Annotated in this window: 34 protein-coding genes (1 of these 34 running past the window's edge); 20 read left to right on the top strand and 14 right to left on the bottom strand. The window is 65.6% G+C overall.

Features of this window, described 5'->3' with window-relative positions; genetic code table 11:
• Window positions 1–709: the 5' portion of a TSUP family transporter gene (locus G3446_RS13335; protein WP_164453326.1), read on the bottom strand. The gene continues 56 nt to the left of window position 1, outside the view; 709 of the gene's 765 nt are visible here — the first part of the coding sequence; the start codon lies at window positions 707–709; the stop codon falls past the left edge of the window.
• Window positions 710–925: 216 nt separating this feature from the next.
• Between G3446_RS13335 and G3446_RS13330 the strand changes: the two genes are divergently transcribed.
• The 10 genes from G3446_RS13330 to G3446_RS13285 all read left to right on the top strand — a co-directional run bounded on the left by G3446_RS13330 (window position 926) and on the right by G3446_RS13285 (window position 12,421).
• On the top strand, window positions 926–1,861 hold the full coding sequence (locus G3446_RS13330; RefSeq protein ID WP_164453325.1) for an ABC transporter ATP-binding protein: 936 nt from the start codon (window positions 926–928) through the stop codon (window positions 1,859–1,861).
• Window positions 1,858–2,646 carry an ABC transporter permease gene (locus tag G3446_RS13325; RefSeq protein ID WP_342450112.1) on the top strand — a complete coding sequence of 263 codons (789 nt, stop codon included), beginning with the start codon at window positions 1,858–1,860 and terminating at the stop codon, window positions 2,644–2,646. The genes G3446_RS13330 and G3446_RS13325 overlap by 4 nt, the downstream gene beginning before the upstream one ends.
• Before the next feature lie 271 nt (window positions 2,647–2,917).
• Entirely contained in the window at window positions 2,918–5,287 is a 2,370-nt protein-coding gene (mrcB, locus tag G3446_RS13320) for a penicillin-binding protein 1B (protein ID WP_164453324.1), read from the top strand.
• A 67-nt stretch (window positions 5,288–5,354) separates the two neighbouring features.
• Entirely contained in the window at window positions 5,355–6,212 is an 858-nt protein-coding gene (locus G3446_RS13315; protein ID WP_342450111.1) for a tetratricopeptide repeat protein, read from the top strand.
• Window positions 6,213–6,255: 43 nt separating this feature from the next.
• On the top strand, window positions 6,256–8,256 hold the full coding sequence (gene yoaA / locus G3446_RS13310) for a DNA repair helicase YoaA (RefSeq protein WP_164453322.1): 2,001 nt from the start codon (window positions 6,256–6,258) through the stop codon (window positions 8,254–8,256).
• Between the two features lie 83 nt (window positions 8,257–8,339).
• Entirely contained in the window at window positions 8,340–9,059 is a 720-nt protein-coding gene (locus G3446_RS13305) for a vWA domain-containing protein (protein ID WP_164453321.1), read from the top strand.
• Window positions 9,060–9,063: 4 nt separating this feature from the next.
• Window positions 9,064–9,822 carry a J domain-containing protein gene (locus tag G3446_RS13300; RefSeq protein ID WP_209262404.1) on the top strand — a complete coding sequence of 253 codons (759 nt, stop codon included), beginning with the start codon at window positions 9,064–9,066 and terminating at the stop codon, window positions 9,820–9,822.
• A 6-nt stretch (window positions 9,823–9,828) separates the two neighbouring features.
• Complete coding sequence (locus G3446_RS13295) at window positions 9,829–10,275, top strand: SRPBCC family protein (protein ID WP_164453320.1); 447 nt, start codon at window positions 9,829–9,831, stop codon at window positions 10,273–10,275.
• 77 nt (window positions 10,276–10,352) lie between these two features.
• The gene (gene radA, locus G3446_RS13290; protein WP_164453319.1) at window positions 10,353–11,729 is read left to right on the top strand and encodes a DNA repair protein RadA; all 1,377 of its coding nucleotides are present in this window, start codon (window positions 10,353–10,355) and stop codon (window positions 11,727–11,729) included.
• Between the two features lie 170 nt (window positions 11,730–11,899).
• Window positions 11,900–12,421, top strand: coding sequence for a L,D-transpeptidase family protein (locus tag G3446_RS13285; protein WP_164453318.1), 522 nt, complete (start codon window positions 11,900–11,902; stop codon window positions 12,419–12,421).
• Between the two features lie 209 nt (window positions 12,422–12,630).
• On the opposite strand, the gene G3446_RS13280 is transcribed toward G3446_RS13285, so the two are convergent.
• Complete coding sequence (locus G3446_RS13280) at window positions 12,631–13,905, bottom strand: CNNM domain-containing protein (RefSeq protein WP_164453317.1); 1,275 nt, start codon at window positions 13,903–13,905, stop codon at window positions 12,631–12,633.
• Window positions 13,906–14,039: 134 nt separating this feature from the next.
• Between G3446_RS13280 and G3446_RS13275 the strand changes: the two genes are divergently transcribed.
• Complete coding sequence (locus tag G3446_RS13275) at window positions 14,040–14,948, top strand: recombination-associated protein RdgC (protein ID WP_164453316.1); 909 nt, start codon at window positions 14,040–14,042, stop codon at window positions 14,946–14,948.
• Between the two features lie 187 nt (window positions 14,949–15,135).
• On the opposite strand, the gene G3446_RS13270 is transcribed toward G3446_RS13275, so the two are convergent.
• The 7 genes from G3446_RS13270 to G3446_RS13240 form a co-directional block, all read right to left on the bottom strand.
• A complete protein-coding gene (locus tag G3446_RS13270; protein ID WP_164453315.1) occupies window positions 15,136–16,143 on the bottom strand; it encodes an NAD-dependent epimerase in 1,008 nt (335 codons plus the stop codon).
• Window positions 16,144–16,450: 307 nt separating this feature from the next.
• A complete protein-coding gene (locus G3446_RS13265) occupies window positions 16,451–17,698 on the bottom strand; it encodes a nucleotide sugar dehydrogenase (RefSeq protein ID WP_164453327.1) in 1,248 nt (415 codons plus the stop codon).
• A gap of 83 nt (window positions 17,699–17,781) precedes the next feature.
• Window positions 17,782–19,107 carry an FGGY family carbohydrate kinase gene (locus tag G3446_RS13260; RefSeq protein ID WP_164453314.1) on the bottom strand — a complete coding sequence of 442 codons (1,326 nt, stop codon included), beginning with the start codon at window positions 19,105–19,107 and terminating at the stop codon, window positions 17,782–17,784.
• Between the two features lie 76 nt (window positions 19,108–19,183).
• Window positions 19,184–20,098, bottom strand: coding sequence for a metal ABC transporter solute-binding protein, Zn/Mn family (locus G3446_RS13255; RefSeq protein WP_164453313.1), 915 nt, complete (start codon window positions 20,096–20,098; stop codon window positions 19,184–19,186).
• Window positions 20,099–20,421: 323 nt separating this feature from the next.
• On the bottom strand, window positions 20,422–21,933 hold the full coding sequence (locus G3446_RS13250; protein ID WP_164453312.1) for an undecaprenyl-phosphate glucose phosphotransferase: 1,512 nt from the start codon (window positions 21,931–21,933) through the stop codon (window positions 20,422–20,424).
• 192 nt (window positions 21,934–22,125) lie between these two features.
• Entirely contained in the window at window positions 22,126–23,718 is a 1,593-nt protein-coding gene (gene cysC / locus G3446_RS13245; RefSeq protein ID WP_164453311.1) for an adenylyl-sulfate kinase, read from the bottom strand.
• A 170-nt stretch (window positions 23,719–23,888) separates the two neighbouring features.
• Window positions 23,889–24,641 (bottom strand): methyltransferase domain-containing protein, encoded by a 753-nt coding sequence (locus tag G3446_RS13240; RefSeq protein ID WP_164453310.1) that lies wholly within the window; start codon window positions 24,639–24,641, stop codon window positions 23,889–23,891.
• Between the two features lie 1,464 nt (window positions 24,642–26,105).
• Here G3446_RS13240 and G3446_RS13235 point away from each other — a divergent pair.
• On the top strand, window positions 26,106–27,476 hold the full coding sequence (locus G3446_RS13235) for a sigma-54 dependent transcriptional regulator (RefSeq protein ID WP_164453309.1): 1,371 nt from the start codon (window positions 26,106–26,108) through the stop codon (window positions 27,474–27,476).
• Between the two features lie 431 nt (window positions 27,477–27,907).
• Here G3446_RS13235 and galE read toward each other — a convergent pair whose 3' ends face one another.
• The 3 genes from galE to G3446_RS13220 all read right to left on the bottom strand — a co-directional run bounded on the left by galE (window position 27,908) and on the right by G3446_RS13220 (window position 31,824).
• Window positions 27,908–28,930, bottom strand: a complete 1,023-nt coding sequence (galE, locus tag G3446_RS13230; RefSeq protein ID WP_164453308.1) for a UDP-glucose 4-epimerase GalE — start codon at window positions 28,928–28,930, stop codon at window positions 27,908–27,910.
• On the bottom strand, window positions 28,927–30,078 hold the full coding sequence (locus tag G3446_RS13225) for a sulfotransferase family protein (protein WP_164453307.1): 1,152 nt from the start codon (window positions 30,076–30,078) through the stop codon (window positions 28,927–28,929). Before G3446_RS13225 ends, galE begins: the two co-directional genes overlap by 4 nt.
• Window positions 30,079–30,453: 375 nt before the next feature.
• Complete coding sequence (locus G3446_RS13220) at window positions 30,454–31,824, bottom strand: glycosyltransferase (RefSeq protein ID WP_164453306.1); 1,371 nt, start codon at window positions 31,822–31,824, stop codon at window positions 30,454–30,456.
• A gap of 1,203 nt (window positions 31,825–33,027) precedes the next feature.
• Between G3446_RS13220 and G3446_RS13215 the strand changes: the two genes are divergently transcribed.
• Complete coding sequence (locus G3446_RS13215; protein WP_164453305.1) at window positions 33,028–34,644, top strand: hypothetical protein; 1,617 nt, start codon at window positions 33,028–33,030, stop codon at window positions 34,642–34,644.
• A gap of 2 nt (window positions 34,645–34,646) precedes the next feature.
• Window positions 34,647–36,218 carry a lipopolysaccharide biosynthesis protein gene (locus G3446_RS13210; RefSeq protein WP_164453304.1) on the top strand — a complete coding sequence of 524 codons (1,572 nt, stop codon included), beginning with the start codon at window positions 34,647–34,649 and terminating at the stop codon, window positions 36,216–36,218.
• 293 nt (window positions 36,219–36,511) lie between these two features.
• Here G3446_RS13210 and G3446_RS13205 read toward each other — a convergent pair whose 3' ends face one another.
• Window positions 36,512–38,047: a hypothetical protein gene (locus G3446_RS13205; protein ID WP_164453303.1), complete on the bottom strand. Its 1,536-nt coding sequence runs from the start codon at window positions 38,045–38,047 to the stop codon at window positions 36,512–36,514.
• 571 nt (window positions 38,048–38,618) lie between these two features.
• Window positions 38,619–41,093: a DUF4832 domain-containing protein gene (locus G3446_RS13200; RefSeq protein WP_164453302.1), complete on the bottom strand. Its 2,475-nt coding sequence runs from the start codon at window positions 41,091–41,093 to the stop codon at window positions 38,619–38,621.
• A gap of 743 nt (window positions 41,094–41,836) precedes the next feature.
• Between G3446_RS13200 and G3446_RS13195 the strand changes: the two genes are divergently transcribed.
• From G3446_RS13195 to G3446_RS13170, 6 genes are all read left to right on the top strand, one after another.
• Window positions 41,837–43,243, top strand: coding sequence for a DUF4832 domain-containing protein (locus tag G3446_RS13195; RefSeq protein WP_164453301.1), 1,407 nt, complete (start codon window positions 41,837–41,839; stop codon window positions 43,241–43,243).
• Between the two features lie 127 nt (window positions 43,244–43,370).
• The gene (locus tag G3446_RS13190) at window positions 43,371–44,357 is read left to right on the top strand and encodes a sulfotransferase domain-containing protein (RefSeq protein WP_164453300.1); all 987 of its coding nucleotides are present in this window, start codon (window positions 43,371–43,373) and stop codon (window positions 44,355–44,357) included.
• Window positions 44,354–45,721 carry a hypothetical protein gene (locus G3446_RS13185; protein WP_164453299.1) on the top strand — a complete coding sequence of 456 codons (1,368 nt, stop codon included), beginning with the start codon at window positions 44,354–44,356 and terminating at the stop codon, window positions 45,719–45,721. The genes G3446_RS13190 and G3446_RS13185 overlap by 4 nt, the downstream gene beginning before the upstream one ends.
• An 87-nt stretch (window positions 45,722–45,808) precedes the next feature.
• Complete coding sequence (locus G3446_RS13180) at window positions 45,809–50,749, top strand: SDR family NAD(P)-dependent oxidoreductase (protein ID WP_164453298.1); 4,941 nt, start codon at window positions 45,809–45,811, stop codon at window positions 50,747–50,749.
• Window positions 50,750–51,362: 613 nt separating this feature from the next.
• The gene (locus tag G3446_RS13175; protein WP_164453297.1) at window positions 51,363–54,122 is read left to right on the top strand and encodes an FG-GAP-like repeat-containing protein; all 2,760 of its coding nucleotides are present in this window, start codon (window positions 51,363–51,365) and stop codon (window positions 54,120–54,122) included.
• A 121-nt stretch (window positions 54,123–54,243) separates the two neighbouring features.
• Window positions 54,244–57,671 (top strand): Calx-beta domain-containing protein (locus G3446_RS13170; RefSeq protein ID WP_209262402.1); only part of this gene is annotated, 3,428 nt, incomplete at its 3' end.

The following is a 57,671-nucleotide window of genomic DNA, read 5'->3' as shown; positions in this document are numbered from 1 at the left end:
GCACCGGCCGAACCAGCGCGGCGCCGTGCCGCATCACCATATGGGCCCCGATCCAGGCCCCCGCCAACTGACCGATCGCCATGGCTGCGGCGATGGGCCAAAGGATATGGCCGCCGGCCAGGAAGAACAGCAGGGCCGCCAGATTGCTGGTAAAGTTGAGCGCTTTGGTATGGGCTGTGGCCCGGCGCAGGTTGTAGCCGAGCAGGGCGACATAGCTCATCGCGAAGAAGGTGCCCGTGCCCGGCCCGAAGAAGCCGTCATAGAAGCCGACGCTGAGCCCGATGCAGAGGGCGAAGGCCGTGCCGCCGATGCGCTGATGGGAGTCGAGGTCGGAGACCCGTGGCGAGAGCCAGAAATAGACCGCGAAGGCGATCAGCAGCACCGGGATCAGACGCTCCAGGAAGGCGCTGTCGATCTGCTGCACCAGGATGGCGCCAGCGGCGGAGCCCGCGAAGGTGCAGGCGATCGCCAGCGCGATGCCGCGTCTCTCGAGATGTCCCCGCCGCATGAACTGCAGGGTGGCCATGCCGCTGCCGAAGACCGCTTGGGCCTTGTTGGTGGCCAGGGCCTGGACGGGCGTCAGCCCGGCCCAGAGCAGGGCGGGGATGCTCAGCAGTCCGCCGCCTCCCGCCATGGCGTCGATCAGTCCGGCGAGCAGGCCGACTGGGAGCAGGAGAAGGGCGGTTTGCAGGAGGTCGGGCTCGATCATGGGGCTCGTGGTCTAGGGGGCTGCCTGGCCCGCGGTGGTCGCGGCCGGCTCGATATTGTGGCGATCATTGCCATGTCCGACGGCGCATAGGTGCGCTGGAATCGCCGAGCGCCGAGGTCCTTGTCGCGCCGTCGCCCGCACCGCCAGGGCCAGCCTGGCGTCGGGCTCAGCAATGCCCGGCGCGGCCGGCGATCCTAACTCACACTCGGGAGACCCATGTTCGCACTCGATGCCCAACAGCTGACCAAGGCCTACAAGGGCGGCTTTCAGGCCCTCAAGGGCGTGGATCTGCAGGTGGAGGAGGGTGATTTCTTCGCCCTGCTCGGACCGAACGGCGCCGGGAAGTCCACCTTCATCGGAATCGTTTCCTCGCTGGTTCGCAAGACCTCGGGGGCTGTCCAGGTCTTCGGTCATGACCTCGACACAGATCCGGAAGGCGTGAAATCCTGCATCGGGCTGGTCCCGCAAGAGTTCAACTTCAATCTCTTCCTCCCCGTCCTCGAGGTGGTCCTGAATCAGGCGGGCTACTACGGCATCCCGCGCCGCGAGGCCAGGGTGCGCGCCGAGCGCTACCTGCGTCAGCTCGACCTCTGGGACCGCCGGGGGACCGAGATGCGCAAGCTCTCGGGTGGTCTGAAACGCCGCTTGATGATCGCGCGCGCCCTGGTGCACGAGCCGCGGCTGCTCATTCTGGACGAGCCGACGGCGGGGGTGGACATCGAGATCCGCCGCTCCATGTGGTCATTCCTGAGGGAGCTGAACGCCAAGGGTACGACCATCATCCTGACCACCCACTACTTGGAAGAGGCGGAGAGCCTCTGCCGCAATATCGCCATCATCAACCAGGGCGAGATCGCCGAGCGGACCAGCGTGGCCAAGCTGCTCGGCCAGCTCCATACCGAGACCTTCGTGCTGAATCTCAAAGGCTGCGTCTCAGAGCTGCCTGAGCTCGGCGGCTTCGTCCTCCAGCACCTGGACGACTGCACCCTGGAGGTCGAGATGAATCGCGACCACACCATCAACGGCCTCTTCGAGGCGCTGTCGCGCAACGGCATCGAGGTCATCAGCCTGCGCAACAAGCAGAATCGGCTGGAGCGGCTCTTCCTCGAGCTGGTGGATCGGCGCGCGGCGGGGCTGGAGGGGCGGGCGTGAGACGGCGATTGAGCGACTGGCACCGCTATTGGGTGACCTTCCAGACCATATTGACGAAGGAGATCCTGCGCTTCTCGCGGATCTGGGTGCAGACCATCCTGCCCTCCGTCATCACCACGACGCTCTACTTCGTCATCTTCGGGCGGCTGATCGGCGAGCGCATCGGCACCATGGACGGCTTTGCCTACCTGGACTTCATCGTCCCCGGCCTCGTCCTCATGGGCGTCATCACCAACTCTTACGCGAACGTGGTCTCCTCCTTCTACAGCAGCAAGTTCTCCCGCTACATCGAGGAGCTGCTGATCTCGCCAGCGCCCAACTGGGTCATCCTGGCCGGCTATGTGTCCGGCGGGGTCGCGCGCGGCCTGATCGTCGGGACCGCGGTGATGCTGGTCGCGCTGCTCTTCACCGAGATCCAGATCCACAGCGCGCTGGTGACCCTGGTGATCTGCATCATGACGGCGGTGCTCTTCTCGCTCGGCGGCTTCATCAATGCCATCTACGCAAACAGCTTCGATGACATCTCGATCGTGCCCACCTTCGTGCTGACGCCGCTGACCTACCTGGGCGGGGTCTTCTATTCGATCTCGCTGCTGCCCGACTTCTGGCAGGCGGTCTCGCTGGCCAATCCCTTGCTCTACATGGTCAACGCCTTCCGCTACGGACTGCTCGGGGTGAGCGATATCCCCATCGGCGTCGCCTTCGGCATGATCCTGATTTTCATCCTGGTGCTGACGGCCTTCAGCTTGCTGTTGCTGCGGCGCGGGGTGGGGATCAAGACCTGAGGTTGGGGGGCGCGGTTTGCGCGAAACTTGTAGCAAGGGTGCAATGAAAGCGTGAAAGTGCCTGACCCTGTTGTCGGTCTTCCGGGGAGATGGGAGCATCAGCGTCTGATCGGCGCCGATAATGGGTGCGCCTGCCCGTCCATGTGCAATAATCACGCATCCCACCTATGCCTTCAGCCAAGGGTCTGCCGCGCGCGGTCGCGGGGGCTTGTGAGTAGCCGTGCCATCCAGTAATCGTCGACCTCCCTCCCAGCGCCGCAGGCGCGCTCCAATGCCCAAGCGTTTCCGGCTCGGTCGTTTCCTGTTTCGCTCGACCCTGGTCCTGACCCTGGTTTTCGGTGGCCTGGTCGCGCTCTACGGGGCGCACCTCGACCGTGTCGTGCGCGACAAGTTCGAGGGACAGCGCTGGGCGCTTCCCGCGCGCGTCTACGCCCGGCCGCTGGAGCTCTATGTCGGCAAGCACCTCAAGGCGGACGACCTTCAGGCGGAGCTGGACCGGCTGAGCTATCACGAGAAGGCCTCGCCCGCGGCGTCCGGCTACTTCCACCGCGATGGCGATAGCTTCCAGGTGCGTACCCGTGCCTTCCGCTTCTGGGACGGGCGCGAGCCGGATCGCTTCCTCAAGGTCGGTTTCGAGGATGGCAAGGTCGCGAGCCTGGAAGCGCTGGAAGAGGAGCGCCCGGACCCGGCCCTGGTGCGGCTGGATCCCATGCTGATCGCCAGCATCTACCCGACCCACAACGAGGACCGCGTCCTGGTGCGGCGCAAGGAGATCCCGGACCTCCTGGTGCGGACGCTCATGGCGGTCGAGGACCGCAACTTCTACCGCCACATGGGCGTGGACCCCAAGGGCATCCTGCGTGCGGTCGTCAGCAACCTGCAGGCCGGCGCCGTGGTCGAGGGTGCCAGTACCCTCACCCAGCAGCTCGTCAAGAACTTCTACCTCAGCGCGGACCGCACCTTCGAGCGCAAGATCAAGGAGGCCTACATGGCGCTCCTGCTCGAGCGCCGCTACAGCAAGGACGAGATCCTGGAGGCCTACGCCAACGAGATCTATCTGGGGCAGGACGGCAGCCGCGCCATCCATGGCTTCGGCCTGGCGAGCGAGTTCTACTTCGATCTGCCCCTGAGCGAGCTGGACGTCGCCAAGACGGCCTTGCTGGTGGGGATGGTGCAGGCCCCGTCGAGCCTGGACCCGCGCCGTCACCCCGAGGCCGCCGAGCGCCGTCGCAACCTGGTGCTGGATCTCATGGTGCGCGACGGCGTCATCGAGCCCGAGGCGGCCGCCCAGGCGAAGGAGCAGCCGCTCGGCATCCAGAACGGCGGCGGGCGGCCCGCCGGTGCCTATCCCCATTTCATCACCCTGGTGAGACGGCAGCTCCAGCGCGACTACCGCGACGAGGATCTGCGCTCGGAAGGTCTGAACATCTTCACGACGCTGGATCCTCAGGTCCAGGCCACCGTGGAGGAGGCCCTGCCCAAGCGGCTGGCCGCGCTGGAGAAAAAGCGCAGGATGAAGCCGGGCACCCTGGAAACGGCGGCCGTGGTGACCTCAGTCACCCAGGGCGAGGTGCTTGCCGTGGCCGGTGGCCGCGAGCCTGGGTATGCCGGCTTCAACCGCGCGCTGGACGCGGTCAGGTCGATCGGCTCCCTGGTCAAGCCGGCGGTCTACCTGACGGCCCTGTCGGAGTCCGACCGCTATACGCTGACGACCTCCATTCAGGACAAGCCCGTCAGTCTGCCCGACGGCGCTCGCCGCTGGGAGCCCAAGAACTACAATCACCGCGTCTATGGCGCTGTGCCCCTCTACAGCGCCCTGGTCCGCTCCTTGAACCTGGCGACGGTGAACCTGGGCCTGAGTGTCGGGGTCAGCAAGGTCGCGGATACCCTTTACGCCATGGGCGTGCAGCGGCAGATCCGCAAGGTTCCCTCGCTGCTGCTGGGCTCCGTCTCCATGTCGCCGCTGGAAGTGGCGCAGATGTACCAGACGATCGCCGCCGGAGGCTATCGCGCGCCGCTGCGGGCGATCCGCGAGGTGGTGGACGCCCATGGCCTGCCGCTCAACCGCTATCCCTTGGCGGTGGAGGCCGTGGTGGATCCCAAGGCGGCCTATCTGACGACCTGGGCCATGCAGCGCGTCGTGACTCAGGGGACCGCCAAGTGGCTCGGCGCCAAGCTGCCCGATGGTATGACCATGGCCGGCAAGACGGGAACGACGGACGACATGCGCGACAGCTGGTTCGCCGGATTCACGGGCGACAAGGTCGCCGCGGTCTGGGTCGGCCGTGATGACTACAAGCCCATGGGGCTCGCCGGTGGCACGGGCGCGCTGCGCGTTTGGGGGGAGCTCATGCTCGCAATGGAGAATGAGCCACTCCCGGAAGCGCCCCCGGACGGCGTCGTGCTTGCCGATGCCTGCGGGCGATCCAATGTGCCCTACATCGGGGATAGCGCCTCGCGGCCAGGCTGTGGGGGCGGGAATAAGCGCAGGACGCCCTCGGGGAAGTCCGAGAGTCGCGTCGCCCGGAATCAGGCCGAATCGAGCGAGCCCGCTCGGCAGCGGCCGGAGCCCAAGCCCGAGCCGCCGCCGAGGCCGCGCGAGCAGACCCAGAATCATTTCATGAGAGATTTCTACAACTGAGGACTTGCCTCGCCGACAGACCGCGAGGCGGACGCGACAAGAGATGGATAGATCGAGCCGATTCTTAGTGACACTTGCGGCCGCTGGCGCGCTCACGGCCTGTGCCCTGGGACCTCGCGAGGGGCCGCCGGCACCCGTGGTGCGGGCAACGCCGCGCCAGGCACAGCCACCGGCTTATCCCGTCGAGCCCCCGGTCGAGAAGGCCCCCGAGCCGAAGCCGGTCGCCCCCAAGCCGAAAAAGCAGGGGACCCGCGTCTATGCCTACAAGGATCCCAGCAAGATTCCGGATCCCGCGCCTGAGCCGAGCGTCCCGGCGCCTGCGAACGGACCAGCGGCGTCTGCGGATGGCCGTGTCGCGACCCAGGAGCCGGCCAGTCGCCCGCCGACAGCGGCCGCGCCTCAGCCCCAGACGCAGGCCGCGCCGCAGCCAGGGGCTCCGCAGGAGGCCGCGAGCGCCGACCTTGGGGCGACCCAGGAGAAGCCAGACGAGCAGATCGTCGCCAAGGCGGATACTCAGCCGCAGCTGCCCAAGACCGCGGAGCCAGAGCCGCCTCCAGCGCCCCCTGTCTCCAAGCTGCCGGAGTCCAATGTCGCGGCCCCCGACCTGCCGCCGGCCGCCGATACTCTAGCTAGGCAGGCCGAGAGCCAGCGTCAGGCCGGCGACTACGCGGGCGCTGCCGCCTCGCTCGAGCGCTCGCTGCGCATCGCTCCGCGCGAGGCCTACCTTTGGAATCGTCTGGCGCGCGTGCGCATGGAGCAGGGCCAGTCGTCTCAGGCCGGCAACCTTGCGGCGCGCTCCAACGATCTCGCTGGCGAGAGCGCGGACATGAAGAAGGACAACTGGCGAATCATCGCCGAGGCCAAGCGACGCGCTGGAGACATGACCGGCGCCAGCGAGGCCGAGAAGCGCGCCGGTCAGGATTGATCGCGGCGAGGGGTCGGCGGGGCTCCGGCATGGGGAGCGTTGAATGACGGATCTCAGCCAGGTGCTGGGGCCGGGCGGACTGCTCGCGAGCAAGGTCCCGGGCTTCAGCTATCGCCCGCAGCAGCAGGCGATGGCCGAGCGCATCGCCGGCGTCATGGAGGAGGGCGGTGTCCTCATCTGCGAGGCGGGCACGGGCACGGGCAAGACCTACGCCTACCTGGCCCCGGCGCTGCTGTCCGGCCGCAAGGTGCTGGTCTCCACCGGAACGCGCAATCTGCAGGATCAGCTCTTCCATCGCGACCTCCCGCTGATCCGCAAGACGCTCAATGTCCCCGTCACCACCGCACTCCTGAAGGGGCGGGGCAACTATCTCTGCCGTCATCGCCTCAAGCTCGCCCAGGAGGATCTCGGCGGCCTGGATCTTGGGCTGCGCGGCCATCTCAAGCAGGTGCTGGATTGGTCGAAAGGCACCAAGCGCGGCGACATCGCCGAGCTGCCGATCCCCGAGGATGCCTCGGTGTGGCCGCTCGTGACCTCGACCACGGACAACTGTCTGGGTCAGGACTGCGAGGATTTGCAGTCCTGTCACCTGGTGCATGCGCGGCGTCAGGCCCAGGAGGCCGATGTCGTGGTGGTCAATCACCACCTCTTCTGCGCCGATCTGGCGCTCAAGGACGAAGGCTTCGGTGAGATCCTCCCGGGGGCGGACTGCTTCGTCCTGGACGAGGCGCATCAGCTGCCCGAGGTGGCCACCAGCTTCTTTGGCATCACGCTGAGCGGCCGCCAGCTGCTGGACCTCGCGCGCGACACCGACCTCGAGGTCAAGAAGGAGGCGAGCGACGCCGCGGACCTGCGCGAGCGCACGGCGCGTCTCAAGCGGGCGGCCCAGGACGTGCGCGGGCGACTTGGCGAGCAGGATCGGCGCGGACCCTGGCATGAGCTGGCGCAGGATGCCGAGGTGCAGCGCGCCCTGGCATCGCTCGAGCGGCGGCTGCAGGCGCTGATCAACGGGCTCGCGGCCAGCGCGGGTCGTACCAAGGGGCTGGATGCGGCGCACGAGCGCGCCAAGGATCTGCTCGGGCGCCTGAGCACCCTGACCGCGCCCGAGACGGCGGAGAGCGTGCGCTGGTTCGAGACCCAAGGGCGTGGCTTTCGGCTCCACCAGACGCCGCTCGAGGTCGCCGACCTCTTTCGCGACCAGATCGGGCGCAAGCGCAGCGCCTGGGTCTTCACCTCCGCGACCTTGGCGGTCGGGCATGGCTTCGATCATTTCGCACGCCAGCTGGGTATCGAGGACGCCGAGACCGACCTCTGGGACAGCCCCTTCGACTACCCCAGCCAGGCGCTCTGGCTCGTCCCCCGCGGCATGCCCCAGCCGTCGGAGCCGGACTACAACCGCCACGTCCTGGAGCTGGCCTGCGAGATCATCGGCTACAGCCGCGGGCGTGCCTTTCTGCTCTTCACCAGCCATCGCGCGCTGCGCGAGATGGCGGCTGGCCTGGAGGGGCGCATCGACTATCCCGTCCTGGTCCAGGGCACGGCCCCGCGCGCCGAGCTGGTCGATCGGTTCCGCAAGCTGGGCAACGCCGTGCTGCTCGGCACATCGAGCTTCTGGGAGGGGGTGGACGTGCGCGGCGACGCCCTGTCCTGCGTCCTCATCGACCGGCTGCCCTTCGCATCGCCCGGCGACCCCGTGCTCTCGGCGCGCATCGACGCGCTGCGCCAGCAGGGCGGCAATCCCTTCCGCGACTACCAGCTGCCTCGGGCGGTGATCGCCCTCAAGCAGGGTGCCGGGCGGCTGATCCGCGGCGCCGAGGATCGCGGTGTCCTGGTCGTCTGCGACCCGCGCCTGTTATCGCGCTCCTACGGCTATACCTTCCTGGATAGCCTGCCCGCCATGGCGCGCACCCGAGACATCGCCGTCGTCAAGGCGTTCTTCGAGGGGGAGGGCGCGGAGCCCGCTTCCGAAGCGAATGAAGCTCCTGAAGAGGTTATTGGAACCGCAAAGGCGCAAAGGACACCAAGGGACAGTAAGATTGATTGATGCCCAAACATTCGCCGTTCGATGCGGCACTCAAGCTCGACTGCCCACTGCCCACTGCCCACTGCCCACTGCCCACTAAATTCATGAGCTCCGATCGAAGAGACCTCGAGAAGACCGCCTCGGATCATGCGGTGAGCGACTTTCTGAGTCAGGTCGCCGCGACGCCCAAGCCTGTCGCCGACGGCCGGAGCGGCCGGCTGATCTTCGCCATGGACGCGACCGCGAGCCGAGAGCCGACTTGGGATCAGGCGGCCCGGATCCAGTCGAGCATGTTCCTCGAGACCCGCTCTCTCGGTGGCCTGGAGGTTCAGCTCTGCTTTTACCGGGGCTTCCAGGAGATCCACTGGTCGGAGTGGTATCGGGACTCGGATGCCTTGCTGAAGCGCATGAATCGCGTCTATTGCGCGGCGGGCCTGACGCAGATCGGGCGCGTCTTGACGCATGCGATCGACGAGGCCTCGAAGCAGAAGGTCAACGCCCTGGTCTTCGTCGGCGATTGCATGGAGGAGGACCCTGATCGGCTGGCGGACTTCGCGGGTAAGCTGGGCGTGCTCGGGGTGCCGGCCTTCGTCTTTCAGGAAGGTCGCGATCCGGCGGCCGAGCGCGCCTTCCGCGATATCGCGCGGCTGACCGGCGGGGCTTGGTGTCCCTTCGATGCGGGCAGTCCGCAGCTCCTGCGCGACCTCTTGAGCGCGGTTGCCGTCTATGCCGCGGGCGGGCGCAAGGCGTTGGAAAGCTATGGGCAGGAGCGCGGCGGTGCCGTTCTGCGGCTCACGGACCAGATGTCCAGGAAGGGAGCTTGAGCGCTTGATCGTCAGACTTCTGCTGCTGGCCGCCTTCGTCGGCTTGGTGTTTTGGCTTCTGCGCTGGTTTCGCTCCACGCCGCCGGAACGGGTCGCCCGGGTGCTGCGCAAGTCGGCGCTCTGGGGTGCGGTGGCGATCCTCATCATTGCCGTGCTCAGCGGCCGGCTGAATCCCATCTTCGCGGCCATTGGCGCCGCCATCCCCTTGGTCCTACGCGCCGCCAATCTTCTGCGCCTGGTGCCGGCCTTGCAGCAGATCCTGCGCTCGCTCGGTCTGGGAGGCGCGCTCGGCGCGGCCGGGGGCGGGCCGGGGGCGCAGGCCTCGAGCATCCGCACCAGGTATCTCGACATGCGCCTGGATCACGCGACCGGGGCGCTGGACGGGACTGTGCTGGATGGTCCCTTCAAGGGGCGCGAGCTGAGCGCGTTGGGACTGGACGAGCTGTTGCGGATGCACGAGCTCTATCGCGAGAGCGACGGGCAGTCGCTGGCCGTGCTGGAGGCCTATCTGGATCGCGAGCACGGCGAGGATTGGCGCGAGCGGGCCCAGACCAATGGCGGCTCGGGCGGTGCTCCGGCTCGGACCGGGGAGCTGAGCGAGGCCGAAGCCAGGTCCATCCTGGGTGTCGAGCATGGCGCGGACGCCGAGGCCGTTCGGGCGGCCCATCGCCGGCTCATGCAGCGCCTGCATCCGGACAGGGGCGGCTCGGACTACCTCGCCGCCAAGATCAACGAGGCCAGGCGCCGTTTGATAGGAGACTGATCGCCCATGGTGAAAGCGGAGGCCGAGGCGCTGATCGATCGCCCGGTGACCAGAGTATTCGCGTTCGTCGCGGAGGACTTCGTGCGCAATTATCCGCGCTGGTCGCCGGAGGTGGAGCTGATGGAGGCCGTGACCGAGGGTCCCCTCCAAGTCGGCTGGGTCGGGCGGCAGGTCCGGGTGGACAAGGGGCGGCGCACCCAAAGCGAGTTTCGCGTGGTCGCCTTCGAGCACCCGAGCCGGGTCTGTTTCGAGGGGCTCGACGACCCCTTTCGCATCCGCTACCGCTTCACGCCCGAGGGAGCGCGGACGCGCGTCAGTTTCGACTTCGAGCTGGATCGCCTGAATCCGGGCGCGATGCTCTTCCTTGGCACGGTGCGGCGGGTGGTCCAGTCGAGCGCCGAGCGTATGCTGGTCCAGCTGAAGGGCCTCATCGAGGACGAAGTCACCGGCTGATCCGGCTGGGCAGCGCGCCGAGCCCGCCAGAGTCGAGCCTTTCCGAAAGCTGCCTGCCGCGATCTGGAATCTCTCCCATGGCCTCACCCAAGCCCAAGTCGACCTATGTCTGCAGCGCCTGCGGCGCCCGTCACCCCAAATGGGCCGGTCAGTGCACCGACTGCGGTGCCTGGAACACCTTGTCCGAGCTGGTGGAAGCCCGCAGCCGCAGCCGCGGCAGCCAGCGCAGCGGCGGCTACGCAGGACTGACCGACGGGACGCGGGTCGAGGCCTTGGAGGACGTCAGCCCGGAGGAGCGCCAGCGCATCCAGAGCGGCATCGGCGAGCTGGATCGCGTCTTGGGCGGCGGCATCGTCATCGGCTCCGTTGTGCTGATCGGCGGCGATCCGGGCATCGGCAAGTCGACCCTCTTGCTGCAGGCCTGCGCGGCCTTGGCGGGCTCAGAGACCGTGCTCTATGTCAGCGGCGAGGAATCGCCTCAGCAGATCGGCTTGCGGGCACGTCGTCTCGGACTCGAAGGCGGCGGGGTTCGCTTGCTCGCCGAGACCTGTGTCGAGGTGATCCTGGCGCATGCCGCTCAGGAGGCCCCGCGCGTCATGGTCGTGGACTCCATCCAGACCCTCTTCACCGAGCTGGTGCAGTCGGCGCCGGGCTCGGTCTCTCAGGTGCGCGAGTCGGCCGCGCAGCTGGTGCGCTTCGCCAAGCAGCGCGACACCGTCGTCTTCCTGGTCGGCCATGTCACCAAGGACGGCGCCCTGGCCGGCCCCAGGGTGCTGGAGCACATGGTGGATACCGTGCTCTATTTCGAGGGCGAGCAGGGCGGGCCCTTCCGCATGGTGAGGTCGATCAAGAACAGGTTCGGCGCGGTCAACGAGCTGGGCGTCTTCGCCATGGGCGATCATGGCCTGCGCGAGGTCAAGAATCCCTCCGCCATCTTCCTCTCCCGCCACGACCAGCCCGTGTCCGGCAGCCTGATCATGGTGACCCGCGAGGGCACGCGTCCATTGCTGGTGGAGGTCCAGGCGCTGGTCGACGAGAGCCCGCTCGCCAACCCCAGGCGCGTGGCGCTGGGGCTCGACCAGAACCGGCTCTCCATGCTGCTGGCCGTGCTGCATCGCCACGGCGGCATCGCCATGTTCAATCAGGACGTCTTCGTCAACGTGGTCGGCGGTGTGCGCATCGCGGAGACCGCGGCCGACCTGCCCGTCATCATGGCGGTGCTCTCCAGCTACCGTGATCGGCCCCTGCCGCTCGACCTCGCCGTCTTTGGCGAGGTCGGTCTCTCCGGCGAGGTGCGCCCCGTCCCCAATGGCCCCGACCGGCTGCGCGAGGCGGTCAAGCACGGCGTTCGCCGTGCCGTGGTGCCCAAGGGCAATGTCCCCAAGGAAGGCGTCGAAGGGCTCGAGATCGTCGCCGTCCGGACCCTGGCGGAGGCGCTGGATGCCGTGGCTTGAGTCCGTCTCTGAACCCCAAGGGCGCGAAGCGCGCAAAGGATAGCGATGCGTTGCGGAGCCCATGTTGCCCGCCCAGCGGGTGAAAGTCTTGCACTGGCCAAACCCCGACTCCCCTTCGCGTCCTTTGCGCCTTCGCGGTTCAATTTTTCGATCTCAGGGCTGATCGGCCAATGGCTCTGGTGTTGAAGCTCGTGCTGGTGCTGGCGGTCGTCGCGCTCGCGCTCTGGCTCTACGCGCATTGGCCAAGGTCGGCGCTGCCGGCGGAGGCGCGGGCGGATCGGGTTCTGGCCTTGAAGGCGGAGCGCCGGCTGCGGCTCTATCGCGGTGACGCCCTCTTGCGGGAGTACAGCGTCGCACTGGGCTTCGCGCCGGTCGGCGCCAAGGAGCGGGAGGGCGACGGCAAGACACCCGAGGGGCATTACGTCATCGACTATCGCAACCCGAATAGCCGCTTCTATCGCTCACTGCACATCTCTTACCCAACGGCGTCCGAGACCCTGCGGGCGAAGGCGCGGGGCGTCTCGCCTGGCGGCGCCATCATGATCCACGGGCTGCGCAACGGCGCCGGCTTCTGGGGGCGGCTGCATCGCTGGCGCGACTGGACGGCCGGCTGTATCGCCGTCACCGATGCGGAGATGGCCGAGATCTGGCGCGCTGTGCCGGATGGGACGCCGATCGAGATTCGGCCCTAGCTTCAATTCGAACCGCAAAGGCGCGAAGGGCGCAAAGAAGACAGAGGTGTGGGCGATGCGTCGCTTCATCCGCTGGGTGACTCAGAGAAGACCTGAGCGCAGCCCAAAAACAAAGCTTTGAGCTGGCTGCTGGTGGCTGGCAGCTCTTTCTAGGATGAACGCACCTGCGCTCATCCTGCGCTTTGTGGCTCGACTGCGCTCTGTCAGGCTCAAGCTCGTGTCTTGCGCTGGGGACGCGGGACGATCTTGACCGTCTTTACGCCATTGTCCGCGGTCTGGATGATCTCGATGGGGTGGCCGTCCAGCTTGAGGCTGGTGCCTGGCTCCGGGATGGTCTCCAGGTACTCCAGGATGAGCCCGTTGAGGGTCTTGGGGCCTGTCGTCGGCAGCTCCCAGCGCAGGGCTCGGTTCAGGTCGCGCACGCTGATGCTGCCGTCGGCCAGCAGGCTGCCGTCTTCGGCGCGATGGACCTCGTCGAGGCTGTCTGAGGGGTCGGTGGTGAATTCGCCGACGATCTCCTCGAGCAGATCCGTCAAGGTGATCAGTCCCATGAAATCGCCGTACTCGTCGACGACCAGTCCCACCTGCTGCTTGTTGCGCTGGAAGTTGAGCAGCTGCTGATAGAGTGCCGTTCCCTCGGGCACGAAATAGGGCTCCTGCGCGATCGCCTTGAGCTGGGGGCTGTCCAGGCCATGCTCGAGCAGGGCGTGCAGCGCGTTGCGGGCATGCAGGATTCCGATGACGTTGTCGATGCTGCCGTCGTAGAGCGGTAGCCGCGTATAGCTGGTGTTGCGGATGGTCTGGAGGATCTCGTCCTCGTCGTCCTGGATGTCGACACCCTCGAGCTCGTTGCGCGGGATCATGATGTCTTCCACCGTCGCATGCTCCAGGTCGAGGATCGCCAGCAGCATGGAGCGGCTGCGCTCTGGGATCATGGCGCCGGCCTCGCTGACCACGGTGCGCAGCTCTTCGCGGCTGAGGTCCGTCCCCGAGCCACCCTCCGGCGCGATCCCCAGCAGCTTCAAGAGGCCGTTGGTGAAGAAGTTGACCAGCCAGACAATGGGGTAGAGGGCCTTGAGGAGCGGCGCATAGACGTAGGACGCGGGAAAGGCGAGCCGCTCCGGGTGGAGTGTCGCGTAGGTCTTGGGGGCGACCTCGGCGAAGATGAGGATGACCAGGGTCAGCAGCCCGGCCGCGATGCCGATGGCCGCCTCGCCGCCGACGCGCAGCGCGATCACTGTGGCGAGCGAGGAGGCCATGATGTTGACGAAGTTGTTGCCGAGCAGGATGAGTCCGATCAGGCGATCCGGTCGCTCCAAGAGGCGACGGACGATGCGCGCGCCGCGATGTCCCTGGTCCGCCATGTGCCGCAGCTTGTAGCGGTTCATGGTGAGGATCGCGGTCTCGGAGCCCGAGAAGAAGGCCGAGAGATTGATGAGGACGAAGAGGGCGAGAAAGAGACCTGGAAGGGGGATGTCGTTCACGGAGTGCCGGCAAATGGCTGAAGTTGCCGGCATTCTAGCGAAACGGCCGGCCCGCGGCGAATGACGGCATCGCGGCGATTTGCAGTTCCCTGAAAGTCGGGCATACTCCGGCGCTTTTTCGACAGAGGCTCACCATGTTCAAGAATGCTCGACTCTACCGTCTGGATACGCCGTTTCCTCTGGATGCGACCGAGCTGGAGGAGCGGCTGGGCGGACGTCGGTTCCGCCCGTGCGGGCCGGTCGAGACCGCGACCCTTGGCTGGGCCGCGCCCTTGGGGGAGGATACGGCCGCCCTGGTGCATGCGGTGAGCGGCTGTTTTCTCATCTGTGCCCGCAAGCAGGAGCGTCTGCTGCCGTCCGCCGCCGTGGCGGAGGCGCTCGACGAGCGCGTCGGTGAGCTGGAGGCGGGCGAGGCGCGCGATGTCGGGCGGGCCGAGCGCCGCCGTCTGCGCGAGCAGATCATCAACGAGATGCTGCCGCGCGCCTTCACCCGCTCGCGCCGGACACTGCTCTATGTGGACACGGAGGCCGGCTGGCTGGTGCTCGACGCCGCCAGCGAGAAGCAGGCGGAGGAGATCGTCTCGCTGCTGCGCGAGACCCTGGAGAGCCTGCCGGCCAAGCTGCCCGATCCCGACAAGACCCCGGCGACCGTGATGACCTCCTGGCTCCTGGACGGCGTCGCACCGGCGGACTTCGTGCCGGCCGACGCCTGCGAGCTGCGCGATGCCGACGATAATTCCAGCGTCGTGCGCTGCAGCGGCCAGGACCTCTCCAGCGACGAGATCCTCAACCACATGCGCGCCGGCAAGCGGGCCACCAAGCTGGCTCTGGAGTGGGACGAGCGCCTGACCTTCACCCTGGCCGACGACCTCTCCATCAAGCGGCTGCGCGTCGGCGATGCCCTGCTCGAGGACCTCGACAACGAGGATCTGGATCCGGCGATGCGTCTGGACGCGGAGTTCGCCATCCTGGCGCTGCAGATGCGCCAGCTGATCGCCCGGCTCGACGAGGTCTTCGGCCTGGCGCCGCGCGATCTGCAGTAGGTCTCTTGTCGGTCGAGGGATTTTGAACCGCCAAGGCGCAAAGATCGCGAAGGATTTCAATGCGCTGTAAGGGCGGCAGCCTTCACGCGAAGCGTGAAGGCTGTGCGAAAGCCAGGTTGTTGTTCTTCTTCGTGCCCTTTGCGCCCTTCGCGCCCTTCGCGCCTTCGCGGTTCCAGATTGACCGCTCTCAGACCCGATAGAAGTCCAGATACCAGTCGACGAAGCGTGCGACGCCTTCCGCGACCGGGGTGCTGGGGTGGTAGCCGGTATCTCGCGCCAGGTCCTCGACGTTGGCGTAGGTATCAGGCACGTCGCCCGGCTGCAGGGGAAGCAGCTCCATCTCGGCCTTCTTGCCGAGACGCTCCTCGAGCACGCCGATGTATTCCATCAGCTCGACCGGCTTGTTGTTGCCGATGTTGTAGAGGCGATAGGGCGCTTGGCTGGTCGCGGAGTCCGGGGCATCGCCCGACCACTCGGGATTGCCCGTCGCGACCTGGTCCAGGACCCGGATCACGCCCTCGACGATGTCGTCGACGTAGGTGAAGTCGCGTCTGTGCTTGCCGTAGTTGAAGACCTGGATCTTCTCGCCGGCGAGGATGGCGCGGGTGAATTCGAAGAGCGCCATGTCCGGTCGGCCCCAGGGGCCGTAGACCGTAAAGAAGCGCAGTCCCGTCGTGGGAAGCTGATAGAGGTGGCTGTAGGTGTGCGCCATCAGCTCGTTGGACTTCTTGCTGGCGGCGTAGAGACTCAGCGGGTGGTCGACATTGTCGTGCACCGAGAAGGGCATCTCGGTATTGGCCCCATAGACCGAGCTGCTGGAGGCGTAGACCAGATGCTCGACGCCGTTGTGCCGACAGGCCTCCAGCACATTGGCGAAGCCGACCAGGTTGGTGCGCACATAGGCCATGGGGTTCTCGATCGAGTAGCGCACTCCGGCCTGCGCAGCCAGGTTGACGACCCGGTCCGGGCGATGATCGACGAAGGCCTGGTTGAGTGCCTCGCCGTCCTCGATGTCCAGCCGCAGGTCGGCAAAGGCAGGATGACTGCTGGTGCGGGCGAGCCGCGCCTCCTTGAGCCCGACGTCATAGTAGTCGTTGAGGTTGTCGACGCCGATGACCGCATCGCCGCGCTCGAGGAGTCGCAGGGACAGCGCGGAGCCGATAAATCCGGCGCTGCCGGTGACCAAGATTTTCATGTAAGGACCTTATTCCAGAGAAAGAGATTGTTGAACCGCAAAGCGCGCAAAGATCGCAAAGGCTTTCAACCAAGATTGAGCAGCCAGCTTCCAGCGATCAGCCTCCAGCGGGAGAAAAGTCAGACAGTTGCCGGATTGACTGGCCGAATGGCAGCCCTTTCTCGGCTCGAGACATGCTTAGACTGCTGGATGCCATCCCTCTGTGTGAAGATCCAGTGCTGGCAAGCCCTCGTTCTCTTCGCGTCCTTTGCGTCTTTGCGGTTCGAAATACGAGATTCGGCTCCTCGGGCGACTTGAGTGCTCCGGGTCAGAGGCGGCCGTCGACCGCGTCGCGCGGTAGCAGGGCCTTGACGTCGTAGAGGACCGCATTCGGCTTGCCGAAGGCGCGGATGCTCTCCACGCCCAGCTCGACGAACTGCCGATGGGCGACGGCGAGCAGGATGCCGTCGTACTGGTTGGCCGCGGGCTGCCCGATGAGCCGGATGCCGTATTCGTGCTCCGCCTCGGATGGATTCACCCAGGGATCATGGACATCGCATTGCAGCCCATAGTCTTCCAGCTCCCGGATGATATCCACGACCCGGGTGTTGCGCAGGTCCGGGCAGTTCTCCTTGAACGCCAGCCCGAGGATGAGGATCCGGCTCTCCTTGTCGATGCTGCAGCGCCTTGTCATCAGCTTGATGACCTGGCCGGCGACATAGGCGCCCATGCTGTCGTTGAGGCGGCGACCGGCGAGGATGATCTCGGGGTGGTAGCCGATCTGCTGTGCCTTGTGCGTCAGGTAGTAGGGGTCGACGCCGATGCAATGCCCGCCGACCAGCCCGGGCCGGAAGGGGAGGAAGTTCCATTTGGTGCCGGCCGCCGCGAGCACCTCCTCGGTGTCGATGTCGAGCTTGTTGAAGATGAGCGCCAGCTCGTTGATGAGGGCGATGTTGAGGTCGCGCTGGGTGTTCTCGATGACCTTGGCCGCCTCGGCGACGCGGATGCTGCTCGCGAGGTGCGTGCCCGCGGTGATGACCGAGCGGTAGAGGGCGTCGACGAAGTCGGCCGCTTCCGGGGTGGATCCCGAGGTGACCTTCTTGATGGTCGTGACGCGGTGCTCCTTGTCGCCCGGATTGATGCGCTCCGGGCTGTAGCCGGCGAAGAAGTCCTGGTTGTACTCGAGGCCCGATTCCTTCTCGATGATGGGGACGCAGACCTCCTCGGTCGCGCCTGGGTAGACCGTCGATTCGAAGACCACCACGCAGCCTGGCTTGACGACCTTGCCGAGCAGTTGGCTGGCGGACTCGAGCGGCCCGAAATCCGGCTGACGGTGGGCGTTGATGGGGGTCGGCACTGTGACGATGTAGACGTTGCACCCGCGGAGGTCGGCCGGATCTCCCGTAAAGCTGAGCAGGTGCGCCTGCGTCAGCGCCTCGGGCTCGACTTCGAGCGACGAGTCCCGTCCTTGCTTCAGCTCCTCCAGTCGAGTCGGGCTCAGGTCGTAGCCGATGACTGGGTAGTGTTTGCCGAGCTCGACGGCGAGAGGGAGTCCGACATAGCCAAGGCCGATCATTCCGATCCTTGCGCTCTCTAGGGTTAAATCGAAGGGGGCGGCCACTTAGCTTGTCTCCTGGGTGGGCGGGGCGTCGCCGGATTCTATGAAGGATGCGACGCCCTGGCCAGGGCGCCTGTGCCGCGGGCGCGCATTGCGAGGAGTGCGGCGCCATAGGCTGCCTCCTGGTGCGCGGCCGCCATGACGGGCACACCGAGCAGGCGGGCGCGAATCCCTGTCCAGGCGTCGTTGAGCGAGCCGCCGCCGAGGCTGGCGACCTGCGTCGGCGCCGGGGCGCCAAGCTCGGCGAGCTTGGCGTAGCCTTCCGCCTCGATCGCGGCGATGCCTTCGAGAAGCCCCTGAAGGAATTGGTCTGGTGTCTCCGGGCGCGGCGCCAGGGCGGGCTTCAGGCCGGGGTCGTGGCGAGGGAACCGCTCGCCTGTGCCTGGCAGGGGGTAGTAGCCGAGACCCGTCTCGGTGCTTGGATCGATCGCTGCGCTCAGCGCCCGGATCTCGTCGTCCGTGAAGTGCTGGCGCAAGACGGCGCCGCCGCTGTTCGATGCCCCGCCGACGAGCCAGGCGTCTCCGAGTCGATGACTGTAGACGCCATAGCGGCTGGCGACGATGGGGCGGTCTGCGACGATCTTGACGACCAAGGTGCTCCCGAGCGAGGTGACGGCATCACCGGGCCGCGCGGCGCCGGCGGCGATCGCCGCGGCCGTGCTGTCCGTCGTGCCGGCAAGGACCTCAATGCGTCCCTGCATTCCCAGGGATTCGGCGAGCTCGGGCGTCAAGAGCCCGAGCTGGGCTCCAGGCGCGCGCACCCTGGGAAGCTGGATCTCCCGGGGCAGCAGCTCAGGCACCCAGCTCGGCCAGCTGAGTCGGATTGGGTCGAAGCCTGTCTTGAGGGCGTTGTTCCAGTCGCTCTCGCCAAACCCTCCGCAGAGCTTGCCCGCGATCCAGTCGGCCTGGTGCAGCGCCATGGCCGAGGTGCCCGGCCGGAGTCGGTCGGCGAGCGCCATGACCTTGGCCAGACCCGCGCTTGGGCCTCGGGCGGGAGAGTCTGGGGGAGCGACCTCGGCGACCCGCCGCGCGGCCTCGGTCGCGCGCTGATCGCTGTACATCAAGGCAGGCCCGAGCGGCTGGCCTGAGGGCTCGGCCAGCAGCAGGGTGGCCGATGTGGCATCGACGCAAATGGCCCGAGGGGCGTGGCCCCTCAGTGCTTCCGCCAGGGTGCCGAGGACCTCCTGGGCTGCCGTCCACCAGAGCTCCGGGTCTTGCTCCTGGTGTCCGGGCGCCGGACTCTCGGGCGCCGGGAGTCCGGCACGCGCCTGGGCGATCTCTTGCCCGCGGGTGTCGACGGCGATCGCCCTGCAGCCGGAGGTCCCGAGATCCAGGCCGATGAAGGCCGCGTCTGATGCTGATTCCACGTTCGGAGCCCTCCCGAGCTTGACGCATGGCCGGTATTTGGGCTTGGACCGGGGAATCCCGAGGCCAGGGAGCCGCTCACGGCTTTGCGGGCACCTCCGTCGCCGCCACCTCGCGCGCGAACTGCCTTAGGTTTTCGAAATAGTCTGGGGCTAGATTGTCGGCGAGAACGACACGCCCGCCAATGGCGTGCGCGATCTTCTCCGCGGACTTGCGGCTGAACTGGGGCTGGGCGAAGACGACGCGAATGCCATCGCGCTTTGCCCGGTCGATCAGTCTGGCCAGACTGCGGGGGCCGGGCTCCTTGCCCTGGTGCTCGATCGCGATCTGCTCGAGCCCATAGGTCTCCGCAAAGTAGCCCCAGGACGGGTGGAAGACCAAGAAGCGGCGATGCTCGAGGCCGCCCAGAATCTTGCGGATATCTCGGTCCAGCTGGTCCAGGTCCGCTTCGAAGCCGGCGAGCCCAGTGGCGAATGCTGCCTTGTGCTGGGGCGCAAGCCGTTCGAGCGACGCGGCGATGCCAATGCCCATCTGCTTGACCAAGGGGGGGCTCGTCCAAAGGTGCGGATCCAGCTCGGATGCGTCGTGGTGGTGGTGCGACGGCGCGGATTGCCCTTGTGCTGTGGGCGGATCCTGATGCTCGGGCTCGGCCGACGCGTGTCCGTCGAGCGGGCGATGCGCGATGCCGCCGCTGAGGTCCAGGAAGCTGATGTCTTCATTGACCGCGCGGATGCGCTTCATCCAGGCGGTCTCGAGCGGGAGCCCGATGCCGAAGTAGAGGTCGGCTTTCGCGAGTCGCGCCATCTGCCCCGGCGTCGGCTCGTAGCCGTGCGGACTGAAGCCCGGGCGGACCAGTGATTCGACCTGTACGGCGTTGCCGCCGATACTCTCGATGAGCGCCTTCTGGGGTGGAATGCTGACAAAGACGTGAAGCGGCGTGCTCGCCTCCACGGCGCTTGTGATGAGGATGAGCAGCAGCAATAGCCTCGCCATGTCTCCGGCGCTCCTAGGGTGGCTCAGCTCGGGATACGCGCAGCGCTTGGCGCCGGGGTCATGGCTGTGCCGAGACCGGCGCTCAAGACCGCCAGATCAGGGCGCGCGTGCCCCACGCTGGGTGGATGGAGGCTCGGATTGTTATCTTATAACGCATGAGAAGCAAGCCTCCGGAGGTGCGCCCTAGGCGATTGGCGAGGCTTGGATCGCGTCTGGCTGGAGCTTGCGCTCTTGCAAGGAGGCGAAGTCGTCGACCGCCCGCGTCGGCTGCTCGGCGCTCCGCCCCGCAAGGCAGGAGGGGCTTCTTGGGACTGCTTGCGCCCTTAGTAGGCGTTCTTGTGGACGAAGCCTTTGAAGAAGGTCAAGACGACGATCCAGATATCCAGCCAGATCGACCAGTTTCTGATGTAGGCCAGGTCGAAATCGACGCGGCGTCCCATCTTGTCCACGGAATCCGTCTCGCCACGCCAGCCGTTCACCTGGGCCCAGCCCGTGATGCCGGGCTTGACCTTGTGACGCAGCATATAGCCGCCGATGATCGCGCGGTATTGCTCGTTGTGAGCCACGGCGTGAGGGCGAGGTCCGACGATCGACATGCTGCCTTGAAGGACGTTGACGAACTGCGGCAGCTCGTCCAAAGAGGTCCGTCTCAGGAAGGCGCCGAAAGGCGTGATCCGCGAGTCGTTCTTGCGTGCCTGCTTGACCTTGCCGCCGTCTTCGCAGACCGACATGGAGCGGAATTTCCAGACCATGATCTGCCGGCCGTCGAGACCGTATCTGCGCTGCTTGAAGAAGACGGGGCCTGGACCCGAGAGCTTGACGCCGACCGCGATGAGGAGCATCGGCAATGCCAGCAGAACCAGGGCGATACTGCTGATGGCGATATCCTCGAGCCGCTTCAGCCAGCCGTCGGGGCCGTCGAACGGGGTCTCGTAGAGGCTGACGGCTTGGATTCCACCAAGATCGAGGCGTCGACGCTGGAGGACATCGATGCGCCACAGGTTGGGAAGGATCTGGCGCGATCCCTGGCTTCCGTCCGCGACGCGCGCGCGCCGATCCTGGACCAGATAGACGGACGCAGTGCTGTCGCCCAGGCTGCGCAGCAGGGCCTCGGACTCCCTTTCCTTGTGACCTGGCCGAAGCGCGATGTAGATCACGTCGACATCGCCGCGCCGGGCGAGATCGACCAAGGTGCTCAGCGAACGGCTTCCGCGGGGGCTCCCATTGGGCTCGTGCTCCACCTCCTGCTCGTCATCGGATTGCTCGTCATCGAAGAGGCCGAGCAGATCCAGCCCCATCCATGGCTTGTCTTCAATGGTGCGTGCGACATGCTGAGCCAGATCGCCGCCGCCCGCGATGGCGAGCCGTCGCGTGTTGAGCCCATGGGCGCGTGCATAGTGCAGCGCCGAGCGGGCACTCCAGCGCCAGGCGGCAAGCAGGAGTGGTGTCGTCACCAGCCAATACAGCATGGTGTCCGGCGGATATTCCGCCGCATCCTGCTGGACGTATATGGCGGTCAAGGAGATGCCGGCGACCAAGAGCCAGGTCTCCAGGACGAGCCATACTTCCACCCGGGCCGACTCCGTGCGCCAGGGCCGGTAGAGATCCTTGATCTCGGCCAAGAAATAGAAGAGTCCGGTGCCGATCAAGCCGGCGGATATCAAAGCCACGGAGACTTCGGCTGCAGTGAAGGCGCAGGCGAGCCAAAGCCCCAGTGCGACGAGAATGGCATCCGCGACCCGGTGAACGAGCGAAACCGTCCCCTTATGGTCGCGTAGACGCCAGGGCGGAGTGCTCTGATCGACAACCCCTGCCACGACACTGTCAGTCCACATGATTGCTCTACCTCCGGATCACTTCATCCGGCGTTTGCATGCCAATGGGAGATCGCAAAGAGAGCCGCCGCTGGCTGGTGCCAAGGGCACCGCCTCGCGCGGCTCAGGACGCGGCTCATCTCCGCGGCTTGAGTCGGTCTCGCATGAGGCGAGGGCGGCTTGCGCCGCGCCTCGTCTCTGGGCGCGATCGCATCAGCCCGCGGCAGTTTGGGGCCAGTCGTCCGAGCCATGGAGGCAGCCGCGGGCGCGCAGCTCGGCGACGATCCGAGCGACGGCGTCTTCGACCTCGACTTGCGAGGTGTCGATCGCGATCTCCGGGTGCTCGGGCTCCTCGTAGGGGTCGCTCACACCCGTGAAGTCCTTGATCAGCCCGGCGTGCGCCTTGGCGTAGAGGCCCTTGGGATCGCGCTTCTCGCAGATTTGTATCGGCGTCGATACGTGGATCTCGAGGAACTCACCTAGGCTTTCGATCATGCCCCGAACGGTTGCGCGGGTGATGCGGTAGGGCGCGATGGGTGCGCAGATGGCGATGCCTGCGTGCCTTGTGACCTCGCTGGCGACATAGCCGATGCGCCGGATGTTCAGGTCTCTGTGCTCCTTGCTGAAGGTCAGCTCGCTCGAGAGGTGCTTGCGAATGATGTCGCCGTCCAAGAGGCTGACGGTGCGGTCGAGCTGGCCGAGGCGCGCCGCGAGCGCGCGCGCAACGGTCGACTTTCCGGCGCCGGAAAGGCCCGTGAAGAAGCAGGTTGCGCCGCGCCGCCCAGGCACCCGACCACTGCGTCTTGCGCCGCGGCTATGGCTGGCGTGCGGGCGGCCGGCGCCGCGATCGGCCGTCAGGCCACCTGCTGGGCCGGTCAGGTCGAGGCTGGAGATGAGCGTCATACTTGTCTTGAGAAGACCCTCTGCGCTCAGTTTCGAGAGCGCGGCGGAGCCTTCTGCGCCCGATCCTAGGCCATAGTCGCGCGGATCCAGGATGCAGTGGGTGGCGCCATAGTTGCCGTAGACCGCGGCCCTGCGGAGCAGCTCGTGGACGTCGTTGCCTTTCGAGACGAGGGGCAGGAGTGCCAGCTGTGCCCGTCCGGCGGGATACTGCCTGAGCGCCTCGCGGCATTCGCGCACTGCTCGATGCAGGCGCAGGTCGGTCGGCTGCAAGCCGTCGTCGGCGATCTGCAGCACGACGAGGGCGTCGATCTCCGCTGCAATGGCGGCGACGGCCTGGTGCGCCGTCTGCGTCAGCTCGGCGGCCGAGTCGACCAGGATCATCCGCTGCAAACGCCGCCGGCGAGGCTCCTCTGCGAGCCATGAGGGCGTGACCCTGAGCTCCGGATAGTCGTGACGCCCTGGGGTGCCGATCCCTTCGATGCTTCCGCCGACGCGGAGGCAGCGAGCCTCAGTTTCGGGAGTCGGAAGGGCTTGCGGGGTGGCCTCCGTTGCCTGGGGGAGCGCGTCCTTCGCTGCCATCCTGGGATCCCAGATGTCCTCGATCGTCAGCACGGCGAGCATCGCACCTTCGTCGTCGCGAAGGACGACGCGCTGGCCGAGACTCAGCTTCGAGGCGCTTGCGGCATTGACCTCTAGAAAGACCTGGAGCTGCGGTCGCGCGACCCTGCCAATCTGGCTGGCCGCCGGCTCGGGTCCGAGATCTTGCCGGGTCATGAGTCGGGTCACGGGCGCATAGGCTCCGGTGAGCAAAAGCTCGATGTCGCACAACTGCGCCGCGGTCAGGGAGATGGACTCCAGGCGCGTGGCCTCTTGCTTCAGCGCTCTGGCTCGCTCATGGCTCACGATCAGCGGGCAGGTCGTTGGGGTTGTTTGAGAGTCTCGCTCATGCATCTCGGCTTACCCTAGGCGTTGTGAAGCTGCTTTGGCGGTCAGTGCGGCGTCCGCAGCACTGCTTAGCCGGTTCGGAAAGGGTCGATCTCGTCGCTGCTTGGGATCCTTCTCATCCGTTGTGGTCAGTGGGTGAGGTCCGCCGAATCCGGACTGAGCTCCGCCGGCTTGAGACCATAGAAGAAGCTGCAGGGGCGTAGGCTGTTGCCTTCTGGCAGATAGATCGAGGCGAAGATCTCGTCGAAGCTCTCGAACAGGATCCGCAATCCATCCGGCGTATAGCGCATGTACTCGGCATGATGCGGCTGGCTGGGAGGTGCGTAAGGGCCGCAGAGCGGCGTATGCACCCAGACCTCGCCCGATCGCCGCAGGACGCGTCGCACCTCCGCGACCAGGCTGTCGGGACGCGAGACCCTGCCGATGCCGATGCAGAAGACGGCGTCGAAGCTGTTGTCGTCGAGACTCAGCGTCACCCGCCCGGCCTCCCTGGCCTCGCGCTCGACGCCGTCGAGGCTCAGGGTCAGCCAGTTGGAGCCGATCTCGGGCTGACGGTCGTCGTCGAACACGAGCCGCAGGCAGCGCCGATTCGCGCCCTTGTCGACGAAGTGCCTGAGCAGACAGCGGAACTCCTCGGTGGTGTCGCGGAATCTGGAGCGAAATTTGAAATACTCGATGACGTCTTGAACCGCGGCGAGACCGCGGTGGACGGCGCCGAAGCTATCGAGTCCCAGTGGCGAGCTGTCGGCAATGATCTCGCTGCCGTAGACGGTGGCAGTGACCTCATGCGCGTCGCCTATCGAGCGGTCTCCGCGTCCGCGTCTCGGTGGGCGCGGCCCCGGATCCCCCTCGTGCTCGTTCTCTTCGCAGACAGTTGCCAAGGGCTTTGCACCTCGCTTCGTGTCAATCCGCTTGACGCTCTCTGACAAGATATCGAGCGACGGCTGCTGTCCCCCCAGGCTGCCACCTTCACTCGAACCGCCCCGGAAGCCCCAGTTTCGCCTGTCCGATTAAGCCAGGACGGGACGTACGGTTTTATTCTAGGGAAGCTCATAGCAACGAGGGTGCCACCACTCGAATGACGCCCAGGTACTGAATCTGTGGCCGTGCATGGCTGCGCCTGGGGGTGTCTAGTTGATTCATTAACATTACAGGTCGCACGTGATTCCCTTGCGTGCGTTGTGCCAATCGAAGTGAATGCGGAATAGGCAATTGCCATCCAGTGCTCGGCCTGGTGACGACATCGAGACGTTCGATCGTCGGCGAGAGATGTTTGGTTTCGCGCGACCCGGTGATGATCTCGGTGACTCAACAATGGGTGTCTGTTGCTGATTGTTCATTGCCTAATGACTGGTCGCGGTCGCTCTAAGCGGCAGGGTAGAGCGCCACGCTTTGTTTTCTTGTCTTTTTGAAATCAGTCTGTTGTCGCTCTTGTGGTATGCGAAAAGTGTTTCTTGTGCAGAATTGGGCGTGCCGCGGAGGTCGTTCGTCGGAATTTCTGGCAACCTACTTGCAAACTTCTTGCGCGATGTCATTTCACCTGTAGCGTGAAAGGCCACGCCTGGCTAGGGAGTGCGATTTGGGCTTTTTCACGCACTTTTCGGTCCCGCATCCAGGTATTCAACGACCCCCTGAAGTTGATATGTAAGTCATTGATTTTTAAACATTTACTGGACTTTTCTGGCAGGACAAAAAGTGCGTGAGCCAAACACCCGAAAATCCACTCAGATCGAACATCCTAACGCCTGGCAATCCCCCAACTCCTGTGTGGCTTGATTGTCTTTACCTCAGCATGTGGCGCTCAGCATACTGAGGATCGAGCAACTAGTAGTTTTGCGGATGTCTTCATGACGCAGTCCGCCTAAGCTCTGAAGTGAGGTGGGAAGCTCGGTCCGACGGAGACTTGGGCTTGCGGCCTGACCTCGACAGACACGAATTGGATCCCTCCCATCTGCTGCCATCGGACGGCATCAATCGGCATCGGAGCGTCTTTTGACCGGGCTCTCCCCGCAGAGCTTTTCTGGGCTTTGCGCCATGTGCCCGCAGCGCAGATCGGTTGCATCAGCACGACTGATCTGCAGTGCGGACGCCAAGCCCTGGCATTGCGTGTGCTGGGGCTCAAACGGAGAAAGGTGCGAGCTCCCGGCGAATCGCTCGCCGACGTCGTCGGGGCTCTGTGGAAGCGAAGAGGAGATAACCTAACGGTCGGACAAGGGTAGGTGCGACTGCGGCAGACATGGCACAGGCCACACGAGGCAGTGGCGACGATCAAGAATACAAGAGCCTCGCTGCTTTGAGCTGAGCCCACTGATTGTGATCGCAAACCAACCCTCGGTGATATCGCTATGCCCAATCGGCGTCGACCTCTAATCTACGTAAAGGCTTCCACCGGCGAGCGCGTCGCTTACCCGGCTTTCCTGCAAGATCAGTGGGACGTGCATGAGGTCTCGCATCCTGCAGCCGCACTGGACCTCCTGCGCAAGCAAGATTTCCTGGTGGGCTTGTTCCACTGGGACGGGGCTGGTGCCGACACCAGCACGCTGCGCTTCCAGGCCGAGCTCCTGCTCGACGCCGACAATCGCATCAACTGGGTGGTCCTACTCTCTGGGGTGACGACCTCGGTCCACCAGGTGTCGCGCGTCATCAGCTCCCACTTCTACGACTACCACACGCTTCCGATGGACCCGGAGCGTCTGTCCGTGACGCTCGGGCATGCCTACGGGATGGCCGAGATCGCCAACGCTTACTCCGACAGTGGCTTCGTGCGAGAGGGCGAATCGCACATGGTCGGGCAAAGTCCCGCGATGCGGAGTCTCTTTCAGACCATCCACAAGGTTGCCGCGATCGACCTCAACGTCATGGTTCGCGGAGAGAGCGGCACGGGCAAGGAGCTCAGCGCCCAAGCGATCCATCATCTCTCGCACCGCGCCCAGGGGCCTTTCGTGGCCGTGAACTGCGGGGCATTGCCGAAGGATCTGATACAGGCCGAGCTGTTCGGGCACGAGAAAGGCGCCTTCACAGGTGCCGATCGGCGCAAGATCGGTCGGATCGAGGCGGCTCAGAACGGCACGCTCTTCCTCGACGAGATTGGCGACCTTCCGCTTGAGATGCAGGTCAATCTGCTGAGATTCCTGCAGGAGAAAACGATCGATCGGGTGGGAGGAACCACGCCTATTTCGGTGGATGTGCGCGTCATCGCCGCGACGCACGTCAATCTCGAGCGGGCCGTCGAGGAAGGACGCTTTCGCGAGGATCTCTACTACCGCCTCAATGTCCTCCACCTCGAAATGCCGCCCCTGCGCGATCGCGGCGAGGATATCGAGATTCTGGCGCAGTATTTCCTGCAGCAGTTCGCCTCCAAGGTCAAGCCCAATATCAAGGGCTTCAGCCAGCCCGCGCTGGATGCAATCAAGGCGCACTACTGGCCGGGGAATGTGCGCGAAATGGTCAATCGCGTGCAAAGGGCCGTAGTCATGAGCGAGGGGCGACTGGTCAAGCCGAAAGACCTCGGGCTGGATCAAGACTTGCCAAACTCGATCCTGATGACCCTATCGGAGGCACGCTCTAGGGCCGAGAAGGAAGTGATCGAGGCGACGCTCGCCGCGGCGCGCAACAATGTGTCCAAGGCGGCGCGGCGCCTGGACATCTCACGCGTGACGCTCTACCGCTTGATGGAGCAGCATGCGATCGATTGGCAGGGTAGTCGCGACGAATGAGATGGACGGCAAGGCATCGAGCAGATTGGCCTCACCTCATGGCTGCAATCTGCTCGAGTCTGATGCTCTTGAGCTGAAGCTGATGTGAGTATCGGCCAGCGCGCCTAGCCTTCCTGAGAGCCCCGATCGGCGCAAAGCCCGCGCAGCCCTCGTCAGCCTGCCAGATCTCCCTGGCATGGCCCTCAAAATCTCCACAGGCAAACCATCGACGTTAGGACCTGATTGGCGATATCTGGTCGTCGGTCGGCTCGCTTGAATGGGCGGCGATCATCGATTGGCCCGGCCTACCGCTGTCGGCTGGACAAGCGCGGCTCAGTCCACCAAGGCCGGCGCGGGATTCGGTGGACTTCGCTCTCCCTTTTACACCCTAAGTGTCCATCTGAGGATCAAGCCGCTTGAATGCGTTCCCGGCGTTCAAGCGGCGAGCCTCCCTAGGCGGCGGCCGACGGCTTCCACAAGCCGGAAGATCCATGACCTTTGAAGTGCTCTCGGCGATGTGTCCATGCATGGCCGATGATGGTTTCGAGTGAGGCGTACTCCGGACTCCATGCCAGCTCCTGCTTGATCTTCCTGCTGTCGGCGACCAATCGCGCCGGGTCGCCGGCGCGGCGCGCGCCGATCTGAAAGGGGATGGCCCGACCGGCGACGCGGCTCGCGGTATCGATGACTTCGCGAACCGAGAATCCGCGTCCATTGCCAAGATTGTAGGCCTTGGAGCTGCCGCCGCTCAGCAGGGAGTCCAGGGCAAGCCGATGTGCCTGGCAAAGGTCCGCGACGTGGACATAGTCGCGGACGCAGGTCCCGTCCTCAGTGTCATAGTCATCTCCGTAGATGGTGATCGCGTCGCGCACGCCCAGGGCTGCGTCCAGCACCAAGGGAATCAGGTGCGTCTCCGGATGATGGCGCTCTCCGAGCTGTCCGCCCGGGTCCGCGCCCGCGGCGTTGAAGTAGCGCAGGACGATCGACTTGAGGCCTCGGGCATGATCGAAGTCGCGCAAGGCCTGCTCGGCCATGAGCTTGCTGGCGCCGTAGGGATTGATGGGCTGCAGGGGGTGAGCCTCGGAGATCGGCGTCTGCAGCGGATTCCCATAGACCGCCGCCGTGGACGAGAAGATGAACCGCGAGACCTCATGGCGGCACATCGCCTCTGTGAGCACCAGGGTATTGGCGAAGTTGTTGCGATAGTACTTTTCGGGCTTGCGCACCGACTCTCCGACCTCGATGAAGCCGGCAAAGTGCATGACGGCGTCGATCGATCGCTGCCGGAAGATCTGATCCAGGAGACGGGCATCCCCGATACTGCCTCGGATCAGGATGTCGCTGGGCACCGCATCGGCATGTCCCTTCGACAGATCGTCTAGAACGATCACCTGATAGTCGTGCTCCAGCAGGTGCTTGACCATGTGCGAGCCGATATAGCCGGCCCCGCCGGCGACCAAGATGGTTCTCGTCATGTCTTCGAGCCCTCTGTCATGTGCGCGGCGGCGACGCCGTCATTGCCTTTGAGCCTGGTCATGGCCTTCAGTTGGATGAGCGCCCGGCCTGGGTTGAAGGCGACGACGCCAGCGACGTGTAGTGGGTAGGACAGGACTGGAATGGCGAGCGAGGGCGGGCTCGGCTGATCGAGCACCTCCGTGGCATAGCCGAAGCGCTTCATGAGGTGCTGGCAATGCCGCTCGCAGATCAGTGTTTCGGCCTTCGAGAGGGCCCGGCGCCAGCGGTGGACGACCTCGGAGGATACGCCGCGGCTCTGGTCGCTGTGCTCGACGTTGGAGGATCCCCAGCGGGGAATGTCGATCATCTCTTCCTCGAACGCGAGTCCCAGGAAGCGACAGATTCGAGCTGCCATGAGACTTGGCTGGGCGGCGAGGTCCTCGAACTTCACGACCATGAAGCGCGGATGGTCGCTCAGACCGACCGCCTCTTCGGTGGCCCGCGCCCAGAGCTTCGCCATGGTCAGGGGGTGATAGTTCACCAGGTTACGGATCATCTCCGAGAGGGGGAGGTGGTCGGCGCCGAGGCGGCGCAGCTTCCAGCGGTTCTTTTGCGACGCCAGGACGGCGCGCGGATCACGCACGATGTGGACGAAGCGGGCGTTTGGATAGAGATCGAGCAGGCGGCGCGCATAGAAGACGTTGCGCGGCGTCTGCTCGCAGGCATAGAGACGCCCAGAGTCGCTGGCCAATTGGTGAAGGGCTGCCGCGAAGACCGCGCCCGGGTGGTGCTCCTCGGCCGCCAAGGCTTGCGCGAGTCGTCGTCCCCAGGCGTGCTCGACGCTGGTGGGTCGGCCGCCCCAGAGTCCGTGTGTCTGGCGGGCTAGCAGTTTGGCGGCCAGGTCGCCGAGCTCGCGCTCCGAGGCGGCTCGGTCGGCCTGCAGGGGATCCCACAGAGCGCCGAAGAAATGCAGCTCGTTGAACGCCATGACCGCGCTGTGCGCACCGAGCATGCGAGCCAGCATGGTCGTGCCCGAGCGTGATGCCCCGGTGACGAAGACGAGGGGTGCATTGAAGGCGGATGCCGAGCTTGGGTCTCCTGTCGATAAGCTATGTCGATCGAGCCGATGAACCGTGGCACTCGCTCTAGGGCTGGTCTTGCCTTGCATCTCATGACTACCTTTTCGAAGTTGACGGTCGCGTCGGCAGCTTGGCGCCTTGGTCCGACGTGCGATGACAGACTTGCCGATGCGTCGAGGGCGGATCGGTTTGGCCTAAGTACCTGAGCAAAAAACTAGCCAATGCGGGTGGCCTGCCTGCTTGGCTCCGGAGCTGGCGCGACCTGCTTGGTGGGCTGTCAAGGTGTTTCCTGGACCTGACAGTCGAGCATCCGGGCTTGGACAGGGTGCCTCGGGCGATGAGGCGCACCGCGGTGCGAGGGGCGCCTTGGGCTGTCGGTCCATCCCGCGACCGATGTTGAGCTCCTTGCGGCTCGGCGCCTCGAATGATCGTGCGCGCTGACTGCATGTGCCGCTGAGCCAGGGTCAAGCCGGTCTTCTGGACACCTTGCCGACCGGATCCGATTGCACCGGCCGATCGGCGGCAGTGGTACCCGCCACGCTCGCTCGGCTGGGTCTCAGCAGCTCCTCGTAGCGGGCCGCGACCTCTGCCGCGATGAGGGAGTAGAGCCGTTTGCCGCGGATGTAGGCGCGGCCCTTCCTGGCCATGGCCTCGGCGCCCGCCGGATCGGCGAAGAGGGTCGAGACGGCGTTTGCGAAATCGCTCGCCGACCAAGGCACGCAGATGCCCGCGCCACTCTCGGCGATGATGGCGGATTGCTCCGGATGCGCGTTCCCGACCACCGGGCGCTGCAGCGCCATGTACTCGATCAGCTTGGTTGGCGAGGTCGAGCGCAGAATCGGAGTCGGATAAAAGGGCGAAAGGCAGACGGCGGCGGCGCAGACGCGCGCGTGGGCTTGCTCGACCGGGAGCCAGCCCGTGATTTCGATGGCATCCTCCAGCCCAAGGGCTCGCGCCGCCCGTTCGATGCGGGCTCTGTCCTCGGGGACGTCGCCGTCACCCACGAACGTCAGCTTGGCGTCGGGAAATTGCGTGCGCACCTGCGCGAGCGCTTCGACGAGCACGTCTAGACGTCGCACGAGATTGAGGGTGCCGAGGTAGAGCGCGGTGTGGGGCACCACCTCGCCGCCCGGGTGCTCGAGCAGGTGCTCGCCGATGCCCATGGGCACGGGCGTCATGGCGTCGGGGCTGATCCCCTGGTCGCGGAAATCCTCGAGCATCTGGCGGCTTTGCACGAAGATGCCGTCCGCATGCGGCAGGATGACCTTGTAAAGCAGCCAGGCGGCCGTCTTGCCGCCGATGAGACTGAGCGCGGGCAGTCGTGATCGCCCTTCACGGGCGTCTAGGATGCGGCATTCGGCAAAGGGGTAGGACGCCCAATAGGTCATCTTGGTGCCACGGAGCCGGGCGGCGGCCAGGGCGAGCACCGCGACGAGGAACTTGTCCCGCACTTGCACGACGTCATAGTCGCCGCGCAGCACGAGCCAGCCGACGCGCAGGTCGCCGACGACCTCCCGAAGCTTGGTCAGGAGCTTGCCCGCCAAGCCGCGGCGTCTGCTGCGGTGAATCACGAAGGCTTTCGCGCCGCGCCAGTGTGTCGCTACCCAGGCCGCGCCGGGCCGTGCGTCCTCCATGACCCAGTCGATCTCGAAGCCTTGGCGCGCCAGTCTCGTGGCGAAGAGATCCGATACGTCCACGCGGTCGGCGATTCCCGGTCCGCCGCCCACCACGTAGAGCATGCGGATGCGGGCCGCGTCTGGGTGATGGCTCGATCGCTCTGTGGTGTCGATTTGGTCGGGCCGATCGGCGGACGGTGGGATCCTAGGGCTGGACATGGCGTTCTCCGGCGGAGTGGAAGACTGCGAGCGCCCGGTCCGACCTTGCGCTCGCCTCTCGCCCACAGCGCAAGTTTTCTGCCATGCGCCCAAGGTCGGCGAGCCCGGACGAGGCATCGACTCCAGGCAACTGGCGGCTGGCTGCTCTTCGACGAGGGTCGGCCTTTGTCGTCTGTTGGATCGGCAGAGGGGTGGACGAGCGAGAGAGACTGTGAAGAAATTCTGCGTAGGTTGGGCTGAGGTACGAAGCCCAACATGGCGGCTAGCCTAACGCTTTGATTGTTGGGCCTCCTGCGTCGGCCCAACCTACAGCAATCTGCGATCTTCGCGGTGCGCTTGGATGACTCTCACAGTCTCGAGAGCGAAGTCCACCGGAGCCCGCGCCGGCGTTGGTGGACTGTGCTGCGAGACTGTGAAGAAGGTCCCCTTAGGCTGGGCTGAGGTATGAGCCTAGATCCCCCAGTTGACCGCTTCGGCCTCATGCAAGGCCTTGATCGCTTTCAAGATCCGGGTTTCCCGCTGGCTCACCTGCCGGGTGAGGCCCGCCCAACCGCCGGATCTAGGATGAAGCCCAAGGTCGGGGCTAGCCTGACGCCTTGATTGTCGGCCCTCTTGCGTCGGCCCAATCGACGGCAAGCTGCGATCTTCGCGATGTGCTCGGAATACTTTCACCCTAAAAAGAGCAGTTGAACCGCAAAGGGAACAAATAAGGCAAAGAATTTCAACATCTTGTCCGCGAAGCGATGCTTACTCAGAGGGTGAAGCGACGCAGCGATGCAAGCCTCTGTTTTTCTTCGTGTCCTTCGCGCCTTTGCGGTTCCAATTGCCGAATCTAGGTTCACAGTCTCCGCGCTTGTCCGCCCTACGGAAGATGGCCACGTGGGACCATGATCGAGGCCCTGAGGTTGGGTCCGAGGGACTTGTCGGGGCGCGGCGTCGAGAAGCGGCAGGTGGATGGATGCCGCGCCGGCAGGTCTGTAAGCCTGTAAGGGTGGCATTACAGGGCCGCGCTGCTGGGCCGCTTTCCGGCCTCGTCTTGCGCGCGGCGTCCTTCCGTGGAAGGGCGCCGTGGATGAGAAGGGCTCGAATTTTGCTGACCCGTATCGGCATGAGAGGCCGCGCTCGCGCCGAGCGAGGCTCGTCCGCGGTGGCCGTCGCCAGCCTCCGACCTTCGCCAACGCTTGAGAGCGAGACCTCGACGTCATGCCTGATCGCGCCTTCGCCGATTCGACCAAGTCGATGCTCAATGGGATCAGCCTCGTCGTGCTGATGGGCCTTTCCGCCGTGCTCGTCGGCTGGCTCGCGACCCGAGGTCAGCCCCTCCTCGTGCTGGCGCCTGCGATCCTGATGCTCGGGATCATGGTCGCCGCGCGCTCCGAGCTGCTGTTCTGGTCGGTGGTGCTTGGTGGTCTCGTCGTCGCGGGGCTCGCGCGGCTCTACCTGCCGTCGCTGGAGCAAGTCCGCTGGCTGCTCGCGCCCGCAACCGCTCTGTTGGCGCTTCAGGCGACCGCTCTCTATCTCGCGCGCCGTCCAGGCGCCGAGCGAGCCCGGGGGATCTCGACGCTCCTTTGGTGGGCCCTGGGCTTCGTCCTCGCGAGCCTCGCCGCGACCTTCGCCAACGGCTTCCAGCTCGATCGCTTCGTCGTCGGATTCAAGGGCTACTACCAGGTTTGGGCCTTGCTGATCGCCTTGGCCCTGGCGCCCTGGCCGCCACTGGTGATGGATCGGCTGCCGCGGGTGCTCTTGGTCATCGCCATCGCTCAGATCCCGTTCGTTCTGCATCAGCTGCTCGTGCTGGTGCCGGCTCGCGCCGGCATGGGGAATGGGATCGTCCCGATCGACGTGGTCGCAGGGACCTTCGGCGCGGTCTTCGATGGCGGCGGCGCCAACGCGACCCTCAGCGCCTTTCTGATGATCGTGATCGCCGGGCTGGTCGCGGGGCGGCAGCTCGGCGTGGTCTCCAAGGCCCAGCTCTGGGGTATCGGTGCCTTGCTGATGGCGCCTGTGCTCGTCAACCAGGCGAAGGTCTCGATCTTCTACCTGCTCGCCGTCTACCTCGGTTTGTTCGGCGCCGACCTGGTGCGGCGTCCGCTGCGGTTCTTGACGACTGGACTGGCGATGCTCTTGATGCTGGCGGTGCTGATGGTCGCCTTCACCCTGAACTCGCCGGATCACGAAGATATCGCGAGCTGGCAGGACCTGGTCGCTTACACCTACGAATACAACGTCGAGGCCGAGGAGGTGCGCGGAAGGCTGTCGCGCTTCGGGGCCTTCGAGCATTGGGCGGACATGCATGATTCAGGTAACTGGCGCGAGATCCTGCTTGGGCATGGTATCGGCTACACGCGGGTCCCAGACGCCCGTGCCTTTCCGGCGGGAACCGTGACGACGCGCATCAATGGCGTGCCCGTTCAGATCGACCTGGAGGCGGATATCGGCAATACGGCCGTCGTCGCACTGCTTTGGGAGACAGGTGTCCTGGGCTTGGGCCTCGTCTTCGCGCTGTTGGCGGTCGCCTATCGCACCGCTGGACGTCTCGAGCCCCTGCATGCGGCCCATCCCGAGCGTCTTGCCTCGCTGCGCGCGGCCCGCATCGGCATGGTCATCATCTTCATCACGCTCTGGCATAAGAACTTCTTCGTGCTGGACGTCGTCTATCAGACCCTCGTCGTTCTGCTCATCGGCTATGTTGCCTATTGGGACGGACTGGCGTCGCGCGCGAAGGGCCGGGGCGGGATAGGGCAGGGCGAGCGTGCGCGCGGCGGTACGCAAGGCAGATCCCGCGAAGGCGTCAGCCATCGCGCCGGGCAGAGGCCCTAGCCATGCAAGCCGCCTATCGAAAGCACTATGGGCTCGACGCCGTGCGCAAGAGCCTGGCGCATTTCCTCGTCGGAAAGACCTTTCGCATGCTCGCGTCGGTCACGGTCCTGCTGCTCCTGGCCCGTGTCCTGCCGGTCGAGCAGTATGCGGTCTACATCGCCTTCCAGGCCTTGATCGCCCTTTTGGACGTCCTGACGTCGATCGGTGTTCAGAAGGTCCTCTTTCGCTATCTGCCGGAGCTGCGTGCCACCGGTAACAACCGCGCGGCCTATCGCCTCCTGTTCTACGGGATGCTCTTTCGGCTGCTGGTCGTTTCCCTGCTCTTCTTGGCCGCGCTTCCTCTACTTCCCTGGGTGGCCAGGGTCTTCAATGTCGAGGAGTGGATCTGGCTCCTGCCCTGGTATCTGCTGGTGGGCTATCTGAGATTGGGCGCCTTCTGGCTATCGCAGTGCCTGGAGTCCCTGCTCTGGCAAAAGGAGAGTCAGTACAGCATGGCGGTGGGCGGCGCGGTCGCGGCGCTCGTGATGGTCTATCTCGCGGTGGTGGGGGAGCTGACGCTCGAGCGCGTGGTTCTCGCCGAGGGGCTCGGCGAGAGCGTGGCGCTCTCGCTACTCGTTCTCAGCTGGGTGAGGCGGTGGCGGCAGGATCAGCAACGGGCTGTCGGGGACAGTGGCTGGTGGCGTGAGAATCGGCAGCGAGCGGTGCGGTATGGGCTGTGGAGCTATCTCCTGAGTCAGAGCTCGCTTCTCTACGGCAGTGCCCCCAACCGGCTTTTGGCGGCACACGCGCTACCTGTGTCCGAGCTTGCGATTCTGGGCGTGGCCGACAGCTTCATGAACCTGGCGCGCAAGTGGGTCCCGACCCGCATGCTCATGAGCATGGTGCGTCCGCTTGCCATGGCACGCTTCGCGGCAACCGGCGATTTCCAGGACGTGACGCGTCTCTCCGACTTCGTCTTTCGGATCAACTTGATCCTGCTGGGCTTGCCCGTCGCGATCCTCACCGTTGCGGGACCCGAGCTCCTGGCCTGGATCACCGCCGGTCATTATCCGGAGGCGGGCTATCTCTTGATGGGCTTCCTGCTCGTCTTGGCGACGCAGGGGATGCGGGACCTGCTCGAGCTGATGGTCCAGGCGCTCGAAAAGAATCCCATCTTGCTTTGGACGAATCTGCTCCAGTCCGCTTCATTACTGATCGCGGTCGTCCTGCTCCCGGTCGTGGGCCTATGGGGCTTGGTGATCTCCAATCTGGCCGGAACCCTGGCCGCGAACGCCATCGTCATCGCGCGGCTGCGCGGGCTCGGCTATCGGCTGGGCTGGCGGCTGGATCTCACCGCCTGGATCGGCTTGCATTGCGCGCTCTCCATTGCGGTTGGGCTCGCGGTCGAGAAGGGGATGGGCTCGCCGAGCATGGCGGTCGTCTGCGTCGTCCTGACCTACGCGGCCTTGCTTCTGCTGAAGCCTCCGTTGAGTCGAGACGAGACCCAAGTCGTGACCAGCCTCATGCGCAGACGCCTCGTTGCCCGACCTGCCGAGCCGAAGAGCACGCCTTCGCTCGGTGCGGTTCAAGACTGACGACGCTCCCTTAGGCGATTTCCAGGCAAGCTCATCCCAGAGATGAGGTGGAGACGCCGGCTTCATCGCTCGGCCGAGCGACGTCTGGTCGGGTCAGCCACTCAATCCGTGGGAGCGGCGCCCCGCCGCGAACTGAGGCGGTCGGAGCTGATCCGTCGCGCCGGGGCGGTGCTCCACGCAATGCCTGCCCGATGGCGTCTCCCGGAGACATCGCCCGCAATCGGGCTCCTACCGAGAAGAATGCGTAGGAGCCCGCTTGCGGGCGATTGGTATGAGGATTCTCGGAAATCGCCTTAGCGCACCAGCAGGCCTCCTACCCGGCACCACCAGCCGCTCGCCTCCTGGGTGCAGGTGTCCGGGTGCTGCGCGAGCTTGACTGGGAAGGCGGAGCCGAAGCTCGGGTCTTGGATGATGCCGATCGAGACTTGGTAGTGCCCGGGGGCGAGGGCGGTCGAGCCTGCGAAGCCCGTCGGCTCACTCTCCGGGAGCACGCGGCGCAGCTCGCCGGGCAGCTCGACGACCGTCTCTCGTCCGTCGACGCCTGAGGTGAATTTGACCTCGAGGGCGTAGAAGTCGCGGTAGAAGGGCGCGTTGCCGACGTTTGCGAGCTGGACTGCAATGTCGAAGACTTGGTGAGCGGGCGCGATGAGCGGGATCGTCACCTCGGCCGCCTGGAGGCGATAACCGGCGTCGAGCAGCCACTGATGGACCTCTGCCGCATACATGGGGTCCTGCTGGTAGGCCGTGGAGTACTTGTTGTTCCAGCCGCTGACACGCCAGCTGCGCAGTCTCCGAAGCCCCTCCGTCAGGTCCTCTGGGCGCAGCCCGAAGACACCCATGGGCTCGGCGAAGACTGGCCCAGTCCTCCAGCATTCGCGCGCGGCTTGGGACCAGGACCAGACTTGGTCGATCTCCCAGAGCGTGACTTCGATGCCGTCGGTGCGCCAGCCGATCTGCTGGCCGTCCAGCTGCGCCTCGGAGCAGGCGTAATCCCAAGGGTGCGGGCCGTCGGTCTCACGATAGCGATCGTCGTTGTCGAAATTGACGATCTGGGGGATGTGCGCGTACTCGAGGTGGGCGTCGAGGATGGCCTTCATGTTCTCCCACGCGGGCATGGGCCAGCGCACGCCGCTTTGCCAGCCGGAGCTGTGGCCGGCGAGGGTGATCCCGAAGGTATGGCTCTCGCTCCAGGAGCCGATCGAGCGGATGTCGATGTAGGCGATCTTCTCGGCCCATTGCGGATTGTCGTAGCGAGCGCGCATGGCCTCGATGAGCTCCACCTGCTCCTGGATGAATCTCGGATCGTCCTGATTGAATACCCAGCGGTTGGTGCAGGTCTGGGTGGCTGGGGAGTAGCAGTCGGCACGCGCGTCGATGCGATAGTAGGTGCAGCCGGCAGGTGTCCCTGCGCCCGTACAGCGCAGGTGGCGCGGATCGCTTCGATACCAGGCCGGGACGGCCTCCTCGAAGTTGTAGTCGTCCAGGATGGGCTTCCAGCTGATGACGGCGATGCCCGCTTGCTTGCCGCGCGCGACGGTATCCTCGATGGCTGCGTCCAGGTCCGTCCAGTTCCATTCATCGTCGCCATGGGGCTCTAGGTTGGCCCAAGGGACGCGGATATAGGTAATGTCCGCGTCGGCATCCATGGCCGCGTTGTTGTTGAAGGTGCCGTCGTTGAGGAGCTTGCCGGCCTGCTCCAAGCCACGCCCCGGGTTGCGCAGCTCGGTGTGGGGGTCCAGAGGTGGCGGCTCGATGACTTGGTAGGTGATCCCCTCAGCGGCAGGCGGGATGAGTGTTGGGCTGGCAAGGCAAGCGGTGGCGGGGAGCAAGGCCAGATAGCTTGCCAGAACCCTGCCCCTGGCGGCCCTGGCACAGGTGCCTGGAGCAGCCCTCCGGGTGTATGTCCTCGGCGTCCTTCGCTCGGGAGCCGCCCGCGACGCCGCGGCGAGCGAGGCGGATCGGCTGGCAAGGGTCGATGAGTCCAGCAAGGTCGGGGTTGGCGCCATGGAAGAGCTGCTCCAAGGTGTCGTCGGTTGTTGTCCGCCAGGGATCCGCGGGCGCCCTCGGCGTCCGTGGTCCTAGCGCGTGCCGGCAAGCTCGCGTGGGAGGTCGGCCTGCACCCCGCCAAGTATTGGCCCCGTACTCCAATGGATAAAGCCTCTGGATATTAGGCGTTTGTATCTTGAGTGCTCGAATGCGGCCGGTGCTTCGGGCAGACTCTAGCTGCGGCGGGTGGGATTGGCGCAAGCGTCGGGGGGAGGGGGGTGCTGTGCTGGCGCCGAGGCGAGGTCCGTATCCAAGACCCGATCCGGCGGGGCGCCTCGGGCGGGCCAGGCCGAAGCGGATACGAAAAAGCCCCGGCGTGGCCGGGGCTCGTGGGTGCAGCGATCGACTGATGCGCTATTCGACGACTGTCGTCCCGATCTCGCACCACCAGCCACTGCTCTCTTGGGTGCAGCTGTCGGCGCGCTGTGCGAGCTTGACCGGGAAGCTCGATCCGAAGGCCGCATCCTGGATGAGGCCGACCGATACCCTGTACTCGCCGGCTGGCAGGCTTCCCGATCCCGCGAAGGTTATGGCGGGCTCACCGGGCTGGACGCTGCGCAGCTCACCGGGCAGCTTGACGATCACATCCTCGCCGTAGCTGGTGGGGGTGAAGCGGACTTCGAGGGCGTAGAAGTTGCGATAGAAGGCCGCGTTGCCGACGTTGGTCAATTGAACCTCGACGTCGAAGGCCTCGTCCGCGGCCGCGATGCTCGGGATCACCGCCTCCGAGACTTGCAGCCGGTAGCCCGCGTCGAGCAGCCACTGATCGACCTCGGCCGTATAGGCGGCATCACGCGGATAGGAGCTGGAGTACTTGTTGTTCCAGCCGCTCGCATGCCAGTTGGTCAGGCGCGAGAGGCCTTCCGTCAAGTCCGCGGAGACCAGCCCGCTGCCATTCATCGCCTCGGCGTAGACCGGACCCGTCTTCCAGCATTCCTTCGCGGCGTCGGACCAGGACCAGACCTGATCGATCTCCCAGAGGGTGACTTCGATGCCGTCGGTGCGCCAGCCGATCGTCTGTCCGCCGAGCTGAGCCTCGGAGCAGGCGTAGTCCCAAGGATGGGGGCCGTCGGCCTCGCGGTAGTCGTCGTCATTGTCGAAGTTGACGATCTGCGGGATGTACCTGTACTCGAGGTGCGCGTCCAGGATGGCCTTCATGTTGCTCCAAGCAGGCATGGGCCAGCGCGAGCTGCGTCCGACGATGCTGATCCCCGTGGTGTGATTCTCGCTCCAGGAGCCGATCGAGCGGATGTCCATATAGGCGATCTTCTCGGCCCATTGCGGGTTGTCGTAGCGGGCGCGCATGGCCTCGATCAGCTCGACCTGCTCTTGGATGAATCTCGGGTCGTCATGGTTGAAGGTCCAGCGATTGGTGCAGACCTGATCTGAGGCGTAGCAATCGAGGCTCGAGCTGACCAAGTAGTAGGTGCAGCCGGCCGGGGTGCCGACGTCGGTGCAGCGCACGTGGCGCGGATCGTTCTTGTACCAGGCCGGCACCGCGTCTTGAAAGTTGTAGCTGTCCAGGATGGGCTTCCAGCTGATGACGGAGATGCCGACCTGCTTGCCGCGCGCGACGGACTCGTCGATGGCCGCGTCGAGGTCCGACCAGTTCCACTGATTGTCGCCATTGGGCTCGAGATTGGCCCATGGGACGCGGATGTAGGTGATCTCGGCGTCCGCGTCCATGGCCGCGTTGCGATTGAAGGTACCGTCGTTCAGCAGCTTGCCGGCTTGCTCCAGCCCGCGCCCTGGGTTGCGCAGCTCGGCGTAGGCGTCCAGCGGCTGCGGGGTGACGACCTGGTAGGTGGTCTCGACCGACGGTGTCTGCGGCTCTTCAGGGGTCACTGGGGCTTCGCCGCAGGCGCCGAGCGTCCGGACATCGAAGGGGGAGGAGACGGCGACGCGCTCGGCGCCGACGTAGACGCTGGCATCTCCGGTGCCCGTATTCAAACAAGCGCTGGCCCCATCGGCGAGGCTGAAGTCGATGCCGTCCTCATAGACGCCGCCGACGATGAGATCATAGTCGACGACCTCCTGAGTGCTGGTGTCCACGACGTCGTTCGACTCCAGCGAGTAGCCGGCGACGGATGCGAGCGGCTGATCCGAGGTGATGCTGCCGTCGTTGTTGTCGTAGCTGGAGCTTCCTCCGCCCGCGATGCGCAGGTGCCAGGCGCCAGTGTCCGCGTCCTGCCAGAGGAATGTCCCCTCATCCGTGGCGGCGTTGTATCCAGGGTCGCCCTCAGTGGCTGGATTGTCGTCCGTGGCGCCACAAGCGGCCATCGTGGAGAGGTCGACAGGTGTGGTGACCGGCGTGCGATTGGGGCCGACCAGCAGTGGGATGCCCGAGGTGCTGACGTCGAAGCAGACGCTCGCGCCGGACGGGTGCTTGAGCTCGAAACCGTCGTACCAGGGGGCCATGACATTGAGCTTGTAGGCGATCGCTCGCGGATCGCTGGCGTCGACCACGTCGTTGGACTCCAGGTTGATCCCGGCGACCAGGCTGGCATCCTGGTCGGCCGTGACCCTGCCTTCGAACTTGGTCGTCCCCTTGGTGCCGCCGGAGGCTGCGGTGACGCTCCAGGCGCCGGTGCCGCAGTCTTTCCAGAGAAGGACCGCGGTCTCCGAGCTCAGCTTGAGATCTGGCGCCCCGCAGGTCTCGATGGCGGCTTGGGCGTTGCCGTAGAGGGCACCGCTCGCGATGAGGACGGTGCCGAAGTACTTCAGACCGCTCAGGTCGCGCCTGACTGCGGTTTCGATAGGGCTCGATTCTTCCGGTGAAACGCGTGGTTGCTGCTGCATCGAGATCAGAGATTCTGTGTGCTTTGACATTGCTGTGACTCCCTCGCTGAGGAGCTTGAGGACGTGCTGGAATTCGGTATTCACTGGATCGAGCCAATGACTGATCTTGCTGCCTTGGTCCGCGTTTGCGCGGTGGACCGGCTCGGCTATCCGGTTGGGCGAATCCTAGCGGCGAGGGGTGCGACTATTCTGTGATAGGCTCTGCACTAACCGCTTGGTTTATGAAGAGCTACAGATGAAACGTGAATTGATTCACGCGTCATGAGGGGTGCGAACGGCGGATATTTCTGCTACTGCTGAATCTCCTATCTTTTTGCTTGGTGATTGATTGCGCGAGCTGTGCGGCAGGCGTCACATTGTATTTCAAAGCTTGTAATCAATGGGTAAGAACTGGGGAGTCTTTCGGCTGTTTCCGGCGGTTTTGTTGGCTTTTCGTGTAATTCTTGCAGTGAATGTAAGAAACTGTTTCCCATGATTTTGTGACGCAGTTCTCAGTGTCTGGATCGATGACTTTTGCCTTTGATGATCAGCCTTTTCGCGGAGGTGAAGTGATGTCTTTCCTCGGTCTGTGCGTCTTTCTCTTCTTTTTTTCCATGCTCGTTGCGCCGACCGGATGCGCAGACGAAGGGATGACGGTCGATTCGATTGCTTCCGAGCTTTCGGGCCATCGAATCGTCAGGCCGCCTTTGCTCGAAGCGAGTCGGCCACTCAGTAATCCGGGGATTGGTATTGAGCAGGCGGCCTTGATCGAAAATCCCTCCGGTGCTCTTAGAATGAATAGAAGCGTCGATGCGATTGCGACGATTCGTTACATTCGGCTGCAATGGTCGTTGCTCGAGCCGGATGCGGATAATGAATGGAATTTCGCGCCGCTCGATTCGGCAATCGAAAAGTCGGCGAGCGACGGAAAGCAGGCGGCAATTGCCGTGATGGGCCATACCCCCAAGCTAGGGGGGCGGAGTCGCTATACGCAGGCGATTCCGCGCTGGTATCTGGAGGCGGCCGAGGCACGGGGGCCGCGGTGTACAGAGGTTGGCGATGGCGGCGGGCTTCCGCGTGGCTGCACCCATTACCTGACCGACTATGTCCTCGGCTGCCAGTCAGGCGAGACTTGCCAGGGGCTCTGGACCTTCAACCACAATGACGACGCCTACATACGGCAGCAGGTCGAGCTGATCCAGGCGCTGCGGGAGCGTTATGACACCCCTGATTGGGCGGGGAGGATCGCCTACGTCGACGTCAGGGGCGGCCTGGGGTCTTGGACGGAGGGACACGTCGATGGTGTGCGCTTGGCGGGCTCCGGGGAGCAGTGGCCGATGCCGTCCTACGAGAACAAGGTGAAGATTGCCGAAGCCTATCTCTCTTTCGAGTATCTACCCATCGTCGCCAATATCCGCAATGGAGGAATGGCGCGAGAAGCCGCGGTGGAGAGCCAGTGGGTCTATCTGTGCGAGCAGGGAAGGCGCAGAAATAAGATCGTGGGATGGCGAACGGATGGACTCGACACCACGAAATATCTGATCGATCCGGTCTTCTCGGCTCATCCCTTCATGAAGGACTGCTGGAAGCAGGGACCCGTGCATGGCGAGCTCAATGCCCGAGCCTTGGCCGACCCGTCCCCGGTCGATCGAGACCCTTGGTCCGCTGGCCGGACTCAGTACTTTGCGCTGAATAAGCGTATGGAGGCTTGGCATGTCAGCGGCTGGAGCACAAAGTACCACCCCTATCCGGGTGATCCCGAGACCTATCGGGCGGCACTGGATGAATGGCGCGCAATCGGGGGATATCGCCTTGGGGTCTCGAGTGCTGCGATACCAGACGCGCTTGAAGCGGGAACGCCGTTCCAGATGAGTATCGACCTTCGCAACAGCGGAACGGCGCCCGTCTATCGGCGCTGGTACCGTTTGGGTGTCCGCTTCGAGCACCTGGAGACGGGGGATTCGATCGTGCTTTCGCTGCCGGGAGATCTGACCGCGGTGATGCCCGATGAGCCCCCCACAGGGCTCGTCGCCAAGGGAGCTGCGCTCGACAGGCCCGGCCTCTATCGGGTGTCGGTCGGCGTGATCCAGGATCCGAGATTCACGCAGGTACGGCCGCTGAAGCTGGCGCACCGCGTCGAGGATTGTCGGCTCGTGGGCGAGACTTACTGGTGCGACTTGGCAGAGGTAGGCGTCGATTGAGGAAGCGGAGACTTCACAAGGCCACGCCAGTGGCATCCTTCCTGCTGTCGCTATCGCGATCATCGAGCGCTAGCCGGGCCGGCTGGCGCGGGCAATCGATCGTGACGACACACCGGAAGGAGGTGCTATGGGTCACCCGTTATTCATCGGCATCGGGGCACAGAAGTGTGCCTCGACCTGGCTCTACGACATCCTGCGCGACCATCCGGGCGTCACGCTCAGTTGTCGGAAGGAGCTCGATTTCTTCTCCTATCACTACGGCCGGGGCCTTCAGTGGTATCTCGGCCAGTTCCCGAGCTTGAGCCCAGGGCGTCTGGCCGGGGAAATTTCACCCTCCTATTTCGCGAGCAAGGACGTTCCCGCGCGCGTCAAGGCCTTCGCGCCTGACGCCAAGATCCTGGTCTCGCTGCGAGACCCCGTGGAGCGCGCCATTTCCAACCATCGCCACGAGGTGCGTCTCGGCAGCTTTTCGGGGCCGGATGTCTCTTTCGAAGCTGGCCTGGCGAACAACCCCATGTACCTCGAGCAGAGTCGCTACGGGACGCATTTGCAGCGCTGGCTCGAGCACTTCGATGAGTCGCAGACACTCATCCTCCTGCAAGAAGACATCGAGCGCGATCCCGTTTCAATTGCGAAACAGGTATACAGTTTTCTCGGTATCGCCCCGGCCCACCGCTCCAGCGCACTTCACGCACGCTCCAATGAGAGTCACCTCTACCGCTCTCGCGCACTCGAGTCCACGCGCAGAGGCCTGCGCGGGACGGTTCGCGCATTGCATCTCGACGGCCTGTGGGGCCTTGCGCAGCGCGCGGGACTGCAGGCCGCCTATCGGCGTCTCAATCGCCGTCCACCCGCGGCTGCGATCCCGCCCGTTGCGGAGGTGACGAAACAGCGGCTGCGCGAGACCTTGGAAGAGGAGATCCGGAGCCTGGAGCGCCTGCTCGGTCGCGAGCTGCCTCATTGGCGCACGGGTGAGCCTGCGGCCTGGGTCGAGGCTGGCTCGGGCGGCGGGCTCCATGAGGGTCGCTCAGCCGCGGATACCGACGCGGATGGTCATGTCGCCTGGGGCGAGCCCGCCGGACAGCTGCCTTCGGGCATTGGAGGGATGCAATGAGCATCGAAAACATGCTGCTCGCGCTGCGGGCGAGATTCTGGGTGCTGATCCTGATGCCCATCCTTGCGGCGGGGACGGCCTTCCTGCTCCTCGAGGACGAGCCGACCTATTATTCGGCCAACGCCAAGCTGCTCATCGACTATAGAACGCCCTTGGAAGGGGAGCTGGCCGGCGAGCTCCTGCCGGTTGGCCTCCAAGAGAGCTATGTCGCCACCCAGCTGCAGATCATCAAGAGCCATCGCGTCGCCAAGCGCGCCCTCGAGATGCTCGGTCTGGAGCGTGAGCCGGGCTGGTTGGAGGCATTTCGGGAAGAGACGGATCTCAATGAGGAATTCGCGCCCTGGGCCGAGCGCATCCTGACCGAGACCCTGCAGGTCACCATCGGTAAGGACAGTCGTTTGGTCAGTATTTGGTACACGGATCCCAATCCAGCCTTCGCGGCGCGGGTCGCGAACGCCTTCGCGGACGCCTACCGGGAGGTGAACCAGGCGCTCAGTCATGCGCCGGCGATCGAATCCGCGCAGGCGGTCGAGCCGCTGCTGACCAAGCTCCGCGCCGACTTGGAGGAGGCGGACCGCAAGCTGAGCGCCTATCAGCAGAACGCCGGTATCATCGTGACCGCCGAGCAGCTCGATCTCGAGACGGCGCATCTCAAGGAGCTGGGCGACCAACGGCTCCAGGCGGAGGCGCGGGAGCGCGAGGCCGAAAGCCGGCTGGCCTCGCTCGAGGCGATGGCAGCCGCGGGCCGCTTCCTGGATTCACTGCCGAATGTCCCCAAGAGCGATCTCATTCAGCGCCTCGAGATCGATCTCGCCCGAGCCGAGTCGCAGCTCGCCGAGCGCTCGACGACGCTGGGGCGACGCCACCCCGAGCTGATCAAGATCTCGGCCGACCTCGCCTCGCTGCGCGACAAGCTCGAGCAGGAGAAGGCCAAGGCCATCGACACGCTGCGGCTCGATCTGCTCGAGGCCCGCGACTTCGCCGAGCGCGCCCGCGCGAGCGAAGCGGAACAGCGCGACAAAGTGCTGAATCTCAAGCGCAATCGCGAGGGCCTTCAACCCCTATTGCGCGAGGCGCAGAGCGCGCGCGAGAGCTACGACCGCTCCTTGCGGATGTACAGCGAGTACACCACGCATGGGCGGCTCAATCTCGGCAACGTCATGGTCCTCGATCGCGCCGAGCCGCCGTTCTTGCCCTCATCCCCAAGCCGGCTGGTGAGCTTGGCGGCGGCTCTGGCGGGTGGGCTCCTGCTGGCGATCGGACTCGTCATCGTCTGGGAGCTCCTCGACAAGCGGATTCGCGTGAAACGCGACGTCATGGACATGGGGGCCGGGCCATTGCTCGCCGAGCTGCCGCGAGCCTAGCGCCTCACGCCAGACAATCTCTCGGCAGCTCCCCTTGGCAACTTCCCTAGGGATCGGCTGACAGGGCAAGTGACTAGAGGAGAGAGGATGATGATCGCCATTTGCGAGCCCGCACAGGGCCGTGGCTCGTGCTCCGCGGGAATGGAAACCAGGGCCGCGGTCTTGAGGCATCCAGGCGTCCAGGACTGCGCGCTGCTGACGAAGTCAGACAGCGCCGGGCAGGTCAGGCGCATGCTCTTCTACGTCCCGCGAGGACTGGTGAGTCGCTCCGATCTGCGCCGACTCGTCGAGTCCGCCGGCCCGGAAGCCCCGGCTGCGCTAGTGCCTCTGCACAAGCTGCCCTTGACGCCCGATGGCCTGGTCGACGAGGAGGTGCTTGCCGCCATCCCGGTGCTGGATGACGCGTTTTGCCAGCGCTCCGAGCGACTGCTGCGCGCCGAGCTCGGGACCGAGGAGCTGTGCGTCCGGCGCATCCAGCAAGCAGCGAGCAGCCCCGCGCCCTACCACCTCAGCGATCTGCTCGCGGACGGGGGGGCGACAGATCCACCTGGCATGGCTAGCGAATCCGCCGACCTCGAGCCTTCATGCGATGCCGGCCTGGAATCCGCGGTGCCTGCCGTGCTCCACGGGCCGGTCTTGCCGCCCGATGGCGCTGCCTCCGCGCCCAGGCTCCCGGATCTCCTGGAGCGCGCCGTGCGCCGGGTGCCGAACCGTCGCATTCGGTTCGTTTCGGCTCAGGGCCGGCTGACGGAATGGAGCTATGCGGGGCTTTGGGAGCGGGCTCGGCGTATCCGAGCCGCCCTAGCCGATCAGGGTGTCGCCCCGGGTGCCTTCGTCCTGTTTCAGCTGCGGGCGATCCAAGACCTTCTTGCCGCGTTCTGGGGCTGTCAGCTCGGCGGTATGGTGCCGATCGTCCTCGAGGCTCCCGAGCGTTTCGATCCTTCAGGGGAGACCTTGGATCGTTTGAAGGGGCTCGTCGGGCGCTTGAAGGCCCCTGTCATCCTCGCCGATGCAGGGCTCGCCGAGGGTTTCGAGACGCTGCAAGCCGAGGGCCGGCTCGCCGCGAGTCGCGTCATCCCCTTCGCTGGGCTGGTCTCCGCCCCGACGCCGCAGCCGAGGCCCGCGCATCGAGCGCACCCGGACGACATCGCGCTGGTGAATCTCAGCTCGGGGAGCACTGGCATTCCCAAAGGCATCATGCTGAGTCATCGCAACCTCCTGGCTCGGGCACGCGGCGCCAACGCGCTATGCCAGTTCGCGGAGGAAGACGTCATCCTCAACTGGCTGCCGCTGGACCATATCGGGAGCCTATCGGACTGGCACATCCGCTGTGTCATGCTCGGCTGCGAGCTGATCTACGTCGATAAGGAGCATGTCCTGCGCGATCCGGCGAACTGGCTCGCCCTCATGGATCGCTATCGCGTCACGCATTCCTGGGCGCCAAGCTTCGCCTTCGCCCTGGTCGCCAAGCGCCTAACTGAGCTGCCGGCGCTGGAGTGGGATCTGTCTTGCGTCAAAGGACTCTTGACGGCGGGAGAGGCGGTCTCGGATCGCTCCGTCGAGGCGCTGTTGGAGGTCGCAACGACCTATGGCCTCAGGTGGTCCGCGATCTGGGCGGCCTATGGCATGGCCGAGCTCGGATCCGGGGTGACCTATGCCGTGCCGAGCGCGCAGCGGCCGCTCGGCTTCTTGCGTCTGCGTCCCCCGGCATCGGGCGAGCGCGCTCGGCCCGTCGCGGATGAGGATCCCAGCGGGGTCAGCTTCGCGGACCTCGGGCCGCCGATCCCCGGGGTCTCGCTGCGCGTCGTCGGCACCAGGGGCGAGGCACTCCCTCCAGGCTATGTGGGACGCCTCCAGGTCGCGGGCGCCGTGGTCTTCCAGGGGTATCTCGGCAACGCCGAGGCGACGGCCGAGGTCCTGCTCCCCGGGGGCTGGCTGGATACGGGTGACCTGGGCCTCCTGTGGCAGGGCCGACTGGTCCTGACGGGGCGCGAGAAGGACACCATCATCGTCAACGGCGCCAACTATTTCTGCCACGAGATCGAGGCCACCTTGGGTGCGGTGGAGGGCGTGCAGCAGGCCCAGGTCGCGGCCTGCGGCGCGCGGCGCCCCGGCGATTCGGAGGAGCGCTTGGCGGTCTTCTTCGTGCCCGAGGATGCCACGCCCAAGGATCGGGAGGCGGAGGCGGCGCTGATGCGTGCCATTAGCGCCCGCGTGGCGGACCGTTTCGGGATCTCGCCGGGCTATCTGCTGCCCGTCGAGCGCCAGCAGATCCCGCGAACCAGCATCGGCAAGATCCAGCGCAGTCAGCTGCGGCTGAGACTGGAGTCCGGTGCGCTGGACGACGCCATCAAGCGGGCCGACCTGGCCCTGGGGAATGGCCGCACCCTGCCTTCCTGGCTGTATCGGGCCTGCTGGCTGCAGTGCCGCGCCGTGAGCGCCTCGCCCTACCCATTGCCGGGGGCGACGCTCATCCTGACGGACAGCGCCGGTTTCGGCCGAAGTCTGGGGCGTGATCTCAGACAAGGTCATCGACAGTGCATCGAGGTGCTCGGGGGGGAGGTCACGGAGCGCCTGGACGTGGATCGCTACAGGGTCGATCTCAGCTCGAGCGCCGGCCTTCGGAGCCTCTTTCGCGACCTTGCGGCGGACGGCATCGCGGTCAGCGAGGTCATTCACCTGATGGACTATGGGGCTCAGGCCCCCTCAGCCCTGGACGCGGCTGGCGAGGCACAGGGATACCCCGGGATCGCCGCCTTGCTGCATTGTCTGAGGGCGCTCGAGGAGACCGCCGCTGGCGGCTCGCTGAAACGCCTCTTTCTGGTCGCCGACGGCTGTCACTGCGTCCGAGCCGAAGACCGAGGCCGTCCAGAGAAGGCAATGCTCGCCGGCATGGTCAGATCGCTCGTTGCGGAGTATCCGGGCATCGCCGCCCGCCACATCGACCTGTCCGGCGCGGATCGCCGACAGGATCTGTCCGACCTTGCTCAGGAGCTCGAGTCGCTGAGTCGCGAGCCTCTGGTGGCCTATCGGGACGGGCTGCGCCATGTGCTTCGGCTCGACCACCTCGATCTGCGTGAGTCAGGGGGGCGCGGTGCCGCGCTGAAGCGTGACGGGCTCTACCTGGTTACGGGGGGGCTCGGCGGCCTGGGGATGGCGCTCTGTCGCTGGCTGGGGCGTCGGCTCGGCGCCAGGCTGCTCATCCTCGGGCGCAGCTCTCCGACGAGCGCGGAGGTTGGGCGGCAGGAGGCTCTTCGATCTCTGGTCGATGAGGGCATCTCCTGCCGCTATGTCGCGACCGACATCTGCGAGCGGGAGGCCCTCCAGCGCGCGGTGGAGCAGGCAGAGGCAGCCTGGGGGCGTGAGATCGACGGCATCTTCCACCTCGCTGGGCAGGCCCGCGCGCGGCCGATCCGGAGCGAGACGTTGGACGATTTCACGGCCGCCGGTCGCGCCAAGGTGGAAGGGACGCGCGCCCTAGGCGCGCTGCTGGGGCATCGCCCCAACGCCTTCATGCTGGCCTTCTCCTCCGCGACTGCCGTCCTCGGTGGTACGGGGACGGCGGCTTACTCCGCCGCCAACGCCTACCTGGAGGCCGAATGCAGGCGTCTGCAGCGCGCGGGACACCGCGCTTACTTTCTGGCCTGGAGCCGCTGGGAGGGGATGGGCATGTCGGCCGATCAGGCCATGGCGCAGGCGGCCGCGTCCAACGGATTCGGCGCGATCGGGGCGTCCGACGGCCTGCATACGCTAGGGGCCTTCCTCGGCTCGGGGCTGCCCGAGGCCATGGTCGGCCTGGATGCGACCAGGCCGGCGATTCAGCATCTCACGACGGCCGCGACCTATCAGCGCGAGCATCTCGCCGGCTATGTGAAGGCTGGCGCCTTGGAGGCCCGGGCACCGCGGTCCTATCTCCTCAGGGATGCATTCGGGACGCCGCTGACCTGCGCCTTGGAGAGGGTTCGAGTCCTCCCCGAAAGGGGGGCGCCAGTCGGCGGCTGGGAGGCCGATGGCGCCGCGAGTGCCCCGAGTCTTGGCGGCGAGCCGAGGACGTCCACAGAGGTGCGGCTGTGCGCGATCTGGCGCCGTTTGCTCGACGCCCGGGAGGTCGGCCGCGACGACAGCTTTTTCGATCTCGGGGGCAATTCGCTGCTGGCGGCGCAGCTGGCCGGCGCGGTCGAGAGCGAGCTGGGGCTGCGGCTGCCCGTGAGCGCCGTCTTCCAGGCACCCACCCTTGGAGCGCTTGCCGAGATCTTGGACGGTGACACCGGCTTGGATGCGCGTTGGTCAGTGGTGCCGATCAAGCAGACGGGGACGAGGACACCTATCTTCGTCGTACAATCAAGCAGTTGGGATCTGGTTCGCTACCTCGACGCCGATCAGCCGGTCTATGGGCTCAACTATGGCGTCGGCGCGAAATCGCGGGGGGCCATGCTGGATCTTCCGCCGACCTTGGAGGCGCTGGCCGCCCATTACGTCAGTGAGCTCTCCAGTGTGCAGGCGAGCGGTCCCTATTTCCTGATCGGTCATTCGGCCGCGGGCTTGGTGGCCTACGAGATGGCCCGCCAGCTTGCGGCGCGCGGCGATACGCTGGGGCTGGTCGGCCTGGTCGATACCTACTTTCCGCGCAATTGCCAGAATGCGTCTCAGGGGGCCGTGCGGGGCGAGCTGGCGCGTGTCCTCAAGATTCCACCCCAACGCCTTGCGATCCGCTCCCGGCGGTGGGCGCGTCAGCGTCTGCGTACCTGGACAGCGCGCTCCTTGCTCAAAGAATGCGAGCGTCCGCTATCGATCCGCGCCCGCCACCTCTACGATGGCTATGTCCCGCGCCCATACGTCGGCAGGATCGCTTACTGGAAGTGCCGGGGAGATGCTTGGGATGGCGAGCAGGTCGCGCATGAGGAGGCCTGGAAGTCGCTCGCGGGCGGCGGTCTTGCGCTACATGAGCTGCACTGCGGACACCAGGAGATCATGAAGCATCCGCATGTTCAGTGCTTGGCGGACCAGATCACTTCATACACTTTTTGACTCAGGGCTGGCGGTTCCTGGAAGTCCAAGGCCGTTGGATAGGGGGCTCTTGCCGACGGTACTCGCCTCGATCGCCGCGGCCCGATCCGCCGATACCCCGCATCGCGCCAACCTCAGTCCCTTCTCATGCCCTGCCCGGTCAGTGGCCGAGCACTCCATTCAACCCTTTCGTAAAACTGTATTCCTGGCTTAACACTTCGCCTTCTCCCCGAGCGCTGCGCCTCCCGGGCACAGATGATGTCGTTGGGAGGCTTACACCTTTCGTCGGACGATTTGTCGTCGCGATCCTCCCCGTGGATATCGCGTCGAGCGGCTGGAGACGCGCATCCAGGCGCGCTCGGCACCCGCCTTTGGACGCGCTTCGGGCGACGGAGACAACCCGCCTTGGCATGCGAGTTGTAAAGCCGAATAGAAAGGCGTGTCGTCCTAGGTCGCCCCAGCCCTGGTGCGCAGCGGTCAGCCGTCAGCCGTCGATGAATCTGAGTCAGGCTCGGGCGAGAGCCACGCGGGCGTCCTCAGGGACGCTGCCAAGACGGGATGGAGCGGGTCAGCCGCTCGCGAGCGCCGAGGCAAGACCGTCCTGACTCGCACCCTGCGTCTAGAGAGGACCTCAATGAATCGCAATTCCCACCATGTCGCCGCAGCCGTTCTCGGACTGCTTGCGCTAGGGCTGACCCTGTCCAGCGCCGCGGAGATGGGGCCGGCGCAGTTCGCCGAGGCGCGCGACGAGCTTGGGCGCTTGCTGATCGACGCCCAGGGCGAGACTTGGGGCGCCAGCTGGGGCGATCTGAACGCGGACGGTTTTCCGGATCTCTGGCTGGCCATGCATCAATACACGCCAACCTTGCTTCTGCAGAACCTGGGCGATGGGCGTTTCGCGAATGTCACCGACGCGGTCGTGGTCGATGCCGATGCGCACATGCGCGACGACACCCATGGCGTCGCCTGGGCGGATTTCGACAATGATGGCGATGACGACCTCGTCGAGGCCTGCGGCGGAGCCGCGGGCGAGGCGGCCAGAGGCGCGAGCATCGATGAAGAGGGCCGCAACAATCTCTTCGTGAACGAAGCTGGGCGGCTTTGGGAGCAGGGCGAGCACTTCGGGGTCGGCTACCCGCGCGCCCGCGGCCGCACGCCGTCCTGGGTCGACTTCGACAATGACGGTCTCCTGGATTTGGCCATCACCGCGCAGAAGACGGCCGAGGGGCAGTATCCGTCGGCGCTGTTTCGCCAGGGTCTCGCGGGCTTCGACGACGTCTCGGACGACGTCGGCTTCACGGCCGGCAGCTGCGAGAACGCCCTCGTCTCCAGCCTGATTCCGGGGCGATCGCCGCTCTTGATCTGCGCGGACTCCTCGCGGGTCAGTGCCGTCTCCGACACCTCGACCACGCCCTTCACGGAGGTCAGGTCGCTGCTGGGCGACGACCTCTATGCGGCCTATCCCTTCGACTTGGCGATCGCAGACTTCGATGGCGACCTGCTTCCGGACGTCTTCGGGGTCGTTGCCCCACCCATCACCCCGGCCGCGGCGCGCGCGGAGAGCGGAGACAGGATCCACGCGACCCTCCATTTCTCCCCCGAGCACTCAGCCGTCCCCAGGGCGCGCAGCGTCACTGGGTTTTCGTTCACCGCGCCCGACGAGGCTCGCCTCGTCTTCGGCTGGGAGACCGAGGCAGGGCAGATCCATCTTGGCCGCGCGGGCCTAGCGCCGCCAGCCGGCGTCGATGTCGGACTCGTGCCGCCGCACCTCTGGCCGCATCGGGTCGAGCTTGCGCTGTCGCCCGCAGACCCTAGCCTGGAGGGGCTGCCGGCCGACATGGGGGAGGGGATCTACGTCGGACGCCTGGATGGCCGCTGGCATGTTCGCGCCGTCGACGTCGATCACCGGCTGCATGTGGCGGCGATCGCCGAGGGGATCTCGCAGCCTGAGCCTTATGGCGATGTGAGTCCGAGTCAGGGCAATCGGCTTCCGCCTATCCTCTTTCGGAACGAGGGAGGCCGGCTCCGCAGGACGGCGACCGAGGCTACCTTCCTCGATCCGATCGAGGCGATCGCACTCTACGGACGCTCCTTGACGCCAGGCGACTTCGACAACGACATGGACGTCGACGTCTATGTCGGCACGACCGGCAACCTCGCGAACACGCCGAACGCGCTCTTCGAGAATCAAGGTGACGGGACCTTTCGTTTGGTTGCGGCGGCCGCCGGCGCCTCGGGGACGCTACTGGGAAAGACGGACACTGTGACCAGCGTCGATTTCGACCTGGACGGCTGTCTGGATCTCTTCGTGACTCAGGGCGCCTACCCGGCCCCCTTTTCCTACTCGGCTGGTCATCAGCTCTTCCGTAACCGCTGCGACGGCAACCACTGGATCGCGATCGACCTGGAGGGCGTGACCTCCAACGCCAATGCCATCGGCGCAGTCGTCTACGCCTATACCCCGGACGGTCGCGTCCAGATGCGCGAGCAGGCCAATGGGATGCACAAGTATGCCCAGAGCTATCGCCGCATCCATTTCGGCCTCGGGGCCAATAGCCGCGTCGATCTCGAAGTGCACTGGCCGAGCGGTCTCGTCGAGCGGTTCTCGGACTTGGCCGTCGATCGCGTGGCTCGGCTGCGCGAAGGGAGCCAGGGCGCCGCCGCGGCGCGCTCGCTGAAGGTCGCAGATGTCCGCCTCGAAGAGGGTGCCGACCCAGGTGTCGCGACCTTCGCTGTCGCGCTGTCGCCGCCGCCCGCCACCGGCGAGCAGGTCGAGGTGGCCTATCGAACACTGGGCGAGAGCGCGCTCGAGCAGGCCGACTTTCTGCCCGTTTCCGGGGTGCTCAGCTTCGCCGCGGGCGAAAGCCGGCACATCGTCCGTGTCTCCATCCTCGACGACGGTCAGCGCGAAGACAGCGAGACCTTCGTGCTCGAGCTGAGCGGCGCGGCGACCGGCACCATCACCAGACGCGCGACCATTCTCGACGACGACGCAGCGGTCACGCCCGAGTGCGGCGCGCCCGAATACGACCCCGGCGTCGACCAGGCGGCCTTTCTCTGGAGCGACTGCGCCTCCCGGCGCTGGCACCTGCGCATCACCGGCGGCGGGGACGCGCACTATGTCAGCTACCTCGGAAACGTCGCCGCGGATCGCCCGCTCGCTTCCGTATCCGCCTATTCGATCGAGCCGAACGACAAGCTGACGAGGGTTCGGGCGGACGAGATCGGATTCGATCTCATCGTCGGCGAGGTCTATGAGGACGGGGTCGATTTCGAGCTGGATGAGGAGGGGGCGGGCTGTTTCTCGCTTCGGCTCTTCAACGAACTGCCGGTGCTGCTTGGGCCGCGTCGCGTCCTCTGGGACGGGGCGAGCATGGAGTTTTGCACAGAGTGAATCGCGTCACTCCGGGAGCGCGCGCCGATCTTTCGGGCGCGGCCGATCGTTTGAAAGCGGGAGGCGGCCGCCTGGGTGCTGGCCCGTCGATCCGAGGGATCTCTGAAATGAAGGGGAAGCCATGACCAATAAGACAATGATTGCCGCTGGGGTCCAGGTGCGCCGAAGCCCGGCCGGGCTCGGGATATGTGCCCTGGTCGCGCTCGCACTCACGCCCGTCGCCGACATCACAGCGGACATCGGCTCGGGACAATTCGCCGAGGCGCGCGACGGCGGGGGCAGCCTGCTGATCGACGCTGGAGGGGAGACTTGGGGCGCCGGCTGGGGAGATGTCAACGGCGATGGCCTGCCCGACCTCTGGCTCGGCGAGCACCAATACACCCCCACGATCCTGCTCCAACAAGGCGGCGCTGGTGGGTTCTCAGATGTCATCCAGTCCGCCGTGCTCGATCCGAATCCGCATTACCGCGACGACACGCACGGCGTGGCCTGGGCCGACTTCGACAATGACGGGGACGAAGACCTCTTCGAGGCCTGCGGAGGCGGCGCCGGCGAGGCCGCGGGCGGCGGCAGCGTCCAGGAGGAGTGGCGCAACAACTTCTTCGTCAACAATGGCACGCTGCTGGTCGAGCTGGCGCAGGCCTATGGCGTCGACTACCCGCGCGGTCGCGGGCGGACCCCCTTGTGGGTCGACTACGACAACGATGGCCTGCTCGATCTGGTCATCACCGCGTTGCAGACGAGTGCCGCAGAGTCCCCTTCGGCCATTTTCCGCCAGCAGATCAGCGGCTTTACCGAGGTGACCTCGCAAGTCGGCTTCAACGCCGGCAGCTGCGAGAACGCCATGCTCACCCACTTGACCCCTGACGGCGCTCCAACGCTGATCTGCGGCGATACGTCGCAGATCGGGACCATCTATGACATCTCGACCCAGCCCTTCACGGACATCCGCTCGACGGTCGGCAACGATATCTACAACGCCTACCCCTTCGACCTCGCCATCTCGGATTTCGATGGCGATCTGGATTTCGATGTCTTCGCCGTGGTCGCGCCCCCGAACACGGCGGCCGCGCTGCGTTTGAGCACGGGCGACCGCATTCAATCGACGCTGCCACCATCGGCTTCCGAGCGCGGCTTCTCCTTCACCGCCCCGGGGGATGTGACCCTCACCTTCGGCTGGGAGACGGACGTGACTCAGGTGTCGCTTGGCGCCAGCGGGGTCAATCCGCCGCCGGAAGCCGATCCTGGGCTGGTGCCCGGCAACGTCTGGCCGCACCGCCTCGAGCTGACCCTATCGACCTCGGACACGACCCTGATGGGGCTGCCTGCGAGCCGGTCTCAGGGGATCTATGTCGGCTATGAGAATGGACGCTGGCAGGTCCGAGTGGTGGACGTGGACTATGGCGTGAACGTGCTGGCCGTCGCCACGGGCATTTCGACGCCTCAGGCCTTCGGGTCCGTCAATCTCACCCAGGGCAATCCGTTGCCGCCCATCCTCTTCGAGAATCAAAACGGCCTGCTGAACCGCACGACCAACAGTCAGACCTTTCTCGACCCTGTCTCCGCGATCCAGAGCTTCGGGCGGTCGGTCATCCCTGGAGACTTCGACAACGACATGGACGTCGACGTCTACGTCGGGGCGACCGGCCCGGTGGCCAATGTCCCGAACCTCATGTTCGACAATCAGGGCGACGGGACCTTCCGAGTCGTCAGCGCCGCGGGCGGTGCCTCGGGCCACCTCCTTGGCAAGACGGATGTCGCGACCAGCGTCGACTTCGACCTGGACGGCTGCCTGGACATCTTCGTCGCCCAGGGGGCCTATCCCGCGCCCTTCTCCTATGTCGCCGAGCATCAGCTGTTCAGAAATCAATGCGGCTCGAACCATTGGATCGAGGTCGACCTCGAGGGCTCGGCGTCAAATATCCACGGGATCGGAGCCGTGCTCTATGCCACGACGCCCGATGGTCGCGTGCAGGTCCGGGAGCAATCGAATGGGACGCACAAGCACGCGCAGGATTTCAGGCGGATTCACTTCGGGCTGGGCGCCAATCAGGAAGTGGACCTCGAGGTGCAGTGGCCTAGCGGAGTGGTCGATTATTTCTCCGACTTGAGCGTCGATCAGGTGGTCCTGCTCACCGAGGGCTCCGGCGGCACGGCTCCCAGCTACACCCTGGGTGTCGACGACGTCACGGTGAGCGAAGGGCCGGCGGGTCAGGAGGCGGTGCTGACGCTGACGCTCACCCCGGCGCCTGGGAGTGGGGAGCAGGTCGACGTCGCCTATCAGACGGTGGCCGGCACGGCCACCGCCGGGAGCGACTACACCACGACCTCCGGGACGCTGAGCTTCCTGGCCGGGGAGAGCGAGCAGACGGTGACGGTGCCCATCCTCGACGACGCCACGCCTGAGCCGAGCGAGAGCTTCGGCGTGCAGCTGACGAGCGCCGACACCAATGCGGCGACGGGCACGGTGACCATCCTCGACGACGACTCGGGCAGCGGGCCGGCGTGCGGCGCGCCGAGCTACGACCCGGCGAGCGACCGCGCGCTCTTCATCTGGAACGACTGCGGCACGGACGATTGGCACCTGCGCATCACTGGTGGTGGTAGCGGCCAGTACGTCAACCATGTCGGCAGCCTGGTGGCCGATGCAGCCTTCCCGGCGGGCTCGGTACAGGGCGTGTCGGTCGAGCCCAACGACACGCTCGACATCGGCGCGAGCCAGATCGACTTCGGTCTGATCGTCGGTGGCATCTACGAGGACGGGATCGACTTCTCGCTGGCCTCGGGGGCGAGCGCCTGCTTGGAGCTGACCTCGCCGACGACCCTGCCGGTGCTGGCCGGTGCCAACCGCATGGTGGTCGACCCGCAAGTGGAGATCCCCGGCTTCGGGGCCTGCGGCGGCGGTAGCACCTTCAGCCTGGGTGTCGACGACGTCACGGTGAGCGAAGGGCCGGCGGGTCAGGAGGCGGTGCTGACGCTGACGCTCACCCCGGCGCCTGGGAGTGGGGAGCAGGTCGAGGTCGCCTATCAGCCGGGGGCCGGCACGGCCACCGCCGGGAGCGACTACACCACGACCTCCGGGACGCTGAGCTTCCTGGCCGGGGAGAGCGAGCAGACGGTGACGGTGCCCATCCTCGACGACGCCACGCCGGAGCCGAGCGAGAGCTTCGGCGTGCAGCTGACGAGCGCCGACACCAATGCGGCGACGGGCACGGTGACCATCCTCGACGACGACTCGGGCAGCGGGCCGGCGTGCGGCGCGCCGAGCTACGACCCGGCGAGCGACCGCGCGCTCTTCATCTGGAACGACTGCGGCACGGACGATTGGCACCTGCGCATCACTGGTGGTGGTAGCGGCCAGTACGTCAACCATGTCGGCAGCCTGGTGGCCGATGCAGCCTTCCCGGCGGGCTCGGTACAGGGCGTGTCGGTCGAGCCCAACGACACGCTCGACATCGGCGCGAGCCAGATCGACTTCGGTCTGATCGTCGGTGGCATCTACGAGGACGGGATCGACTTCTCGCTGGCCTCGGGGGCGAGCGCCTGCTT

It is taken from the genome of Thiorhodococcus minor (assembly GCF_010820565.1).
Taxonomy (GTDB): Bacteria; Pseudomonadota; Gammaproteobacteria; order Chromatiales; family Chromatiaceae; genus Thiorhodococcus; species Thiorhodococcus minor.
The sequence above is the reverse complement of the archived record's forward strand: the minus strand, read 5'-3'. Positions and strand labels throughout refer to the sequence as shown.

Bases quoted from the DNA above. Each gene is read 5' to 3' on its own strand.
- G3446_RS13330 (WP_164453325.1), top strand. From the start codon at position 926: ATGTTCGCACTCGATGCCCAACAGCTGACCAAGGCCTACAAGGGCGGC.
- mrcB (WP_164453324.1), top strand. From the start codon at position 2,918: ATGCCCAAGCGTTTCCGGCTCGGTCGTTTCCTGTTTCGCTCGACCCTG.
- yoaA (WP_164453322.1), top strand. From the start codon at position 6,256: ATGACGGATCTCAGCCAGGTGCTGGGGCCGGGCGGACTGCTCGCGAGC.
- G3446_RS13305 (WP_164453321.1), top strand. From the start codon at position 8,340: ATGAGCTCCGATCGAAGAGACCTCGAGAAGACCGCCTCGGATCATGCG.
- G3446_RS13295 (WP_164453320.1), top strand. From the start codon at position 9,829: ATGGTGAAAGCGGAGGCCGAGGCGCTGATCGATCGCCCGGTGACCAGA.
- radA (WP_164453319.1), top strand. From the start codon at position 10,353: ATGGCCTCACCCAAGCCCAAGTCGACCTATGTCTGCAGCGCCTGCGGC.
- G3446_RS13285 (WP_164453318.1), top strand. From the start codon at position 11,900: ATGGCTCTGGTGTTGAAGCTCGTGCTGGTGCTGGCGGTCGTCGCGCTC.
- G3446_RS13275 (WP_164453316.1), top strand. From the start codon at position 14,040: ATGTTCAAGAATGCTCGACTCTACCGTCTGGATACGCCGTTTCCTCTG.
- G3446_RS13270 (WP_164453315.1), bottom strand. From the start codon at position 16,143: ATGAAAATCTTGGTCACCGGCAGCGCCGGATTTATCGGCTCCGCGCTG.
- G3446_RS13265 (WP_164453327.1), bottom strand. From the start codon at position 17,698: ATGATCGGCCTTGGCTATGTCGGACTCCCTCTCGCCGTCGAGCTCGGC.
- G3446_RS13255 (WP_164453313.1), bottom strand. From the start codon at position 20,098: ATGGCGAGGCTATTGCTGCTGCTCATCCTCATCACAAGCGCCGTGGAG.
- G3446_RS13250 (WP_164453312.1), bottom strand. From the start codon at position 21,933: ATGTGGACTGACAGTGTCGTGGCAGGGGTTGTCGATCAGAGCACTCCG.
- G3446_RS13235 (WP_164453309.1), top strand. From the start codon at position 26,106: ATGCCCAATCGGCGTCGACCTCTAATCTACGTAAAGGCTTCCACCGGC.
- galE (WP_164453308.1), bottom strand. From the start codon at position 28,930: ATGACGAGAACCATCTTGGTCGCCGGCGGGGCCGGCTATATCGGCTCG.
- G3446_RS13225 (WP_164453307.1), bottom strand. From the start codon at position 30,078: ATGCAAGGCAAGACCAGCCCTAGAGCGAGTGCCACGGTTCATCGGCTC.
- G3446_RS13220 (WP_164453306.1), bottom strand. From the start codon at position 31,824: ATGTCCAGCCCTAGGATCCCACCGTCCGCCGATCGGCCCGACCAAATC.
- G3446_RS13215 (WP_164453305.1), top strand. From the start codon at position 33,028: ATGCCTGATCGCGCCTTCGCCGATTCGACCAAGTCGATGCTCAATGGG.
- G3446_RS13210 (WP_164453304.1), top strand. From the start codon at position 34,647: ATGCAAGCCGCCTATCGAAAGCACTATGGGCTCGACGCCGTGCGCAAG.
- G3446_RS13200 (WP_164453302.1), bottom strand. From the start codon at position 41,093: ATGTCAAAGCACACAGAATCTCTGATCTCGATGCAGCAGCAACCACGC.
- G3446_RS13195 (WP_164453301.1), top strand. From the start codon at position 41,837: ATGAATAGAAGCGTCGATGCGATTGCGACGATTCGTTACATTCGGCTG.
- G3446_RS13190 (WP_164453300.1), top strand. From the start codon at position 43,371: ATGGGTCACCCGTTATTCATCGGCATCGGGGCACAGAAGTGTGCCTCG.
- G3446_RS13185 (WP_164453299.1), top strand. From the start codon at position 44,354: ATGAGCATCGAAAACATGCTGCTCGCGCTGCGGGCGAGATTCTGGGTG.
- G3446_RS13180 (WP_164453298.1), top strand. From the start codon at position 45,809: ATGATGATCGCCATTTGCGAGCCCGCACAGGGCCGTGGCTCGTGCTCC.
- G3446_RS13175 (WP_164453297.1), top strand. From the start codon at position 51,363: ATGAATCGCAATTCCCACCATGTCGCCGCAGCCGTTCTCGGACTGCTT.